This is a genomic window from Streptomyces sp. NPDC016562 (genome assembly GCF_043076955.1).
GTDB lineage: Bacteria > Actinomycetota > Actinomycetes > Streptomycetales > Streptomycetaceae > Streptomyces.
The window spans coordinates 1,323,895-1,381,007 of the sequence record NZ_JBIBRZ010000001.1; the positions used below are offsets into that span (position 1 = coordinate 1,323,895).

Genomic DNA, 57,113 nt, shown 5'->3' on the forward strand with positions numbered 1-57,113 from the left:
GGCGACCTGGTGGGCGGTGGAGATCCGGCCGTTCATCAGCAGGTGCAGCGCCGCCTCGCGGGCCCGCGCTTCGGCGAGTCCGGCCCGTTCCTCGCGCCGTGCGGCCTCCTCGGCGCGCAGCACCAGCGCCAGCGGAACGGCGGCGTCCGCGAGCAGGGTGGCGGCGTCCGGGTGGTGGGGCCGCTCCCGTACGCAGGCCAGGGCCCGGCCGTCGTGGAGCGCGAACAGCAGCGCGGCGCCCTCACCGCTCTGCACCACGGCCGACCGCGCGCCGCGTGCGCTCATCTCGGCAACGCCGAGCAGAGCGGCTTCGGGCACGGCGGGTTGGGGCCCGGCGGCTGGGGGCACGGCGGGTTCGGCCCCCAGGGCCCGCTGGCGGTCCACCACCCCGGTCCAGGCGTCCAGACGGGCCGCGAGCCACTCCAGGAGTACGGCCGAGCCACCGGTGTGGGCGAGCCGGTGGATCTTGAGGATGTCGTCGGACCTGGACACGGCCGCATTCAACCACCCCGGCTCACTGTGCGCCGTGATACCGGTCTCGCCCCGTCACCGTGCGCAGCGAACCCTGCGTCCGGGGCCGCCCCCGCCTAGATTGGGCGACGAGCGGTCGGACCCCGGCGCTGTCCGAGGATTCGGGGACGGGGGAAACGCCGGGGTCCGTCGCCGCTCACCTCGTGCGCGCCGCGCTCACATCTTGCGCGCCGCGCTGCGGATCGCCTCGCGGATACGGAAGTACGTACCGCAGCGGCAGATGTTGGCGATGGCGTCGATGTCCTCGTCCGTGGGCTCGCTGGTGCGCCGCAGCAGGGCGACGGCCGCCATGATCTGGCCCGGCTGGCAGAAACCGCACTGGGCGACGTCCTGTTCGAGCCAGGCCTCCTGCACCGGGTGCAGCTCGTCCCCGTCGGCCAGCCCCTCGATGGTGGTCACCGTCCTGCCCGCGCACGCGGAGACGGGCACCACGCACGGGCGGATGTCGGCGCCGTCGAGATGGCTGGTGCAGGCCTTGCAGACGTCCACCCCGCAGCCGTACTTGGGGCCGTGGACACCCAGCATGTCGCGGAGCACCCACAGCAGGGGCAGGTCGTCGGGGGCGTCCACGGTGACGCTCTGCCCGTTGACGGTGAAGGTGTGCGAGGGCACGGCGTACTCCTGGCTCCGGCGGACTAGCGCGGGTAGGGGGTGAAGTCGACGTCGAAGTCGAGGGGGAAACTGCGCGGCTTGGAACCGGTGGCCCGGGCCCAGGCGTTGGCGATCGCCCCGACCGCGGCGGGGACACCGAGCTCGCCCGCGCCGCCCGGGTCCTCGCCGGTCGCCGGGAGCACGAAGACCCGTACCTCGCGCGGGGTGTCACGCTGCTGCGCCCAGTGGAACTGGCTGTAACTGCCCTCCAGCGGCAGTCCCTTGTCCAGGTGCAGCCCGGCGCGCAGGGTGGTGGAGATGGCGTCGGTGAGGCCGCCGATCATCTGGGCCTCCAGTCCGCGCGGGTTGACGGGCAGGCCCACGTCCACGGCGATGACCGCCTTGGTGACGCGGACGCGTTCCGGGTCACGGGTGTCGATCTCGACGAGGCACGCGGTGCGTGACTTGTACTCCTCGTGGAAGGCGATGCCCTGCGCGCATCCCGCCTCCATCGGCCGCCCCCAGCGCCCTTCCGCCGCCACCTTGTCCAGCACGGCGCGCTGGGCGTCGGTCTTGAGGAAGGTACGGCGGAACACGTACGGGTCCCGGCCGGTGCGCGCGGCCAGTTCGTCGACGACGATCTCCTCCGCTCCGCGCGTGTTGGCGGAGTACACCGAGCGCCAGGAACCGGTGGGGACGCCGGTCGGCACCTCGGTGAGCGCCTGGGTGGTGAGGCCGAAGTGGTACGGGGACTTCACCGTGGTCAAAAAGAGGGTCTGCGCGAGGGTGGCGTTGCCGATGCCGAGCGGCAGGCTCGCGGCGGTGGCGGTGATGACCTCGCCGAGCCCGTGGCGGAAGTCGGTCTCGGCGGCGGCGACGCGGTGCTCGAAGCTGAGCACCTCGCCCAGCAGGTGGGTGGCCCGGATCTTGTGGTGGGTGGCGGGGCGCATCCGGCCGTGCCGGGTATCGTCCACACGGGTCCACATCAGCTTGACGGGGCGGCGGCAGGCCTTGGAGATCCGCGCGGCCTCCAGGGCCGCGTCGAAGAAGAGCCGGCGGCCGAAGGAGCCTCCGGCCTGGACCACGTGCACCGTGACCTTGTCCAGGGGCAGGCCGAGGTCGGCGGCGATGGTCTCGCGGGCCACGATCGGGGACTTGAGCCCGGACCAGATCTCGGCCCGGTCCTCCCGCACGTCGGCGATGGCGCAGTTCGTCTCCATCGGGGCGTGGCTGACGAAGGCGAAGTCGAACTCGGCGTCCACGTACGGGGTGAGCAGCGGCGGGACCAGCAGCGGCGGGGTCGCGGCGCGCAGCTTGCGGCGGATGTCGGCGTCGGACAGTTGGTCGGCGGGGCCGGGTCCCCAGGTGACCTGGAGGGCGGACTTGGCGGTGATGGCCTGACCGAAGGTCTCGGCGACGACGGCGACCCCGGTGGGCACGGTCACCACGTCCAGTACGCCGGGCATGGCCCGGACCGCGGCGAGGTTGCCGACGGCGCGGACGGAGCCGCCGAGGGTGGGCGGGCGGCGCACCACGCAGGGCTTGGCTCCGGGCACGTCGAGGTCGAGGGTGTACCGCTGGGCGCCCGTGACCATGGCGCGGGCGTCGACGCGGCCGGTGGGCCGGCCCACGAGGGTGTGCTGCGCCGTCTTCTTGGGGGTGGCGCCGAGGACGATCAGGCCGGGGTCGGCCGCCGCCGCGGCGAGGGAGCCGTAGGCGGCGGTGCGGCCGTCGGGGGCACGGACGACGCCGTTCGCGGTGGTCAGCGTGGCAGGGGAGAGGCGCCAGCCCTGGGCGGCCGCCGCCACGAGGCGGGCGCGGGCGGTGGCGGCGCACTGGCGGACCGGCCCGTAGAGGGAGCGGATGGAGTTGGAGGAGCCGGTGAGCTGGTTGAAGAGCAGCTCGGGCCGCGCGTCGTCCAGTTCCACGCGTACGGCGGCCAGGGGCGCGTCGAGTTCCTCCGCGACCAGCATGGCGACCGCGGTGGTCAGGCCCTGGCCGACCTCCTCGCGCGGCAGCCGGAAGCGGATCGTGCCGTCGGCTTCGACCGCGAGTGCCAGCAGGGCGGAGGTGGGCGCCCCGGCCAGGATGAACAGGTCGCCGAGGTCGACGACGTCGGCGATGGCGGGCAGGGACGGGACCACGGCGTGGGCGGGCTGCGGGGCCAGGCCGTCGACGCCGGCGCGGGTGACGAGGGCGAGCGTCGGGGCCGCCACGAGGAAGGTGAGGAAGGAGCGGCGGCTCTGCCCGGCGGCGCGGTTCTGCCCGGTCATGTCGTTGTTCCCCACGCTGCGCGGGTCCGCCCGCGCGGACCTCCCCGGTGCATTACCGACACGTAGAGTAGCGATCGGGGCCTGGGGTGGGAACCCTCGGGCCGGAAGCGGGCTCACCCTTTCGGGGGGATCAGGGTGGGCGAACGATCCGCGCACCCATGCGATCAACCTTGAGCGAGGGCCTCGTACACATCGGCCGTGTGATCGATCCGTACGGGCCTGAACGCCGCATTCCAGCCACCTCTGCCAGGGAGGACCGGGCCGGGTCGGCTGGTACCCGCCGCCCGCCGCTCGCCCGGGCCGGAGCACGCCTGACCGGATTCGTTCGCACGCGGAAGAACGGCCTCAAGGCCTGGGGCATATACCAGAAGCAAGAACGTTGCGGATGTTGCCAAACGTCTTACACGCCGTCGCGGCCTGTGCAACAGTCGTTACCGGTCCTTCCTTCAGACTTGGCCGTGCCGCGCCTGTATCGGAGTTCTCATGCCGTCCCACCTGTTCGCGGACCGTCCCGCGCAACCGCCCGAGCCGGGGTCGGTGGACGCGCTGATCTCCCAGACCCGGCGGCTGCGGGGAGAAGTGGACGCGGTCCGCCGCGACACCGTCGTCGACGACGACGACGCCCAGGCCCGCTGGCAGCGCGCCCTGTGCGATCTCGCGGTCCACCACCTCGACGACCTCCGTGAACACCTCGGTCAGCTCAAGGAGGGCCTGCCGCCCGTCCCGGAGACCATCGAGCTGCCGCAGGCGCCCCCCGAGACCGGGCTGGAGGCCCAGACCCGCGTCGGAAGCGCCGAGTGGAACCTGCTGACCGACGAGGTCACCTGGTCCGACGAACTGTTCCAGATCTTCGGCCGCTCCCCCGAGGCCGGCGCGCTCCCGCTGGACGAGCTGGGCTCCACCCTGTTCTCCGAGGACCAGCCGCTGCTCACCGCGTGGGTCACCGCCTGCCTGGTGGACGGCAAGCCGATCGACGGCGAGTTCCGCATCGTCCGCGCCGACGGGCGGGTCCGCACCCTGCACATGCGGGGCGAGCCGGTCCTCGACCCCGACGGCTGCACGGCCTCCATGTGGGCCGTCATGCGGGACGTGAGCGAACTGCGCCGCAGCCAGCGGGCGGTGCGCGAGTCCCGTGACTCCCTCCAGCGCCAGCGGGAGATCGCGCAGACCGAGCACCGGCTCGCGGTCGAGCTCCAGGAGGCCGTGCTCCCCCCGTGGCGCGGCTCCCTGCGGTTCCCGTACAGCAGCGCGGGGTCACTGGACGTGGCCGCGCACTACCTGCCGTCGGCGACCAGCGCACTCATCGGCGGCGACTGGTACGACGCCCTCGAACTGCCCGACGGCCGCTCGATGCTGACGGTCGGTGACCTGACGGGGCACGGCGTGAGCGCCACCTCCGGGATGGCGATGATGCTGGGCGCGCTGCGCGGCATGGCCATGGCGGGGATCGAGCCGGGTCCGCTGATGGGCTGGCTCAACCAGCTGTTGGAGACCTCCGTACAGCCCGCGCTCGGCTCGGCCGTGTGCTGCCGCTACGATCCCGCCCGCCGGGTGCTGTCCTGGGCGCAGGCCGGACACCCGGCCCCCCTGCTGTTCCGCCGCGGCTCGGGCCGTTCCCTGCTGCCGCCGGAGGGCGTCCTGTTGGGCGCCACGTCCGGAGCCTCGTACGAGCAGGCCGAGGAGCGGCTCGAAGTGGGCGACCTGCTCGTCCTGCACACGGACGGACTGACGCCGCGCAGCATCGAGTTCAGCCGGGCGGACGGCACGGAGCGGCTGCTGGCCCTCGCGCCGCGGTTCGCGGCGGCGCGGTCGGCGCAGGACTGCGTACGGATCGTCATCGAGGAGTTCGGCGAGAGCGAGCGGGAGGACGACGCCTGCGTGCTCGTCGCCCGGGTGGGCGGGTAACACCCCGGACGTCCGGGCTCCAGGGCCGCGCCGCACGGCGCGGCCTCTCTCGTCTGCGTATCCCGTCTTCCCGCTGGACCCCTTTCCCTCCTAGACCCCTTTGGGGCGCGGGCGCGGGGGCACCGGCATGTCGGGGAGGGCCAGCTTGATCTCCTGGCGGAGCTCCTCGATCCGCGCGTAACCGGAGTACTGGGTGGTGAGCCGGTACATCTCGCGCAGCCGGTCCCAGGTGCGGTGCGAGGAGGTCTCGTTCATGGAGACCAGCGCCAGGCGGGCGTAGCGGTCGGCCCGTTCCGGTTCGTCGGCGATGAAGCAGGCGGAGGCCATCGAGATGTAGTCGAAGATCTGCGAGCGCTGGTAACCCTCGCCGCGCAGCCGCAGGGCCTCCTTGGCGTGGCGCGCGGCGATCGGCGCCGCCGTGGCGTCGTGGTCCGCGAGGGTCCGGTACGCCAGGGCCTGCATGCCGTGCAGGTCCGCCTCGTCGAAGTGCTGCATCCAGTTCGGCGGCGGCACGTCGCCCTTGTCCGAGACGAACAGCTCCTCCGCCTCGCCCAGGGTGCGGCGCATCGCCTGGCCCTTGCCCATGGCCGCCTGCGCCCAGGCCTCGACGGTGTGCAGCATGGCGCGGGTGCGCGGCAGGGTCTGTTCGCCGGAGCCGGACTGGGCCAGCCTCATCAGGTCCAGGGCCTCGTTCGGCTTGCCGAGGTGGACCATCTGGCGGGCGGCGCGGGACAGCGCCTCGCCCGCGCGGGGGCGGTCACCGCCCTCACGGGCCGCGTGCGCGGCGATGACGAAGTACTTCTGCGCCGTGGGTTCGAGACCCACGTCGTGGGACATCCAGCCGGCGAGCACCGCCAGGTTGGCCGCCACTCCCCAGAGCCTGCGCTGGAGGTGGTCGGGGTGGCGGTAGGCCAGCATTCCGCCGACCTCGTTCAACTGGCCGACGACGGCTTTACGCTGGAGTCCGCCCCCGCGCGAGGCGTCCCAGGCGCGGAACACGTCGACCGAGCGTTCCAGTGCCTCGATCTCCTGGGAGCCGATCGGGGCGGCCTCGTAGCGGTCGTAGCCCGCCTGGTCGGCCGGGAAGGAGTCCCCGAAGTTCCGGGCCTCCTTCGCGGTGGCGGGGTCGGTGTGGAGCCAGTCGTACATGGCATTGCTGAGGACGGAGCCGGCGGTGAGCACGGCGCCCGCGCCCATCAGACCGCGACGGTTGAGCATGAGGTCCATTCCCGTGAATTCGGTGAGGACCGCGGCTGTGCGTTCGGGCGCCCACGGCATTCCTTCGGGGTTCTCGCGAGCCCCGTCCGGCTGCCGTCTGGTGGTGCGCCGCTGCCGTACGAACCCGAGGTCCTCGATGGTCACGACACGACCGAGCCGCTCGGTGAACAGTGCTGCCAGTACCGTGGGCACCGGCTCGCGGGGGGCCTCCCCCATGTCGATCCAGCGCCGCACCCGCGAGGTGTCGGTGGCCAGTTGGGGGTGGCCCATGGCCGCCGCCTGCCTGTTGACCATCCTCGCCAGTTCGCCCTTCGACCAGCCGGCCAGGCCGAACAGGTCGTTCAAGCGGGTGTTTGGACCTTTGCTCACGTCAAGCCCCCAGGTTCTCGGCTGAGTTGACAGTAGCCCGCCGTCAGATGCCCAGCGACTATTCGCCAGGCTTCGCCAGGGCACGCCCGATGGTTCGCCACGGTCCGCCGGGTGTCAGGTAGGAATGCGCCTCCCCGCCCCGGTTCACCGGCGGAACTCCCCAGGGTGAAGCACGGGATCCGGCGGGGCGGCGTACGTCACTCGTCGGCGCACGAAGGGATCCGTATCACCATGTACGCAGCAACCTCCTCCGTGTCCGCACCGGTCCGGTCGCACCGCACGCTCCCGGCGGGCGGCGGTCCCTACCTCGACCCCGGCCGGCAGCCCGCCTCGGCGCAGGGCGCCGTCCGGGCGCGGCGGACGGCCAGTACCGGATCGCAGCCCGTCAGCGGCAGAATCGACCTCTCGGGGCCGCAGGGGGCGCAACTGCGCACGGCGCTCGCCTCGGTGCAGCGGATCTGTCCCGAGTTCACGCCCGTGCAGGTGCTGCGGCGCAGCGGCCGCTCGGTGCTCCTGGTCGGCACCACCGGACGGATGACCGCCGTCGCGAAGGTTTTACTGGACCATTCGCCGGAGTGGCGCGAGCGCTACCGGCACGAAATAGCTGCGTACCGGGCCTTCGTCCGGCACCGCCCGCCGGTACGGGTACCCCGGCTGATCGCCGCCGACCCGGAGAACTGCACGCTGGTGGTCGAGCGGATGGCGGGCCGGGTGGCAGCGCTCCAGCGGCACCCGGTGGAGCCGCCGCCGCGGGTGGACCTGCGGGCGGCCCTGGGCGCGGTGTGCCGGGTCAACCAGTGGCAGCCGCCGGCCGAGCTGTTCGGGACGCCGATGAACTACGCCCGGCGGATCGCACGTGACTACGAGCTCGGGCTGCTGACCGACCGGGACCTCGGCGACCTGCAGAAGCTGCTGCACGGGGTGAAACTGTCGGGCACCTCCCTGCAGTTCAACCACGGTGACGCGCTGCTGTCCAACCTGCTGCTCTCCCCGGCCGGGCCGGTGCTGCTCGACTGGGAGCACGCGGGCTGGTACCTGCCGGGCTACGACCTGGCCACGCTGTGGACGGTGCTGGGCGACGCCCCGGCGGCCCGCGCCCAGATCAGCCGGCTCGCCCAGGCGGCGGGTCCGGCCGCGCGGGACGCCTTCCTGATCAATCTGATGCTGGTGCTGACCCGGGAGATCCGGATGTCCGAGACGGCGGTGCAGCGCTCGATGCTGGCCGCCGCCCCGGCCCAGTCGCTGCCGATGGGCGCCCTGTCCTCCGGGGAGGAGCAGCGGCTGCTGCTCCGCCGTCTGCACGACGATGCGGGGATGGCGCGCAGAGCGGTCCGCGCGGCGGTCGGCACGCGCTGACCCTCCCCCCTCCCTCGCGAAGTCCCGTGGCCCCCCACCGCCACGGGACTTCGCTCTGTGCGGCCGAGGGGCGGCGGGTCGTGGGCGAGGCGGCGGCGCCGGATGCCTTGACATCACATGATCCCGCTAAGACCTTTTCTGACTCAGCATCAGACATGCTGGGGTCACTTCCCGCCTCCCCACCCCGCTGGAGCCCGCCCATGTCCGCAAGCGCTTCCCGCACGTCGCCCCACGCCCTCCCGACCAGACGGACGGTCCTCGCCGGGACGGGGGCCGGGGTGCTCGCCGCCACGGTGCTGCCGTCGGGCGCCGCGCGGGCCGACGCCGCCCCGGACGGACCGCAGCTCGGCGAGTACGACGTCGTGGTGGCCGGTTCCGGGGCGGCCGGGATGACCGCCGCGCTCACCGCCGCCCGGCGGGGGCTGAGCGTGCTGGTGGTCGAGAAGGCGCCCACCTTCGGCGGATCGGCCGCACGGTCCGGGGCCGGTATCTGGCTGCCCAACAACTCGGTGATCCTGGGGGCGGGTGTGCCGGACACCCCGCAGAAGGCGGCCGCGTACCTGGCGGCGGTCGTCGGGAGCGAGGTGCCGGCCGACCGCCAGGCGGCCTTCCTCGCCAACGGTCCCCGGATGCTGGATTTCGTGATGGCGAACAGTCCGCTCAAGTTCCGCTTCATGGAGGGGTACAGCGACTACTACCCCCACCTGCCGGGCGGGCTGGCGAACGGCCGCTCCATCGAGCCCGACCAGATCGACGGCCGGCTCCTGGGCGCCGAACTGGCCCGGCTCAACCCGGCGTACATGCCGGTCCCGGCCGGAATGGTGGTCTTCAGCCAGGACTACAAGTGGCTGAACCTCGCGGCCGTGAGCGCCAAGGGCCTCGCCGTCTCCACGGAGTGCCTGGCGCGCGGCACGAAGGCGGCGCTGCTCGGGGAGAAGCCGCTGACCATGGGCCAGGCCCTGGCGGCCGGGCTGCGGGCCGGGCTGCTGCGGGCGGGGGTGCCGGTGTGGCTGAACAGCCCGCTGGTGGACCTGGTCCTGGACGGGGGTGCGGTCACCGGGGTGGTGGTCGAGAAGGAGGGCGTACGGGGGACCGTACGGGCCCGGCGCGGGGTGATCATCGGCTCGGGCGGCTTCGAGCACAACGCGCAGATGCGGGCGCAGTACCAGCAGCAGCCGGTCGGCACCCAGTGGTCGGTGGGCGCGAAGGAGAACACCGGCGACGGGATCCGCGCGGGGCAGCGGGCCGGCGCCGGGCTGGCCCTGATGGACGACGCGTGGTGGGGCCCGTCGATCCCGCTGCCCGGGGAGCCGTACTTCTGTCTCGCCGAGCGGACCCTGCCGGGCGGGCTGATCGTGAACGCGAACGGCGCGCGGTTCGTCAACGAGGCCGCCCCGTACAGCGATGTGGTGCACGTGATGTACGAGAAGGACCGGGCGGCGACCGGCTCGCACATCCCGGCCTGGCTGATCGTGGACCAGAACTACCGCAACAAGTACCTGTTCAAGGACATCCTGCCGACCCTGGTCTTCCCCGACGCGTGGTACGAGGCGGGCGCGGCGAAGAAGGCGTGGACGTGGGACGCGCTGGCCGGCCAGATCGGGGTCCCGGCGGCGGCGCTGCGAGCGACGCTGGGCCGGTTCAACGCACAGGCCTGGCAGGGGACCGATCCGGACTTCCACCGGGGCGACTCGGCCTACGACCACTACTACACGGACCCCCAGGTGCAGCCGAACTCGTGCCTGGCGCCGGTCTGGGCTCCGCCGTTCTACGCCTTCAAGATCGTGCCGGGGGACCTCGGTACGAAGGGAGGCATCGTGACGGACGCGCGGGCGCGGGCGCTGCGGGCGGACGGCTCGGTGATCCGGGGCCTGTACGCGGCGGGCAACGCCAGCGCGGCCGTGATGGGGCGCAGCTACGCGGGGGCCGGATCGACGATCGGCCCCGCGATGACGTTCGGCTACGTGGCGGCCAACGACATCGCGGACGCGTGAGCGGGAGGCGTCAGCCCTGCTGGAAGAGCTCGGCGGGGAGCGGCTTCAGGAGGGCGTAGAGGTCGTCGGTGATCGGACGGTCCCAGCTGGCGATGGTGACCAGCACGTTGTCACTGCGGTCGAACTGCACGCAGGAGATGCGGGACTCCGACAGCTTGACCTTCCGGACGATGAGGAGGTTGTCGCCCTGCATGACGGGGCAGTCCTCGACACCGATGACGTCGACGTCCTCTTCGTTCTCCAGCGCGTCGAGGAGCTGGGCCACCTCGAAGGGCACCTCGCCGTCGGAGAGCTCCCGCGCGGGGGAACCCTCGGGGAGGTTTCCGATGATCATCGCGGGGCCGCGTCCGCCGAACAGGTCGTAGCGGAGGAAGACGCCCTGGCAGCTTCCGTCGGGCGCGGGCAGCAGCCCGGCCCCGAGATTGCCCGGCCAGTCCCCCGGGTCCATGGCCAGGACGTCGAAGTCCGGGCCGGCGGGTGTGGCGGCGCGGTGGCGGCGGAGGAAGGACATGCCGCCATGGTACGTGGCCGCGGGAGATTTCCGGCCCCGGGCCCCCAGCCCGGCTGCCGCATACCGGCGTACACACGTTCGGGGACGCAGGGTCCGGTCCCGACCGGTCACGGCCCCGAACCTTGTGAACAGGTTCAACAACGCCTCTCGTAAGACTCCAGGGCCGCCGGGAGGCCCGACAGGTCGGTGCCGAGCTTGCGGCAGGCCGCCGACCGCAGCCAGTCCGTCTCGCGGTCCGCGGCGGGCGCCACACCGCCGATCGCCGTCCGCGCCGCCCGCAGCTCCTGCTCCGTGAGCCCCTCCACCGGGGGCGAGGGCGACGGCAGGACGCCTCCGAGGCCCAGGAGGGTCTCGGCCACCGTCGCCTCCAGTCCGTCGGCGCCGCATTCCCGGGCCGTCACCAGGGCCCGGGCGAGTACGTCGGGGTCGCCCAGCTCCGTTCCGAGCGCGGCCAGTGCGCAGGCCAGTTCGTATCCCGCCGGGGAGGCCGCCAGCAGCGCCACGGCCTCCCGCAGCAGCTCGACCCGGTCCTCGGGCGCCGCGACCTCGGCCGCGACGCGCAGGGCCTGGCCGAGGCCGGAGGGGGCGCCGAAGACGCGGGCCCGCCGGACGGCGTCGGCGGCCAGCGCCCGCGCCCGGTGCGGGTCGTCCGCCGCCACCGCCCGGGCCAGGTGCAGCTGCCAAGGGCACCACGAGGGGTTCTGGATGCCGCGCGGGGTCAGCCGCCGGTCCACCTCCTCCAGTTCGGCGGCGGCCGCCTTCGTGTCGCCCCGGGCCAGGAGCAGCTCCGCGTAGACGGTCTGGGAGTCGGGGAAGACCACGGCCGCCGGGAAGGGCCTGCCGTACTCGTGTTCCCGTGCGAGCTCCCAGGCCTCGTCGGCTCGTCCGCGCGCGAGCAGGGTCGTCAGGAGGATGGCTATGGCGTACCAGTGCACGGGCGTGCGCCGCCCGACGCGTTCGGCGAGCCGCAGGCCGGCCCGCGCCAGCTCCTCGGCGTCCGCGAGCCGCCCGCGCCGGAAGCGGGTGTAGGCCCGCACGTTGTAGGCGAAGGACAGGTGCGCCCCGTGCCAGCCCTGCCGCTCGAACGCGGCGGTGCCCGCCTCGGACAGTTCCTCCGCCCGTCCCGGCCGGTCGGCGTACACGTGCGCCATGGCCACGAGCACGGGCACCTCGAAGCCGCGGTCCTCCTGGGCCCAGCTGAGCTCCCGCTCCAGCGCCCGGCCGGCGTGGTGCAGGACCACGTCCACGGGCTCTCCGCGCAGGCAGGCGTCCCAGGCCCGCAGCCCGATGATGTACCGCTCGGTGAGGTCGCGGCCGGTCAGCCGGTCGGCGAGCCGCGCCAGGCGCCGGGAGCGGGCCGGGGAGTCGGTCTCGGCCGCGTCGAAGGCGTCCCACATGAACTGCTCGGACTGCAGGCGCAGCCGGGCGCGGACGTCCTGGGTGTACGGGATCTCCTGCGCGAGCGCCCGCGAGGCGTCGGCGAGGCGGTCGCTGTGCGCGAGGACCTGGGCGAGCCGGATGACGATGCCCTGGCGCAGGGCCGGGTCGTCGAAGGGCTCGGCGAGGGCGGCCCGCAGGTGGTTGACGGTGTTGGCGGGCTCGGTGAGCAGGGAGGCGCAGCCCAGTTCGTACAGCACGGCCGCGCGCTCGTCGAAGCCGGGCGGCTCGCGCAGGGCGCGGGCGAGCTGGCGGCGGGCCGCCTCCGGGGCGCCGGCCCGCAGGTTCTCGGCGGCGGCCTCGCGCAGGGTGCGCACCACCCAGGGGTCGTTCTCGGGGTGGGTCTCCAGCAGGTGGCGGGCGGCCGCGGAGGAGCCGAGTCCGGCGTCGACGACGGCCGCCGCGGCCCGTCCGTGCAGGGCGACGCGCAGCGCGTCCGGGATGGACCGGTACAGGGCGGTGGCGATGAGGGGGTGGACGAACTCCAGCCCGGGGCCCGGTTCGTGCGCCGGTGTGGCCTCGGCGGCCGACAGGATGCGGGCGTCGCGCAGCCGTGCGGTGGCGTCCACGGCCTCCTCGGCGCCGAGGGCGGCGACACGGGCGGCGAGGTCCTGCGGGATGGCGGTGCCGAGGACGGCGCAGGCCCAGGCGAAGCGGACGGTGGACGGGCCCAGGCGTTCGAGGCGTTCGACCAGGCCGCTGCCGCGCTGGGCGGCGGCGAGGTCGCGCAGCAGCGGCGCGCTCGCCGCGACCGGGGGCACGCCCTTGTCGCGGACCCTGGCGGTGAGTTCGACGGCCTCGAAGGGGTTGCCGGTGGTGACGGCCCAGGCCTCCCGGCAGAAGACGTCGTCGGCGTGGTCGCCGACGGCCTCGCGGACCAGGGCGGCGACGGCGGCCTCGGTGAGCGGCGCCAGGGGCAGCGGGCGCTGTCCGGCCCGGCCGGGCAGCGTACGGAAGGCGTCGGCGTGCACGGGCAGTTCGTCGGGGCGGTAGGCGACTGCGAGGAGCAGCGGGAGGTGTTCGGCGCGCGGAGCGTAGGCGGCGAGCCAGCCGAGGGACTCGGGGTCGGCCCAGTGCGCGTCGTCGAGGACGAGGACGACGGGGGCCCGCTGGACGACGAGGTGGGTCAGCACCCAGTCGAGCCCGTCGCGCAGGCCCTGGGGGTCGGGCGGGGCGCCCTGCTCGGGTGCGCAGAGCCCGAGGGCGGGGCCGACGATCGCGTACCAGCTCCCGAGTACGGCGCGCAGCTCCTGCTCGGAGGATCCGGCCAGCAGGGGCTGGATGAGCTGGCGGGCCACGTGGAAGGGCTGTCCCTGCTCCTGTTCGCCCCCACGGGCGGCGAGCACGGTGCAGGAGCAGGCGAGCGCGCGCCGGCGCAGTTCGGCGAGGAGGGTGGTCTTGCCGAGGCCGGCGGGACCGGAGAAGGCGAGCAGCGCGCCGCCGGCGTCCGGCCCGGGACCGGTGAGCTGGTCCAGGGCCTCGTCGACGAGGGCGAGCTCGGTCTCTCGTTCGACCATCGTGCGCCGCAACCGGGTCCGGCGGTCCGTCATGGCTGGTACCCCCCAGGCCTGTTCGGAAGATCAGCGTACGCCCGCGCACACGGCGTGTGATCCCACTGCCGGGAAAGAGGCCGATCTTCTTTTCGGCCTCGTCCTCCCGGGTCGTCTTGCGGCTTCTCTCCCGGCTTGTCTTGCGGCTCGTCTTGCGGCTTGTCTAGCGGTGTATCGGCCGGGTGGGTCAGGTCCGCGCGGACCGGGCCGCGAGGTCCTCCAGGACCGCCACGGCCTCGGCGGCCCGCTCCGCGGCCACGAAGAGGTGGTCGTGGTGGTAGCCGGCGATGACGTTGCAGCTCAGCCCGTGTGCGCCGAGCTCGGTGGCGAAGGCCGCGGTGAGGCCGACCGCGTCGAGGGCGGAGTGGACCCGCAGGGTGATCCAGCCGGCGGTGTAGTCGTAGGCGAGACCGGCCGCGTCGGCGTCCTCCCGGCGCAGGACCACGGTGAGGCCCTCGGGTTCCAGGATCGTGGCCACGGGCGCGGTCCCCGGCGGAACGGTCGGGCCGCGGACGGTGCAGAACACGTACACGCCCTCGTGCAACTCGGGCCGCATCCCGCTCAGCAGCGTGCGCAGGTCGCTCTCTCCGCTCATGGCGCCCACCCTAAGGGCGCCCGGCGGCCACCGGGCGCGGCAGGGGGCCGCCCGGTGATACGCCGAGTGCCGCCGGTCCGGCAGGTCAGGTGAGTCGGGATCAGGTGAGGTGGGATCAGGTGAGGTCGAATTCCCCGCCCCGGGCGTTCAGCACGAACTTGTGCCACTCGTCCGGCGAGAAGATCAGCGAGGGGCTCTCGGGGCGCTCGCTGTTGCGCATCGCGATGAAGCCCTCGACGAAAGCGATCTGAACGTCACCCGCTCCCCGGCTGCTCGACTGCCAGTCGGCCCCGGTGAGATCGAGGTCCGGCTTGCCCCAGCCAGCGAGGGGCTGTGAAGTCATGCTCTCGGCCACGTGCGTGCTCCTCCCGGTACGTCGTCCGGGGGCCAGGTTAGCCACCGCGGCGGGTGGCGCACAGGGCACGGTGAGTCACCCGTGGCCGGTGTGCCGCCCCCGTCACCGCGGTGCGGTCCGCTCAGCGGGTCGGCTCCTGCGCCCCCACCAGCCACATCGCGAAGAACTGCGCGCCGCCGCCGTAGGCGTGCCCCACGGCCCGCCGGGCGTCCGGAACTTGGTGTTCTCCGGCCTGGCCGCGGACCTGGAGGGCCGCCTCCGCGAAGCGGATCATGCCGGAGGCGCCGATCGGGTTCGTGGACAGGACGCCGCCGGACGGGTTGACCGGGAGGTCCCCGTCGAGCTCCGTCACCCCGGCCTCGGTGAGCTTCCAGCCCTCGCCCTCCGCCGCGAAGCCGAGGTTCTCCAGCCACATGGGCTCGTACCAGGAGAACGGCACGTACATCTCCACCGCGTCGATCTCCCGGCGGGGGTCGGTGATGCCCGCCTGCCGGTAGACGTCGGCCGCGCAGTCCTTGCCGGCCTGCGGGGAGACGAAGTCCTTGCCCGCGAAGAGGGTCGGCTCACTGCGCATCGCCCCGCCGTGCACCCAGGCGGCCGGCTTCGGCGCGCGGGCCGCGCCCGCCCGGTCGGTCAGGACCATCGCGCACGCGCCGTCGGAGGAGGGGCAGGTCTCGGAGTAGCGGATCGGGTCCCACAGCATCGGGGAGGCCTGGACCTTCTCCAGGGTGATGTCGTGCTCGTGCAGGTGCGCGTACGGGTTCTTCAGCGCGTTGCGCCGGTCCTTGTACGCCACCAGCGAGCCCACCGTGTCCGGCGCGCCGGTCCGCCGCATGTACGCGCGCACGTGCGGGGCGAAGAACCCGCCGGCCCCGGCGAGCAGCGGCTGCTGGAAGGGGACGGGCAGGGAGAGGCCCCACATGGCGTTGGATTCGGACTGTTTTTCGAAGGCGAGGGTGAGCACCGTCCGGTGGACGCGCGCCGCGACCAGTTGGGAGGCGACCAAGGCCGTGGAACCGCCGACCGAGCCGGCCGTGTGCACGCGCAGCATGGGTTTGCCGACCGCGCCGAGCGCGTCCGCGAGGTACAGCTCGGGCATCATCACCCCCTCGAAGAAGTCGGGGGCCTTGCCGATGACGACCGCGTCGATGTCCGCCCAGGTCAGTTCGGCGTCCGCGAGGGCGCGCGCCGCCGCTTCCCGGACCAGTCCGGCGATGGACACGTCGTGGCGGGCGGCGACGTGTTTGGTCTGGCCGATCCCGACGACCGCGACCGGCTCTTTACCCGTAGTGCTCACCGAACGTCCCCTTCCAGGACGGCGACCAGGTTCTGCTGGAGGCAGGGGCCGGACGTGGCGTGGGCGACGGCCCGGTCGGACTCGCCGCGGTGGATGCGGGCGGCCGCCTCGCCGATGCGGATGAGGCCGGCGGCCATCATCGGGTGGGCGGCGAGGGCGCCGCCGGACGGGTTGACGACGACCCCGCCCGTGTTCCGGTCCTCGTCCCCCTCCCCGAGCCCGAGCGCTTTGCGCAGCACGACCTCCTGGGAGGAGAAGGGCGCGTGCAGTTCGGCCGTGTCCACCGGGGCGTCGAAGACGCCCGCGCGCTGTGCGGCGAGCCGGGTGGACGGCGAGTCGGTGAGGTCGCGCAGGCCGAGGCCGTGGGCTTCGATGCGGTGGTCGATGCCCGTGATCCAGGCGGGACGTTCGCACAGCCGCCGCGCGGTGTCGCCCGCGGCGAGGACGACGGCGGCGGCGCCGTCCCCGATGGGCGGGCAGTCCCCCGTCCGCAGGGGTGCGACCTGGTAGTCGCCCTGCGGGACGTCACCGACGAGCTGCGCGTGCGGATTGGACCGGGCGGCGTCCCGGCTGCGGGCCCCGATGGCGGCCAAGGCCGGCTCGTCGGTCTCGCCGGCGTCGATGAGCGCCTGGGCCTGGAGCGCGGCCAGGGCCACGGAGTCGGGCCAGAGCGGAGCCACGTAGTACGGGTCGAGCTGGCGGGTCAGGACGTCGCGTACCGATCCCGGCGAGGACTTCCCGTAGGCGTAGACGAGCGCGGTGTCGGCCTCGCCGGTCTGGATCTTGACCCAGGCCTCGTAGAGGGCCCAGGCGCCGTCCATCTCGACGTGGGACTCGGAGATGGGCGGCCAGGCGCCGACCCCGTCGAGGGTCATGGTGAAGGAGAAGGCCCGGCCCGCCAGGTAGTCGCTGGAGCCGGAGCAGGTGAAGCCGATCTCGCCGGCCTTCAGTCCGGTGGCGGCCAGCACCTGGTGGAGGACCGGCATGACCATCTCGACTTCGCTGAGCTCGTCGGTGTGGCGCAGGTGGTCGCTCTGCGCGAAGGCGACGACGGCCACGTCGCGGGCGTACCTCGGCGGCGTCTTCGGCATCAGATGAGCTCCTTGTACGCGTCGTAGTCCGCGTCCGGCTCGCCGGTGGGGCGGTAGTGGTCGGGGTAGCGGCCGCCCTCGGTCCAGACCGGCTCGACGCGCAGGCCCATGCGGACCTGGTCGTACGGGATGCCGCCGATCCGGCCGTGGAGGGCGAGGCCGGCGCCGTCGAGGGCGATGTGGGCGTAGACGTAGGGGACTTCGATGTCGAGGTTCCTGGCCTTGATGTTGACGATGCAGTAGGTGGTGACCGTGCCCGCCGGGCCGACCTCCACCTGGTCGGTGGTGGCCACCCCGCAGGTGGGGCAGGCGCCGCGCGGCGGGACGTACACCTTGTGGCAGGAGGGGCAGCGCTCGCCGACGGTCCGCCGCTCGGAGAGGGCGTTGATGTAGGCGGTCTGGGCGCGGCCGGGACTGTAGACGTAGTCCAGGCGGGCCTCGGCGACGATGCCGGTGACGGCGTCGGCGAAGGCCCCGTCGTGCGGGGCGGGGTCGTCTTGGGCGGGCGGGCCGTCGTACGGCTCGAAGCAGGCGATGTCGGTGATGGCGCCCACGCGGTCGGCGGCCCAGCGGACGCGGACGCGCATCCCGGTGCGCACGGCGTCGGGGCCGGGCACGTCGAGGGCGTGCAGGAGGGCGGTGTCCGCGCCGTCGAGGGTGACGAGCACCCAGGCGAAGGGGGTCTCCAGCGGCTGCTGGGGGCGGGGCCGCCCGTTCCACGCCCAGGTGGTGACGGTGCCGGTGGCCGCGACCTCGACGAGCTCGCGGATCTCCTCGGCGGTGACGGGGTCGTACTCGACGGGCGGGACCATCACCTTCCCGTCGGTGGTCTTCACCCCGAGGACGACACCTTCGCGCAGCCCGGTGAGAAAGGCACTCTGCACGGGCCCGAGGGACCGGGTGAAGGGAAACTCGACGACGAGCGGCGCGCGGAGCACCTCCGGTGGGGAGGCAGCTGTCATGGTGGCTCTCCGATGCGGTCGATTCGGATACGAGAGGTCGCTACGCGGTCCTGCAGGAACTCGCGCTCTTTCAAGCCCGCTGGGCCCATCCGGCGCTGCCGGGCCCAATCAGCCCCGCCGGCGTTTGAGGCGCGGGGCCCGGGGCGAAGCCCCGCTCTTTCAGCCCCCGCCGGCACATCCAGCCCCGCCGGCACATCCAGCCTCGCCGGCGTTTGAGGCGCTCTTTCAGCCCCGCCGGCGTTTGAGGCGCGGGGCCTGGGGCGGAGCCCCGCTCTTTCAGCCTCGCCGGCGTTTGAGGCGCGGGGTCCGGGGCGGAGCCCCGGCATACGGTCCGCAGGCGGCCACGGCACGGCAAGCACGGCACGGCACGGCACCGGCACGGCACGGCACGGCACCGGCCCGCAGCCGGGAAGCTACTCCCGCCGATACACCGCCGGCCTCTTCTCGGCGAACGCCCGCGCCCCCTCCTTCGCATCGGCCGTGTCGAACACCGGCCACCCCCGCAGCAGCTCGGCCGCCAGCCCCTCCCGCTCCGTCAGCTCCGCGGCCTCGTACACCGAGGCCTTGACCGCCTCCACCGCCAGCGGCCCGCACGCGTTGATCCGTTCCGCGATCGCCAGGGCCTCCTCCAGCGCCCTGCCCTCCGGTACCACCCGCCCGACCAGTCCGATCCACGCCGCCTCCTCGGCGGTGTACGGGCGCCCGGTCAGCAGCATCTCCAGGGCGTGCGTCCGCGGGATCTGCCGCGGCAGCCGGACCGTGGAGCCGCCGATCGGGAACAGCCCCCGCTTGACTTCGAAGAGCCCGAAGGTGGCCCCCTCCCCCGCCACCCGGATGTCCGTGCCCTGCAGGATTTCCGTCCCGCCGGCCACGCAGTACCCCTCCACCGCCGCGATCACCGGCTTGCGCGGCCGATGGTGGCGCAGCATCGCCTTCCAGTGCAGGTCGGGGTCGGACTTGAGGCGGTCCCGGTACTGGTCGCCCGCCATGCCCTTGCCGGCCAGCGCCTTGAGGTCCATGCCGGCGCAGAAGTCCCCGCCGGCGCCCGTCAGCACGATCGAGCGGATCTCGTCGTCGGCGTCCGCCTCCAGCCAGCCGTCGTACAGCCCCACCAGCAGCGGCAGCGAGAGCGCGTTCTTCGCCTCGGGCCTGTTCATGGTGAGCACCAGCGTGGCGCCGTGGCGTTCCACGGTCAGGTGTTCCGTCCCACCCATTGCCGTCCTCCCGTCTCAAGACCTAGAACAGGTTGCAGTAGGGGAGGGTGCAGTTCAATAGTTTTCTGACACTCAGTCAGATTTCTTGAGCGGCTCCCTTCCCAGTTGCCGTCTCCGGCGCTCTAATGACCGCCGAGCGGACCAGCCGCAGGGCCAGTCAGGAACCAACGGCCGAGAAGCAACGGGGTCAGGAGGAACGGTGGAGTACAACCTTGCCGACCTGTTCGAGTCGGTCGTGGACGTGGTCCCGGACCGGGAGGCCCTCGTCTACGTGGACCACCCCGGGACCGGCGCCGAGCGCCGCCTCACGTACGCGGAGCTGGACGCGGCGGCGAACCGGATCGCGCACCACCTGCTGGACAGCGGGCTGGAGCCCGGAGAACACCTGGGCCTGCACCTCTACAACGGCGTGGAGTACCTCCAGACCGTGCTGGCGTGCCTGAAGGCCCGGCTGGTCCCGGTGAACGTCAACTACCGGTACGTGGAGGAGGAACTGGTCTACCTCTACAACGACGCCGACCTCGCCGCGCTCGTCTTCGAGGGCGAGTTCACCGAGCGGGTCGCGGCCGCGCTGCCGCAGACCACGCGGCTGCGGCACCTGATCCGGGTCGGACAGCCCCCCGCCGGGGCCCCGGAGCCCTCGATCGCCCCCGTCGCGTACGCCGACGCCGAGGCGGCCGGCTCGCCCGGGCGCGGCTTCCCGCCCCGCAGCCCCGACGACCTCTTCATCATCTACACGGGCGGCACGACCGGCATGCCCAAGGGCGTCATGTGGCGGGCGGAGGACCTCTTCTTCGCCGGGCTGTTCGGCGGCGAGCCGTCGGGCGAGCCGGTGAAGAGGCCGCAGGAGCTGGCCGAACGGGTCGCCTCGAAGGGGGCCGGGCTCACCTTCTTCCCCGCTCCCCCGCTGATGCACGGCACCTCGACGCTGACCTCGTTCATCGCCTTCAACTACGGGCAGCGGGTGGTCATCCACCGCAAGTACGCGCCCGAGGAGGTCCTGCGGACGATCGAGAAGGAGAAGGTCTCCAGCGTGTCGCTGGTCGGTGACGCGATGCTGAGGCCGCTCATCGACGCCCTGAACGGCCCGCTCAAGGGCACGGACCTGTCGTCGCTGTTCAGCGTCTCCTCGTCCGGGGCGATCATGTCGGAGACGGTGCGCGCCGAGTTCCAGCGGCTGGTGCCGCACGTGCTGCTCCTGAACAACTTCGGGTCGTCCGAGTCCGGGTCCAACGGCCGGGCGACGGACGACTCCGGCCCGGACAAGGGCTTCCGCCTGATGGTCAACGACCGTACGCAGGTGGTGGACCCGGTGACGCACGAGCCGGTGGCGGTGGGCGTGCCGGGGCGCCTCGCGCAGCGCGGTCACGTTCCGCTCGGCTACTACAACGACCCGGCGAAGACCGCCGAGACCTTCTTCCGGAAGGGATCGGAGCGCTGGGTGCTGCTCGGTGACATGGCGACCGTCGACGAGCAGGGCATCGTCACGGTGCTCGGCCGCGGCTCGCAGTGCATCAACACCGGGGGCGAGAAGGTCTATCCAGAGGAGGTCGAGCAGGCGCTGAAGTCCCACCCGGACGTGTACGACGCCCTGGTCGCGGGCGTCCCCGACCCGACGTGGGGCAGCCACGTGGCGGCGGTGGTGCAGGTCCGGCCGGGCGCCCCGGAGCCGACGCTGGACGAGATCCAGATCCACTGCCGGACCCGGCTGGCGGGCTACAAGATCCCGCGCCAGCTGGTCATCGCGCCGGCCATCCAGCGCTCCCCGAGCGGCAAGGCGGACTACCGCTGGGCGAAGTCGGTGGCGTCTCAGGCGGACGCGGCGGGCTGATCCGCCTCCCCGCACCCGCCGGACGCGCGGCACCCGCCGACCTCGCGGCACCCGCCGTGCCCGCCGAGCGGCCCGGCGCCCCGCCCGCGCCAGGCCCCAGCCAGGCCCCCGTCAGGCGCCCGTCAGGCGCCCGTCGCCAGGAAGCGTTCCACCCGCGCCGCGAACCAGTCGGCGTCGTCCAGCCACGGGAAGTGCCCGGCCCCCGCCTGGACGTCGAGCGAGCCCTGCGGGAACAGCGCGGCGAGCCGGGCCGCCAGCGCCGGGCGGGGGTTGCCGTCCAGTTCCGCGGCCAGCACCAGGACCTCGCCCGTCACCCGGCGCAGCCCTTCCCGGGTGGCGGGCGGGTCGAAGGCCCCGGGGGCCGCGTAGGCGTCGGCGGCCTTCTCGTTCTGCTGCCGTGGGCTCGCCGCGAAGTGGGCCCGGGCCGTCGCATCCCAGCGCCCGTAGAAGAGCGGCCCGGCGAGGTCCCAGTCCGCGTCACTGCCACCGGTGCCCGCCAGGATGCGCTCGTAGGCCTCGATGGCCGCGTCGTACGGCTCGGTCCCCGCGCGCAGCCTGGCCCCTTCCAGGCGCTGCTCCGGGGTCACCGGGAGGTCCACGGCCCACGCCGTGGGGGTGACGAGGACGGTGCGGCGCAGCCGGTGCGGGTGGGCGGCCGCGTAGAGCTGGGCGAGGTTGCCGCCGGCGGAGTGCGCGAGGAGGTCCATGCGGTCCAGGCCGAGGTGCGCCCGGAGCGCCTCGACGTCGGCGACCTGGTGGTCGACGCGGTAGGTCGACTCGTCCGCCGGTACCGCGGAGTTCCCCGTCCCGCGCAGGTCGAGCAGGACGAGGCGGCGGCCGGCGGCCAGTCCGCCGAGGTCGCCGAGGTACTCGGAGGCGCGCATGGGGCCGCCGGGAAGACAGATCAGGGGTTCGCCCTCGCCCTGGACGTGGTAGGCGAGTTCGGTTCCGTCGTGTGAGGTGAAGGAAGGCATGGAGCTCATCACAACAGACGATCACTCGTTCGAGTCATTGATTTAACCTCCCGCAGCCTGGCAATCTACCGAATGATCGGTCGGTTGACTCAGGATGAGGTGACGGCATGGCGGTGTACGAGGATCTCCACGACGAAGGCGAGCGGCTCGGCCGCGACGAGCTGGCGGCCCTTCAGCTGACTCGGCTGCGTGCGACCCTGCGGCGCGCCTACGACCATGTGCCGTTCTACCGGCAGGCCTTCGACAAGGCTGGGGTGCGTCCCGACGACTGCCGTTCCCTCGCCGACCTCGCCCTGTTCCCCTTCACCACGAAGGCAGATCTGCGCGACCACTACCCCTTCGGCATGTTCGCCGTGCCGCGCTCCGAGGTGCGCCGCATCCACGCCTCCAGCGGCACCACCGGACGCCCCACCGTCGTCGGGTACACCGACGGGGACTTGTCGACCTGGTCCGATGTCGTCGCCCGGTCGATACGCGCGGCGGGCGGTCGACCCGGCCAGATCGTCCACGTCGCCTACGGCTACGGGCTCTTCACGGGCGGCCTCGGCGCGCACTACGGCGCCGAGCGCCTGGGCTGTACGGTCGTGCCCGCCTCGGGCGGGATGACGGACCGCCAGGTCCGGCTCATCGAGGACTTCCGGCCGGAGGTCATCATGGTGACCCCCTCGTACATGCTGACCTTGCTGGACGAGATGGAGCGCCAGGGCATAGACCCGCGCGCCACCTCGCTGCGGACGGGGATATTCGGCGCGGAGCCGTGGACCGAGGAGATGCGCCGGGAGATCGAGGACCGGCTCGACATCGACGCGGTGGACATCTACGGCCTGTCGGAGGTCATCGGTCCGGGCGTGGCCATGGAGTTCGCGGAGACCAAGGACGGCCTCCATATATGGGAGGACCACTTCTATCCCGAGGTGGTCGACCCGCTGACGGGCGCGGTGCTGCCCGAGGGTGAGCCCGGCGAGCTCGTGTTCACCTCCCTGACGAAGGAGGCCATGCCCGTCATCCGCTACCGCACCCGGGACCTGACGCGACTGCTGCCCGGCACGGCGCGGCCCGCCTTCCGCCGCATGGAGAAGGTCACGGGCCGCAGCGACGACATGATCATCCTGCGGGGGGTCAACCTCTACCCGACCCAGATCGAGGAGGTCCTGCTGCGCACGGCCGGCCTGGCTCCCCACTTCCAGCTGCGGCTGACCCGGGAGGGCCGCATGGACGCCCTGACGGTACGGGTGGAGGCGCGGCGGGAGACGGACGCCGGCCGGCGGGAGGCCGCGGCCGCCGAGGTGGTGCGGGCCGTGAAGGAGGGGATCGGGGTCTCGGTCCGGGTGGAGGTGGTCGATCCGCTGACGCTGGAGCGTTCGGTGGGGAAGATCAAGCGGCTTGTGGACCTGCGCGACGCTGTGGAGGGCCGAGACCTGCGACCGGGCGTCTGAAACCACCTCTTCGGGCCTATTGGGGGTGGCTCCCGGGAGCGCGGCCGCGCCCGCGGGTAGTGCATGGGGCGTGACCTCGATCCTCCGGCGGCTGTACGACCGGCTCCAGGGCTCCCATGCCGGGCTGGCGTGGAGCCGTGGCCGGGAGATGGAGCTCATGCACCGGGCGATGGGCTTCGCGGCCCTCGGGTTCCTCACCCTGGTGCCGCTGCTGATCGTCGTGGCCGCCGCCTCACCGGGCAGCGGTTCGGGCTTCGGCCGCTGGCTCGGCCAGGCCCTCGGGGTGACGCAGGCCTCGCGGGACAAGGTCGAGATGCTGTTCAGCGCGGCGGACCTGGCGCTGGAGCGGACCACCGCGTTCGGACTCGCCGCCCTCGCCGTGTTCGGGCTGACCTTCGGCTCGGCGGTGCAGACCGGCTACGAGAAGGTCTGGGACGTGCCGACCGCCCGCTGGCACACCATGTGGCGGCACGTCGTCTGGCTCGCCCTGCTGGTCTGCTACCTCGCCCTGCTCGTGGAGATCCCCGCCCCCTCGGACAACGCCTTCGGCACCACCCTCGGCTTCCTGGGCGACCTGTTCGGCACCTGCCTGTTCTTCGTCGGCTCGCAGCGCCTGCTCCTCGGCGGCCGGGTCCGCTGGCGGGCCCTGGTGCCGGGCGCGGTGGCGACCAGCCTCGGCCTGCTGGGTCTGCGGATCTTCTCGCAGCTGGTGTTCTCCCCGCTCATCGCGTCGAACGCCGTGACCTACGGCCCGTTCGGGACCCTGCTGGTCGTCCAGTCCTGGCTGGTCGGCGTCGGTTTCGTCGTCTACGGCGGCGCCCTCGTCGGCCGCCTCCTGCACGAGCACTTCACCCTGCGCCGCCTGCGGCGCAGCGGGCTCCTGCCCCCCGAGCAGTTCCCGCCCCGGCACCGGGAGCCGGGCTGACCCCACCGCGGGCGTCGGCCGTCAGGGGGACGGTGCGGTGAAACGCTCGCGCAGTTCCCGCTTGAGGACCTTGCCGCTGGCGTTGCGCGGGAGGGCGTCCACGAAGTGCACCCGCTTGGGGGCCTTGAAGGGGGCGAGCCTGTCCCGCGCGTACTGCATCAGCTCCGCCTCCGTCACCTGACCGCGCGGCACCACGACCGCCGTGACCGCCTCGATCCACCGCTCGTCGGGCAGGGCGACCACCGCCGCCTCGGCCACGCCCGGGTGGGTGTAGAGCACGTCCTCCACCTGCCGTGAGGCGACCAGTACCCCGCCCGAGTTGATGACGTCCTTCACCCGGTCCACCACCGTGAAGTAGCCCTGCGCGTCGCGCACCGCGAGGTCGCCCGAGCGGAACCAGCCGTCACGGAAGGCCTTCTCGGTGGCCTCCGGGTCGTTCCAGTAGCCGAGGCAGAGCTGCGGCGAGCGGTAGACCACCTCACCCGCCGTACCGTCGGGCACGTCCGCGCCGTCCTCGTCGACGACCTTCGCCTCGACGTGGCGCACCGGCCTCCCGCAGGAGTCCATGCGCCCCTCGTGCTCGTCCGGCCCCAGCACCGTGGCCAGCGGGCCGATCTCGCTCTGGCCGAAGCAGTTGTAGAAGCCGAGCCCGGGTAGCCGCTCACGCAGCCGTTCCAGCACCGGGACCGGCATGATCGAGGCCCCGTAGTACGCCTTGCGCAGCGCGCCCAGCTCGCGCTCCGCGAACTGCGGGTGACCGGCCAGGCCGATCCACACCGTCGGCGGGGCGAACAGGCTGTCGGCCTCCCCCGCCTCGACCAGGTCGAAGAGCTGCTCCGCGACCGGTGCGTCCAGGATGGTGTTCCGCGCCCCGACCGCGAGGTACGGCATCAGGAAGACGTGCATCTGCGCCGAGTGGTACAGCGGCAGCGAGTGCACCGGCCGGTCCTCCTCGGACAGGTCCAGCGCGTCGATGGCGCTCTCGTACGCATGGGCGAGGGCCCGGTGGGTCATCATGGCGCCCTTGGGCAGGGCGGTGGTCCCCGAGGTGTAGAGCAGCTGCACCAGCCGCGACGCGTCCGGGCCGACGGCCTCGTAGGGCCGCGGTTCGGCCAGGTCCGCGAGGAAGGACCCGGGCGCGTCGCGCAGCGCCCGTACGGGGTGGCCGTCGGGGATCCGCCCGGCCAGGTCGGGATCGGCGAGGACCAGGGCGCTCCCGCAGTCGCCCAGGATGTGGGCGAGGTCCTCGCCGGTGAGGTTCTGGTTGACCGGGACGTGGGTGAGGCCGGCCCGGGCGCAGGCCAGGAAGGCGATGAGGTAGGCGTCGCAGTTGTGGGCGAAGGTGGCGACCCTGTCCCCCTCGGCGAGCCCGTACCGCTGCCTCAGCACGGCGGCGCCGGTGGTGACGGCCGCGTCGAGTTCCGCATACGTCCAGGTCCGTTCGCGGTAGCGGACGGCCACCCGCCCGGGGACCCTGCGCGCGGTGTCCCGTAGGAGTCCGTCGACCGTCTGGTGGCGCACGTCCCGCTCTGCCGTCATGGCGCGATCCTCGTCGCTCCGTACGGCCGAGGTCAATGACACGGATACCAAACGGGATGTTGACAGATCATCCGACCGCCTGCATGAGTGTGGGGGCACGGACGGGCCGCCCTCCCCCACACCGGGCGCACAGGGCAACCACGCCCGTCCGCAGGCTACTTGGGAGGTACGTTGCACCTCAGCACCCGCCCGGCACTGCGCCGCGCCGCGCTCGCCGGCGCCGCGCTGCTCGCCGTCACGGCCGCGGCGCCGCAGGCGTCCGCGGCGACCGGGGACCGGATACCCTCCGGCGGCGGCCTGTCCGCCGTCATCCGGTACACCGAGAACGGCATCCCCCACATCCTCGCCCGGGACTACGCGCACCTGGGCTTCGGAACCGGCTGGGCGCAGGCCGCCGACCAGGTCTGCGTGCTGGCCGACGGTTTCGTGACCGTCTCCGGTGAGCGCTCGCGCTGGTTCGGCCCCGAGGCCGCACCCGACGGCTCGCTGTCCTCCGCGACCCGCAACCTCCCCAGCGACCTGTACTTCAAGGGCGTCCGGGAGTCCGGCGCGGTGGACGCGCTCCTCGCCGCGCCCGCTCCGGCCGGTCCCGGCAAGGACGTCAAGGAGCTGATGCGCGGCTGGGCGGCCGGCTACAACGCCTGGCTCGCCCAGAACGAGATCGGCGATCCCGCCTGCAAGGGCGCCGGCTGGGTCCGCCCGGTCACCACCGCGGACGTCGCCGCCCGCGCCTTCGCCATCTCGGTCCTCGGCGGGCAGGGGCGCGCCGTCGACGCCATCACGGCCGCCCAGCCGCCGGCGCCGGCCCCGGCGGCCCCCACGACGGCGCCCGCGCCCACGACGGCGACCGCCGCCCCCATGACCGCCGGCGCCCCGACGACCGCCCCGGCCCCCGCGGTCGATCCGCAGGCCGCCGCGCAGGCCGCCCGGGAGTTCTTCGACACGGGCCGCTACGACATGGGCTCCAACGCGGTGGCCTTCTCCGGCTCCACCACCGCCGGCGGCCGCGGCCTCCTGCTCGGCAACCCGCACTACCCCTGGCAGGGCGGGCGCCGCTTCTGGCAGTCGCAGCAGACCATCCCGGGCGAGCTGAACGTTTCGGGCGGCTCCCTGATCGGCGCCCCCGTGGTCGGCATCGGCTTCAACGAGAAGGTGGCCTGGAGCCACACGGTGGCGACCGGCACGCCCGTCAACCTGCACCAGCTCACGCTCGACCCGGCCGACCCCACCGTCTACCTGGTCGACGGGAAGCCGGAGGCGATGACCCGGCGGACCGTCACCGTCGCGGTGGCGGGCGGCGACCCGGTGACCCGCACCCAGTGGTGGACCCGCTTCGGCCCCGTGATCACAGGCATGGGCGCCGGCCTGCCGCTGCCCTGGACGGCGCAGACGGCCTACGCGCTGGCCGACCCCAACGCGGCGAACCTGCGCGGCTCCGACTCCGCGCTGGCCATGGGCAAGGCCCGCTCGGTCGCCGGCGTCCAGGAGGCCCTGGCGCGCACCCAGGGCCTGCCCTGGGTCAACACGGTGGCCGCCGACTCCGCGGGCGGCACCCTCTTCACCCAGAGCCAGGTGCTCCCCCGGATCACCGACGAGCTCGCCGCGCGCTGCTCCACGCCGCTGGGCCGGGCCACGTACCCGGCCTCGGGGCTGGCCGTACTGGACGGCGCGCGCGGCGACTGCGCGCTCGGCTCGGACCCGGACGCGGTGCAGCCGGGCGTGTTCGGCCCGGGCAGGGCGCCGACGCTGCGCGACGCCCCGTACGCCGAGAACTCCAACGACAGCGCCTGGCTGGCCAATGCCGACCGGCCGCTGACCGGGTACGAGCGGGTCTGGGGCAATGTCGGCGCACCCCGCTCGATGCGGACGCGCGGCGCGGTCGAGGACGTGTCGGCGATGGCCGCGCGCGGCGGGCTGACGGTGGGAGACCTGCAGAGGCAGCAGTTCGCCAACCGGGTTCCGGCCGGTGACCTGGCGGCGGCCGACGCGGCGGCGGCCTGCGCCGCACTGCCCGGCGGTACGGCGACGGCCAGCGACGGCTCCGCCGTGGACGTCTCGGCGGCCTGCCCGGTCCTGGCGAGCTGGGACCGCCGCGCCGACGGCACCAGCCGGGGCGCGCTCCTCTTCGACCGGTTCTGGCGCAAGCTGACGGCGTCGACGGCGGCCAAGGACCTGTGGCTGGTGCCGTTCTCGGCGGCCGATCCGGTGCGCACGCCCCGTACGCTCAACCGCACGGCGCCCGGCGTCGGCCGGGCGCTCGCGGACGCGGTGGCGGAGCTGAGGGCGGCCGGGATCGCGCTGGACGCCCCGCTGGGCGAGCACCAGTTCGTGGTCCGCGGCGGGCAGAGGCTGCCGGTCGGCGGCGGCACGGAGTCGCTCGGCGTCTGGAACAAGATCGAGGCGCCGTGGAACGCGGCGGCCGGGGGCTACCCCGAGATCGTGCACGGCTCCAGCCACATCCAGGCGGTCGGCTGGGACGGCGGCCACTGCCCGGTGGCGCGCACCCTGCTGACGTACAGCCAGTCCGCGAACCCGAACTCGCCCTTCTACGCCGACCAGACCCGGCTCTTCTCCCAGGAGCGCTGGGTCACCTCGCGCTTCTGCGAGCGGGACATCCTCACCTCGCCGCGGCTGAAGGTGGTGTGGCCCCGGGAGCGCCGCTGACCGAGGCCCTTGCCTCCTCCTGCCGCCGGCCTCACGGGCTGACGGCCAGGAGGAGGTAGGAGGCCAGCAGGACGAGGTGCACACCGCCCTGGAGCAGGGTGGCGCGGCCCGGCGCGATGGTGAGGGCGCTGACCACGACGGTCAGGGCGAGCAGCACCATGTGGATGGGGCCGAGGCCCAGCAGCAGCGGGCCGGACAGCCAGACCGTGGCCAGGGCGATGGCCGGGATGGTGAGGCCGATGCTGGCGATGGCGGAGCCGTAGGCCAGGTTCAGGCTGGTCTGGACGCGGTCGCGGCGGGCGGCCCGGACGGCGGCCAGGGTCTCGGGCAGCAGGACGAGCAGGGCGATGATCACACCGACGACGGCGTGCGGCAGGCCGGCGTCGGCCACGCCCTGCTCGATGGTCGGGGAGACGGCCTTGGCGTTGCCGACCACCGCGACGAGCGCGACCAGCAGCAGGCCGACGCTGATCAGTGCGGCGCGGGCGGTGGGCGGCGCGGCGTGGGCGTCCGGGTCCTCCGGGGCGCCGGGGCGCGGCTCGGTGGCCACGGGCAGGAAGTAGTCCCGGTGACGGACCGTCTGGACGGCGACGAACAGGCCGTACAGGGCGAGCGAGGCGACGGCCGCGAAGGTGAGCTGGGCGGTGGAGAACTCCGGGCCGGGTCTGCTCGCGGTGAAGGTCGGCAGGACCAGGCTGAGGACGGCGAGCGTCGCGACGGTGGCGAGGGCCGCTCCGGAGCCCTCGGCGTTGAAGACGGCCACCCGGTTGCGCAGGGCGCCGACGAGCAGGGACAGACCGACGATGCCGTTGCAGGTGATCATGACGGCGGCGAAGACGGTGTCCCGGGCGAGCGAGGAGGTCTCGTCGCCGCCGTCGGCCATCAGGGTGACGATGAGGGCCACTTCGATGACGGTGACGGCGACGGCGAGGACGAGGGATCCGAAGGGCTCGCCGACCCGGTGCGCGACGACCTCGGCATGGTGGACGGCCGCCAGCACCGCGCCCGCGAGGCAGAGCGCGACGAGCGCCACCGCGAACGGGGGCAGCGCGCGTCCCCAGCTGAAGGCGAGCGCGACGAGCGCCCCCACGGGGACCACGACGGTCCAGTCGGTCAGGGGCGATCTGCGCGTGTCCGTCCTCATATGAGCCAACGTGCCAGAACTGTCCCTCTGATGCGGCCCGCAACGCACCCCCAGGCAGCTGACGTGGCCCTTCTCACGAACGCCCCGGGCGCGGCGGCCGAGCCGCGCCCGTACGCCCGTACGTCGTCACATCGCGCGCTCGCGGCCCTCCCAGTACGGGTCGCGCAGTCGGCGCTTGTACAGCTTGCCGTTCGGGTCGCGCGGCATCGTCTCGATGAACTCGACCGTGCGGGGGCGCTTGTAGGCGGCGAGCCGCCGTTCGCAGTGGTGCAGGATCTCCGCGGCCAGGGCGTCGCCCGCGGCGAAGCCCTCGGCCGGTTCGATGACGGCCTTGACCTCCTCACCCCAGTCGGCGTGCGGGATCCCGAAGGCGGCGGCGTCCGCGACCGCCGGATGGGTGAGCAGGGCCGACTCGATCTCGGCGGGGTAGATGTTGACCCCGCCCGAAATGATCATGTCGATCTTGCGGTCGCGCAGGAAGAGGTAGCCCTCCTCGTCCATCAGCCCGAGGTCGCCGACGGTGAAGAAGTCGCCGATGCGGTTCTTCCTCGTCTTGTCCTCGTCCTTGTGGTAGCTGAAACCGCCGGTCCTCATCTTCATGTACACGGTGCCCAGTTCGCCCGGGGGCAGCCGGTTCCCGTCGTCGTCGAAGACGGCGAGCTCGCTGATCGGCCAGGCCTTGCCGACGGTTCCCGGCTTCTTCAGCCAGTCCTCCGCCGTCGCGAAGGCGCCGCCGCCCTCGCTCGCCGCGTAGTACTCCTCCACGCAGCCGCCCCACCAGTCGATCATCGCCCGTTTCACGTGGTCGGGGCAGGGCGCGGCGCCGTGGATGGCGTGCCGCATCGAGGAGACGTCGTAGGCGTCCTTCGTCTCCTGCGGGAGTGCGAGGAGCCGGTGGAACTGGGTGGGCACCATGTGGGTGTGCGTACAGGCGTGCTCGTCGATCAGGCGCAGCATCTCCCGCGGCGTCCACTTGTCCATCAGGACCAGCGGATGCCCGATGTGCAGGGCGGCGCCCGCGAACTGCAGGACGGCCGTGTGGTAGAGCGGCGAGCACACCAGGTGGACGTTGCCGTCGAAGGGCCGGATGCCGAAGATGCCGAGGAAGCCGCCGAGGTACGTCTCCTCCGGTGGCTTGCCGGGCAGCGGGCGGCGGATCCCGCGCGGGCGGCCGGTGGTGCCGGAGGTGTAGTTCATGACCCAGCCGAGCGTGCGGTCCTCGGGGGGCGTGCCGGGCCGGCCGTCGAGGAGTTCCCCGTACGGGCGGAAGCCCGGGACCGCTCCGACGGCGTAGCGGTGGCTCGCGGGCAGGTCCGCCTCGTCGGCCGCGGCGGTGGCGGCGTCGGCGAAGCGCTCGTGGGCGATGAGGACCTTGGCGCCGGAGTCGGAGACGATCCAGGCGATCTCGGGGCCGACGAGGTGGTGGTTGACGGGCACCAGGTAGAAGCCGGCCTGGGAGGCGGCGAGGTAGGCGGTGAGGAACGGGACGCCGTTGGGGAGGACCACGGCGAAGACGTCGCCCTTCGTCATCCCGGCCGCGCGCAGGCCGTGGACGAGGCGGTTGACCTCGGCGTGCAGCCGGCCCGCGCTCCACTCCTCGCCCTCGGGGGTGACCAGGACGGTCCGGTCGGGGTCGGCGGCGGCCTGGGCCCAGAATCCGTTCGGCCGCTGGTCCTCGGTCATGGCGCTCACGCCTCCTTCCCGGCTCGGCCGGCGATGCGGTTGATGCGGTCGACGGCGCGCTCGAACCCGGAGGTGAGCTCGTCGAAGACGGCCTGGACGCTGCGTTCGGAGGTCATCTTGCCGACGATCTGGCCGACGGGGGTGCCGAGCAGCGGCTGGACCTCGTACTTCTGGATCCGGGAGACGGCCTCGGCGACGAGCAGCCCTTGCAGGGGCATGGGGAGCGCTCCGGGGCCCGCCGGGTCGTCCCAGGCGTCGGTCCACTCGGTGCGCAGCTGGCGGGCGGGTTTGCCGGTGAGGGCGCGGGAGCGGACGGTGTCGCCGGAGCCCGCGGCGAGCAGCTTCTCGGTGAGGGCCCGGGAGTGCAGGTCCGCCTCGGTGGTCGTGAGCCAGAGGGAGCCGAGCCAGGCGCCCTGGGCGCCGAGGGCGAGCGCGGCGGCGACCTGCTCGCCGCTGCCGATGCCGCCCGCGGCGAGGACCGGCAGCGGGGCGACGGCTTCGACGATCTCGGGGACCAGGACCATGGTGGCGATGTCGCCGGTGTGGCCGCCGGCCTCGTAGCCCTGGGCGACGACGATGTCGATGCCGGCTTCGGCGTGCCGGCGGGCGTGTTTGGCGCTGCCGGCGAGGGCGGCGACGAGGACTCCGTGGTCGTGGGCGCGCGCGATGACGTCGGCGGGCGGGGAACCGAGGGCGTTCGCGAGGAGTTTGACGGGGTAGTCGAAGGCGACGTCGAGCTGGTTGCGGGCGACCTGCTCCATCCAGCCGGTGATCCGCCAGCCCGACGCCTCGCCCTCGGGGAGCTCGGGTACGTGGTGCTTGGCGAGCGTGTCGCGGACGAAGGCGCGGTGTCCGGCCGGGATCATCGCCTCGATGTCGGCTTCGCTGACGCCGTCGACGGCCTTCTTGGCGGGCATGACGACGTCGAGGCCGTAGGGCTTCCCGTCGGTGTGCGCCTGCATCCAGTCGAGGTCGCGCCTGAGGTCGTCGGGGGCGGTGTAGCGGACGGCGCCGAGGACGCCGAATCCGCCCGCGCGGGTGAGGGCGGCGGCAACCGCCGGGAAGGGCGTGAAGCCGAAGATGGCGTGCTCGACTCCCAGTTTCTTGCTCAGCTCCGTCTCCATGGGCGGCAGGATGCCGCAGCCCGGCGGCCGAGGGAAGAGATTTTCTGATGCAGTGTCAGATTCTTTACGGGCCGGGCGGCGGGGAGGGCACCGCCGCGCGGGCAGATACCCACTAGCGTCCGCACCGGACCGGAGACAGGAGGGCCGCAATGGCAGCAGGCACGGGGGCCGAGGGCCGGGCGGACGAAGGGGCAGGGGCCGCGGGCCGGGGGAATGAAGGGGCGGCGGCCGCGGGCCGGATGGACGAAGGGGCGGCGGTCGCGAGCGGGTGCGGGCCGAGCCGTCGGCGGCTCGGCGCGCGGCTGCTCGCGCTCGGCGGGGTGCTCGTCCTGCACGCCGCGCTGCCCGGCGCCGGCGCCGGAGCGGCGGGCCACACCCCGGCCGAGCGCCGCGCGCTCCAGGGACTGCGCCTGCGGTACGGGTCCGCCCGCCAGGCCGGGCTGCTGGAGGAGCACCTGGAGGGCGTCGCACAGGAGGCCCGGCGGTTCCTGGGCCCCTCCCCCGAACACCCCTACTACGCCGGGGCGGTGGTCCTCGCCGGGCGCGGCCGCACCGTCGCGCTGCACCGCGCCATGGGTGACGCCGTACGGTACGCGGACTACGACGGGCGCACCGACCGGGTCCGGGAGTTCCCGGCGGCCGAGCGGATCGCGATGGCCGAGGACACCGTCTTCGACCTTGCCTCGCTGACCAAGCTGTTCACCTCCATCCTGGCCGTGCAGCAGATGGAGCGGGGGCGCCTGGAGCTGGAGGCTCCGGTGACCCGGTACCTTCCGGCCTTCACCGGGGGCGGCAAAGAGCTGATCACGGTCCGTCAGCTGCTCACCCACACCTCGGGGCTGCGCTCGTGGGCGCCGTTCTACCAGGAGTCCACACGCGAGGGGCAGTTGAGGCTGTTGTGGTCGGTGCGGCCGCAGGAGACCCCTGGGACCGTCTACCGGTACTCCGACCTGAACCTCATCGCCCTCCAGCTGCTCCTGGAGCAGATCACCGGCCGCACCCTCGACGTCCTGCTCCACGACGAGATCACCGCTCCGCTCGGGATGCACCGCACGCGGTACAACCCACCGCTCTCCTGGCGCCGGGTCACCGCGGCCACGGAGGTGCAGCGCCCGCCCTGGTCGGGCCTGGACCGCGGGCTGGTGTGGGGCGAGGTCCACGACGAGAACGCGTACGCCCTCGGCGGGGTGGCGGGTCACGCCGGAGTGTTCGGCACCGCCTGGGAGCTGGCCGTCCTGGCCCGCACCCTGCTGGACGGCGGGGCGTACGCGGGACGCCGCATCCTGCGCCCCGCCTCCGTCGAACTGCTCTTCACGGACTACAACACGGCCTTCCCCGGCGACGACCACGGTCTCGGCTTCGAGCTCTACCAGCACTGGTACATGGGCGCCATGGCCACCCCGCACTCCGCCGGCCACACCGGCTTCACCGGTACCTCCCTGGTCCTGGACCCCTCCACCGACTCCTTCCTCGTCCTCCTCGGCAACTCCGTCCACCCCGTGCGCACCTGGCGGGCCGGCAGCGCGCCGCGCGTCGCCGTCGGCAACCGCTTCGCCCGCGCCGTCCCCGTCCGTACGAAGCACGGCGGCGCGGCCTGGTTCTCGGGGATCGCGCCGGGCGCCTCGGGCACCCTCACCCTGCCGCCGCTCACCCCGGCCACGGCCGCCGCCCGCCTGCGGTGCGCCGTGTGGTGGGACACCGTGCCCGGGGAGGGCGCCCTGCACCTGGAGGTCTCGCCCGACGGGGAACACTGGGAGCCGCTGCCCTTCAGCACCGTGCGCTCCACCGGCGGCGCCGCCGAGGCGTGGCCGCGAGGCGCGGTGGGCGGCTGGTCGGGGCGCGTCTGGCACCGCCTCGAAGCCCCCCTCACGGAGGCGTGGGCGGGGAGAGAGGTACGACTGCGGCTGCGCCACACCGCGAGCGGCCGTTACGTCGGGCGGGGGATCTACGTCGACGTGGTCCGGGTGGCGGAGCCGGCCCGCCTCCTCTTCGCGGAGGAGCGCCCCGCCGACGCCGCCCGCATCGAGGCCATCGGCTGGACCCGCTCCTCGGACTGAGAGGCAGGGCGGGCTGGGTTACCCGGGACGGCTCAGTGGCGGACGAGGCAGAAGGGATGCCCCGCCGGGTCGGCGTAGATCCGCCAGCCCCGGTCGTCGGGGCCCGCGTCGAGCAGGGTCGCGCCCGCCTCCAGCACCTGCTCCTGCGCGCGGTCCAGGTCCGGGACGCCGAAGTCCAGGTGGAACTGCTGCGGCCGGGCCGGATCGGGCCAGCGCGGCGGCTGGTGGTCCGGCGCCCGCTGGAAGGCGAGGACCAGGCCCGACGGGGTGTGGAGCGTCGCCCAGTCCTCGTCGAGGGACCAGCGCCGGTCGGGCCGGTTGACGGCCCCGCCCAGCACGGACGCGTAGAACTCGGCGAGCGACTGCGGCTGCGGGCAGTCCAGGACCACGCACTGCAATTCAGCGATCATGGCCGGATCCTAGATCGGGTGCGAGGGCCGCGTCGATCATCCGGCGGGCCACGGAGGTCAGTTCGGCCGGATCGGGGGCCGGGCGGGAGCGGGCGAGGGCCCCGGCCAGCCGGTCGTAGAGGAGCCCGTCCGTCCAGGCGACCAGCAGTTCGGCGGCCTCCCGCGGCCGCTCGGCCCCGAGCGCGGCGAGGATGCCCGCGGCCCGGATCCGGGCCTCCTGCCCCGCCCGGTGCAGCTGGGGCTGCAACGCCGGGTTGCGGGCGGCCTCCAGGCTGAGCTCGTAGCGGGCCAGTTGGCGCTCGCGCCCCACCGTCAGCCATCGGTACAGCAGCGCGGCGAGCGCGGCCGCGGCCGCCTCCCGGTCCAGCGTCGGGGTCCCGGCCTGACCGTCACCGTGGCGCTCGGGGGCACCTCCTCCACCGCCGAGGCCCACGCCGATGTCGTCGAGATCCCGCTCCGCCAGCCGCTGGTAGCAGGCGCTGATCAGGGCCTCTCTCGTGCGGAAGTAGTACGAGGTGCTGCCCGTCGGCAGCCCCGCCGCCCCGTCGACCGCACGGTGGGTCAGGCCCCGGAGCCCGGCGGCGGCCACGAGGTCGATCGCGGTGTCGGCGATCAGGGTTCTGCGGTCGGTTCCGCGGTCAGGGGTGGTGGACATGGCCTCACTCTACCGCTGTAGAGTAAGGCCCATCCTCTACAAACGTAGAGGGCAGGTCGGAGGGAAAGGGCGTGTCATGTCTCAACGTCATGCGGTCGTGGCGGGCGCGGGGATCGGCGGACTCTCGGCGGCCGTGGCCCTGCACCGCCGGGGCTGGCGGGTCACCGTGTGCGAGCGGGCGCCCGGGCCGACCGCCGCCGGCGCCGGGATCGTCCTCGCCCCCAACGGCCTGCGCGCCCTGGACGCCATCGGCTTCGACGTCACCGGCGCCGCGCACCGCGCCGTCCCGGCCGCGATGGGCCTGCGCCGCGCGGACGGCCGCTGGCTGAACCGCGCCGACCCAGGCGCGCTGGCCGCCCGTTACGGCCGTCCGCCGCTCGGCGTGCACCGTGCGGACCTCGCCGCGGCGCTGGCCGCCGCGCTCCCCGACGGCACGATCCGGTACGGCGCCCCGGTCACGGCCGTGGACGACGCCGGGGGCTCCCCGGTGGTCCGTACCCCGGCCGGCGACCTCGGCGACGCAGATCTCGTCCTGGCCGCGGACGGCCTCAACAGCCCGCTGCGCCGCCGGTACTTCCCGGACCACCCGGGCCTGCGCTACAGCGGGGAGACCGCCTGGCGGGCGGTCCTGCCCGCCGGCGACGGCCGCGGAGCGGCGCAGGCCGCGGAGACCTGGGGCCGCGGCGAGCGCTTCGGCGTCGTCCCGCTCGCCGACGGCCGTGTCTACCTCTACGCCACCGCCGTCGTCCCCGAGGGATACCGCCCCGCCGACGTCCGCGCCGAACTCCTGCGGCGCTACGGCACCTGGCACGACCCCATCCCGGCCCTGCTGGAGCGGATCGATCCGGCGGCCGTGCTCCAGCACGACCTGTACGACCTGGCCGCCCCGCTCCCCCGCTTCCACCACGGGCGCCTCGCCTGGCTCGGCGACGCCGCCCACGCCATGACGCCCAACCTGGGCCAGGGCGGCTGCCAGGCCATCGAGGACGCGGCCGTCCTGGCCCGGCTGCTGGAGGCAGGGGGCGCCGAGGACGTGCCGGCCGCCCTCGCCGCCTACAGCGCGGCCCGCCGGGGCCGCACCGAGGCCCTTCGCGTGCGGTCCCGCCGCGCGGGCCGGATCGCCGCCCTCACCCACCCGCTCGCGGTGGCCGTCCGCGACCTCGCCGTCCGCGCCACCCCGGCCCGGGTCTCGATGAGGGCGCTGGACGGCCTCTTCGAGGGATTCACCCTCCCGGGCGGAATGGGACCGGCGTCCGCCGGTGTTGGCACCCACGCGTGAGTCGTTGACCGTTCCACACGAAGGCGGCAGAGCCCATGACGACCGACATCGACTGGGACAACCCGAAGGACCCGAGGGCGGGTAGCTGGCAGCTGGACCACGTCCGGCAGTACGTGGCCTCCGACGGCGCCGAGGGCCAGTTCTGGAACGGCACCCAGACGCTCCTGCTCACCACCGTGGGCCGGGTCTCGGGCCACCCCGTGCGCACCCCGCTCATCTACGGTGAGGGCGACGGCCGTTACCTCCTCGTCGCCTCCAACGGCGGCGACGGCGCCCACCCGCTCTGGTACCGGAACCTGACCGAGCACCCCGAGGTCCGCCTCCAGGTCGGCGCCGAAACCCTCCACGGCACGGCCCGCACGGCGACCCCCGACGAACGCGCCGCGTACTGGCCGGTGATGCTGCGCCACTGGCCCGCCTACGACGACTACCAGGCCAAGACCGACCGCGAGATCCCGATCGTCGTCATCGACCCGGTCGGCTGACTTCCGCCCCGGCGGCCGGCCCGTGCCCTAGTGGCCCAGCACCGCCATCGCCGCGTTGTGGCCGGGGACGCCGCTGACGCCGCCGCCACGGACCGCTCCCGCTCCGCACAGCAGGACGTTGCGGTGGGCGGTCTCCACGCCCCAGCGGCCGCCGCCCGATTCGGCGTAGGGCCAGGACAGGTCGCGGTGGAAGATGTGGCCGCCGGGGAGCCGCAGGTCGCGTTCCAGGTCCAGCGGGGTCTTCGCCTCGATGCACGGGCGGCCGTCCGCGTCGAACGCCAGGCAGTCCGTGAGCGGTTCGGTCAGGTGCGCGTCGAGCTGCGCCAGGGTGGCGGTGAGCAGGACCTCGCGGGCCTGCCGGTTGTCCTTCTCGAAGAGCCGGGCCGGGGTGTGCAGGCCGAAGAGCGTGAGCGTCTGGTAGCCCTGTTCCACCAGCTCCGGCCCCAGGATCGTGGGGTCGGTCAGCGAGTGGCAGTAGATCTCCGAGGGCGGTACGGAGGGCAGTTCGCCGGTGGCCGCCTCCGCGTAGGCCCGGGCCAGCTCGGCGTACCCCTCGGCGATGTGGAAGGTGCCGCCGAAGGCCTCGCGCGGGTCCACGGCGGTGTCCCGCAGCCGCGGCAGCCGGCGCAGCAGCATGTTGACCTTGAGCTGGGCCCCTTCGGGGGCCCGCTGCGGCGGTGCCTCGCCGAGGAGTTCGGCCAGGGCCCGCGGTGAGGCGTTGACCAGGACCGTGCGGCCCACGACCCGTCCCTCCCCGGTCGCCGTACGGAACACCACCTCCGCGGGGGCGATCCCGTCCGTGTCGATCCGCAGCACCTCGTGCCCGGTGACGATCTGCGCCCCTGCTGCCCGCGCGGCCGCCGCGAGGGCGTCGGTCAGGGCACCCATGCCGCCGACCGGCACGTCCCAGTCCCCGCTCCCGCCGCCGATCACGTGGTAGAGGAAGCAGCGGTTCTGCGCGAGCGAGGGGTCGTGCGCGTCCGCGAAGGTGCCGATCAGCCCGTCCGTCAGGACCACTCCGCGCACCAGGTCGTCGTCGAAGTGCTGCTCCACCGCGCGCCCCAGCGGCTCCTCGAAGAGCATCCGCCACGCGTCCGCGTCGTCGATCCGGGCCCGCAGTTCGTCCCGGGTGGGCAGCGGCTCGGTCAGGGTCGGGAACACCTTCCGGGCGACCTCCCCGGTGGTCGCGTAGAAGGCGCGCCAGCTCTCGTACTCCCGGTCCGAGCCGGTCAGCCGCGCGAAGGACTCCCGGGTGCGCTGCTCGCCGCCGCCGACCAGGAGCCCGCCCGGGCGCCCGTCGCGCTCGACGGGCGTGTACGAGGAGACGGTGCGCCGGCGGACCGCGAACCGCAGGTCCAGGTCGCGCACGATCTTCGACGGGAGCAGGGAGACGAGGTAGGAGTAGCGCGAGAGGCGGGCGTCGAGGCCCACGAAGGGGCGGCTGGAGATCGCCGCCCCGCCGGTGTTCCCGAGCCGCTCCAGCACCAGGACGGAGCGGCCCGCCCGGGCGAGGTACGCGGCGGCCACCAGGCCGTTGTGCCCACCGCCCACGATCACGTCGTCGTACACGTCCCGCCCGAAGGTCGTCATGGCTCTTGGTAGCACACCTGGCCGAGCCGCTCCAGACAGTAGGCCTCGTCGGCGTGGGCCCGCGCCGTGTCGGGATGGTCGTCGCCCAGGGACCGCTCGCGGATGCCGGAGAGGTCGCGGTAGAGGGGCAGCGCCTCCTCCCAGCGGCCCAGCCGGCCGAGCCCGACGGCGAGCTCGCGGCGGCTGACCAGGGTGTCCGGGTGCTCCGCGCCGAGCACCTCGGCGCGCACCGCGGCCACCTGCCGGGCCTCGGCCACGGCCTCCTCCCAGCGCTCCAGGCGGCCGAGGTTGACGCCGAGGACGTGCCGGGCGCGCAGGGTCTCCGGGTCGGTGGCCCCGTAGGCGCGGGTCCGGTCGCGGACCAGGGCGCGGAACAGGTCGAGGGCCTGGGCGCTGCGCCCGGTGCGGCCCAGGGCGATGCCCACCTCGTAGCGCGCGGCCAGGGTGTCGGGGTGGTCGCGGCCCAGGACCCGTTCCCGTACGGCGGCGACTTCGTGGAACGCGGCCAGGGCTTCCTCCCAGCGTTCCAGACGGCCCAGCGCGTACGCCGCCTCGTACCGGGTCAGCAGCGTGTCCGCGTGCTCGGCTCCGAGGACGGCCGCGCGGTCGGCGGCGACCTCGGCGGCGGTGGTGTGGGCGTCGGCGAACCGGCCGAGCGCGCCCAGGGCGCAGGCCAGGTTGTGGCGGCAGCGCAGGGTGTCGGGGTGGCGCGGCCCGACGGTCCGCTCGCGGGCGACGAGCACGGCGCGGTAGACGTCGTGCGCCTCCTGGTGCCGGCCGAGGCGGCCCATCTCGTACGCCGCCTCCTGGCGGGCCGCGAGGGTGTCGGCGTGGTCCGGTCCGAGGACCCGGGCGCGCCCCTCGGCCACGGCGGTGTACACGGCGAGCGCGTCCGCGGGCCGGCCCGCGCGGCTGAGGGCGTAGGCGCGCGCGTGGTCGGCGGCGAGCGCCTCGGGGCCGCCGGGGGCGGGCGTGGCCGCGGGGCGCGGGAGGCCGTACGCCGCGGTGAGGCGCGGGTCCTCGGTGGGTGCGGGCCGGACGATCGCGGGGACCACGGCGTGCTCGCCGCTGGCACGCGCGGTCCACGAGCCGGTGAGCACGGCCCACGCGCCGCTCGCCGGGCGGGCGTCGATCCCGGCCTTGCGCCCGGCGGTCATACCGCGGGCCCAGGCGGGGAGCGGGGCCTGGGCGCCCGGCAGCCCGCCCGGTCCCAGGCGTGCCTCGACAAGCCGGTGGTGGACGTGGCGGGCGTCGCCGGGGCGGTCCTCCGGGCGCTTGGCGAGCAGGTCCAGGACCACCTCCTCGAAGTACCGGGGCAGTTCGGGGCGGTGCTCGCGCGGGGGGACGGGGGCGGTGTCGCGGTGGCCCACCAGCACCGACCAGGAGTCGCCGAGGTCGAAGGGCGGGGCGCCGGTGGCGATCTCGTAGAGGACGCAGCCGAGGGAGTACAGGTCGCTGCGGTGGTCGACCTCGCCGCCCGCGATCTGCTCGGGCGACATGTAGTGCGGGGTGCCCATGGCCATGCCGCCGCCGGTGAGTTTGGCGGTGAAGCCGATGTCGTGGGCGAGCCGGGCGATGCCGAAGTCGCAGATCTTCACGGTGCCGTCGGTGAGCCGCATGATGTTGGCGGGCTTCAGGTCGCGGTGGACGACGCCCTGGTCGTGGGTGTAGCCGAGGGCGGCGGCCATCTGCTCCGCGATGTCGACGACCACGTCCACGGGGAGCGGGCGGGTGTCGTTGTCCTCCAGGAGCTGACTGAGGTTGCGGCCTTCGAGGAGCTCCATCACCAGGTAGAGGCAGCCACCGGAGGCGCTGTCGTCGCCGAAGTCGTGGACGACGGTGACCCCGCGGTGCTGGAGGGACGCGGCCACGCGCGCCTCGCGCCGGAACCGCTCGCGCAGCACCTGGGTGAAGTGGGCGTCCTGCTCGGCGCCGATCGGCTTGAGGCACTTCACGGCGACCTGCCGGCCCAGCGATTCGTCGCGGGCGCGCCACACTTCGCCCATGCCGCCGCGCCCGATCAGATCGAGCGACCGGTACCGGCCCTGGATCAGTCTGGACTCCGCCATGTCTTAAAGCCGCCCCCGTCGTCGTGCTACGCCCTCCCCGGCCGGTCCAGTATGGCCGCTGATGTACGCGGTGTGTACGGCGAGGGGCGGCTCCCGGGGCCCAGGTGACGCATCGCTTTCAAGATGTGACCTGGCGGCCGCTTCCAGCGTAGACGTGCGTAGACCTGCGGGAACGCTGCGCCGCACGCGTCCGGTGAGGCGCGGGCGCCGGGTGACGCCGCGCGGTGCCGGTGCGTCCCGCCCGTACGGCTGGTGCGTCCAGCCGGGGAGGGAACCGTACGCGAGCGCGGCGCGGCGGCGCCACAGCGGATTTCGGCCAGGCCCGAGGCCGGGGAGACGGCCTACCGGCGGACGCGGGGCATGCCCAGGCCGATCCAGGAGATGATCTCCCGCTGGATCTCGTTGTTGCCGCCGCCGAAGGTGAAGATCACGGCGCTGCGGTAGCCGCGTTCCAGTTCGCCGTGCAGGACCGCGCCCGCCGAGCCGTCCTTGAGGGAGCCGGCCGCGCCGACGACCTCCATGAGCCAGGCGTAGGCGTCCCGGCGCGCCTCGGAGCCGTACACCTTGACGGCGGAGGCGTCCTGGGGGGTGAGGGTGCCCTCCTGGACGGCGTTGACCATCTGCCAGTTGAGCAGCTTCATCGCGTCGAGCCGGGCGTGGGTGCGGGCGAGGCGGGTGCGGACCCAGGCGAGGTCGATGACGCGGCGGCCGTCGGCGAGCTTCGTCCCGGCGGCCCAGCGCTGGACGTCGTGCAGGGCGCGGATGGCCATGGTGCCGTGCGCGGCCAGGGTGACGCGCTCGTGGTTGAGCTGGTTGGTGATCAGCCGCCAGCCCTTGTTCTCCCGGCCGACGCGGCGGGTCGCGGGCACGCGGATGTCCTCGTAGTAGCTGGCGGTGGTGTCGTGCGAGGCGAGGGTGTTGATGAGGGTGCAGGAGTAGCCGGGGTCCGAGGTCGGGACGAGGAGCATGGTGATGCCCTGGTGCGCGGGGGCGTCCGGGTCGGTGCGGACGGCGAGCCAGACCCAGTCGGCGGTGTCTCCGTTGGTGGTCCAGATCTTCTGCCCGTTGACGACGTAGGTGCCGCTCTCCTCGTCGCCCTCGCGTACGGCCTTGCACTTGAGCGCGGCGAGGTCGGTGCCGGCATCGGGCTCGCTGTAGCCGATGGCGAAGTCGATCTCCCCCGCGAGGATCTTGGGCAGGAAGTACGCCTTCTGCTCGTCGGTGCCGAACTGCATGAGGGTCGGCCCGACCGTGTTGAGGGCCATCAGGGGCAGCGGTACGACGGCCTGCGCGGCCTCGTCGAAGAAGATGAACTGGTCCATCGGGGACATCCCGCGGCCCCCGTACTCCTTCGGCCAGCCGACCCCCAGCCAGCCGTCGGCGCCGAGCCGGCGGATGGTCTGGCGGTAGTACTGCTTCTGGGCGGCCGGGTCCCGGTAGCGGTCGTGGACGTCGTCCGGCACCAGCTCGGCGAAGTAGGCGCGCAGTTCGGTGCGCAACCGCTGCTGCTCGGGCGTGTATTCGAGGTGCACGGGCCCCTCCGGGATCTCGTGGTCCAGCCGGTCGGCGTGGCGGCGGCGGTCACACTAGAACCTGTTACAAAAATTGGGAAGGGGTCGTATCGACGGGGCGCGGGGGCGTGCCCGGCGGGCTCGGCAGGCTCGGCAGGCTCCGCCCCCCCCCGGTGCCGCTCAGTTCAGGGCGCTGATCATGGCGGCGGCCGTCGCCGCCATCGCCGTACGGGCTGCCGTCAGGTACGGCCGGGGATCGGCCGGGGTCAGGTGGGTGCGGATGGCCTCGGTCATGGCCACGTTGAGGGCGGTGCCGATGTTGACCTTGCGGATGCCGCCCGCGACGGCCGCCGCGAGCTCGGCGTCCGGCAGCCCGGAGGAGCCGTGCAGGACGAGCGGTACGTCCACCGTCTTGGCCAGCCGCGCCAGCAGCCCGTGGTCCAGGGCCGCGGTCCGGCTGGTCATCGCGTGGCTGCTGCCGATGGCGACGGCCAGCGCGTCCACGCCGGAGTCGGTGACGAACCGCCGTGCCTCGTCGGGGTCGGTACGGGCGCCGGGCGCGTGCGGGTCCAGCGGTGCGGCCCCGTTCTTGCCGCCCACCTCGCCCAGCTCGGCTTCGATCCAGAGCCCGTTGGCATGGGCCCAGTCGGCGGCCGAGCGGGTGGCCTCCAGGTTCTCGGCGTACGGGAGCTGCGCGGCGTCGTACATCACCGAGCTGTATCCCGCGTCGCAGGCCTGGCGCAGCAGCTCGGGGCTCTTGACGTGGTCCAGGTGCAGGCCGATGGGCACGGCGGCGGCCTCCGCGCAGGCGACGGCGGCCCGGGAGATGGGCAGCAGCCGGCCGCCGCGGAACTTCACGGCGTTCTCGCTCAGTTGCAGGATGACCGGCACCCCGGCCGCCTCGGCGCCGGCGACGACGGCTTCGGCGTGCTCCAGCGTGATGATGTTGAAGGCGGCGACGGCGCGGCCCGCGCGGGCCGCTTCCAGGACGAGCGGGCCGGCGGGTACCAGGCTCATCGGACCGCCTCCTCGCCGGTGGAGAGGATCACCGAGCGGGTGAGGTGGCGCGGCGCGTCCGGATCCAGCTGCCGGTGGGCGGCGACGGCGAGGGCGAGGCGGTGCACGCGGACCAGTTCGGCGAGCGGGTCGAGCCCCCCGGCCACCCAGCGGGAGCCGGTGGCGCCGACCTGTGCGGCGAGCCCGTCGGGGGCCTCGCCGAGGCACCAGGTGACGGTGCCGGGCCCGGAGACGCTGATCGGCCCGTGCCGGTACTCCATCGCCGGGTAGGACTCGGCCCAGGACAGCGAGGCCTCGCGCATCTTCAGCGCGGCCTCGTGGGCGAGTCCGACGCTCCAGCCGCGGCCGAGGAAGGTGAACTGGCCCCGGCTCTCCAGGTCCGCGGGGAGCGGCTCGGCCAGGGCGGTGCGGGCGTCGTCCACCACGGCGGCGGTGTGCAGCCCGAGGTGGGCGCGCAGCAGGGTGAGGGCGGTGGTCGCGAAGCGGGTCTGCACGACGGAGCGTTCGTCGGCGAAGTCGAGGACGACGAGCTCGTCGGCGACGGTCATCACCGGGGTCGCCGGATCACCGACGACGGCGGTGGTGGGCACCGCGGCGTCCCGCAGCGCGGCCAGCAGGTCCAGTACCTCGGTGGTGGTGCCGGAGCGGGTCAGGGCGACGACCCGGTCGTAGCGGCGGTGGCGCGGGAACTCCGAGGCGGGGAAGGCGTCCGTCTCGCCCTGCCCGGCCTCCTCGCGCAGCACGGCGGCCGCCTGGGCCATGTAGTAGGAGGTCCCGCAGCCGACGATCGCGGTACGCTCCCCCGGCTGCGGCAGCACCGCCCGCCGGGCCGGGGCCAGTTCGGCGGCCCGCTCCCAGCATGCGGGCTGCGTGCCCAACTCGTACGCGACGTGACTCATACAGGCTCCCTCGTGCGGCAGGCTGATCTGCATGCTGAATTGCGTTTTCCTGCAAGATAGCTGGCATTTTCAAGCAACTTCAAGCAACCACGGGGATGACCACCTGCGTTAGTGTCGCCGGGTAGGCCAAGGGATCACCGAAGGGGGCGGCCGATGACCCGCAAAGAGCGCTGGCAGGCACTGCTGGACCTGCTGGTGGAGCGGGGCGAGCTGGAGGTGGAACCGGCGGCGCAGGACCTCGGCGTGTCCGCGGCGACCATCCGCCGCGACCTCGATCAGCTCGCCGAGCAGCAGCTGCTGGTGCGCACGCGCGGCGGCGCCGTCCTGCACGGGGTCTCGTACGAACTCCCCCTGCGCTACCGCACGTCCCGGCGCGCCGCCGAGAAGCGCCGCATCAGCGAGGCGGTGGCCGCCCTGATCACGCCGGGCGAGGTGATCGGCCTGACGGGCGGCACCACGACCACCGAGGTCGCGCGGGCCCTGGCCGGACGCCCGGACCTGGGCTCGGGTGCTCCGGCGCTGACGGTGGTGACCAACGCCCTCAACATCGCGGGCGAGCTGGTCATCCGGCCGCAGTTCAAGATCGTGCTGACGGGCGGCGTGGCCCGCCCCCAGTCGTACGAACTGACCGGCCCGCTCGCCGAGCAGGTGCTCGGGCAGCTCGCGGTGGACACCGCAGTGGTCGGCGTGGACGGCTTCGACCCGGTGGACGGTGCGGCGACCCGGCACGAGGACGAGGCGTCGATCAACCGCCTGCTGTGCGAGCGGGCCCGCCGCGTGGTGATCGCCGCGGACTCCAGCAAACTCGGCGTGCGCGCCTTCGCCCGTATCTGCGCGACCTCGTCGGTGGACGTCCTGGTCACGGACACGGGCCTGGCGGCGGGCGTGGCGCAGTCCTTCGCCGCGGCGGGGGTCGAGGTACTGAGGGTGTGAGGGGCGGTGGGTGGCCGGCGGCCCCGGCCACCCACCCGCCGGCGCTACAGGGGCTGCGTGCGGCTGGCGACGAGCTCGCCCCGGGCGAATCCGTCCACGCGCACCGCCCTGGCGGCGGTCGCGCCGGGCACCGTGACCTCCGCCTGGCCGTCGGGGACGTCCACGGAGGTGCGCGGCCGCCGGTCGAGGTAGACGTCCAGGCGGTCGATGTTGGCGGTCCTCAGCTTGAGGCGCAGGGAGCCGTCGGCGCGCGTGGCGTCGGTGATGGTCAACTCCCGCACCGGCTGCGTCTTCAGGAGCTCACCGGCCCGCGCCAGCAGGTCCACGTTGCTCTCCAGGAGGTCCCGGCGGGTCATGCGGTGCCGTTGGTCCGGTACGACGCCGAGGTCCTCCAGGGGCGTACCGGCCCGGTCGCCGACGCGCAGGGACCGGCGGATCGACACCCGCATGCCCGCCCCGTTCGGCAGGGGGACGTACGGGGAGTCCGGGATGGGGAAGAACGTCATGATCTCGCCCTGCGTGACCACGTTGGCGCCGCCGGCCCCGGTGTTGTCGTCGGTTCCGAGCACCGTGCCGATCCGGTGGTCCTGGAAGCCGGCGGCGAACATGTCGGTGGCCGAGTAGCAGCGGGCGTTGGTGATGAGGACGACCGGGCCGAAGTACTGCTGACCGATGGCGTTGGCGCGGGCCTCCGGGGTGATGGGGACGCCGGCGGAGAAGGTCGAACCGGTCTCGACCGCCTGCTCCATCGACTCCAGCCAGGGTCTGAGGCTGGGGCTGTTGCGGCAGATGCGCAGGTTGAGCGGGGTGTTGATGAACTGGAAGGGCTCCGGCGTGATCCGACGCGGCGTCAGGGTCTGCAGGGTGAGCTCGGACGCCAGGACCAGGCCGCCGCCGTTGTCGCGCACGTCGACGATCAGGCCGTTCTGGGGCAGCAGGCCGATGAGCCGGACGAACTCCTTCACGAAGGCGTCGGCGCTGTCCACGTGGAAGGTGTGGATGCGGAGGTGACCGAAGGTGCCCGAGGGGGTCTGGACGGTGCGGGCCGTGAACACCTGCGGCATCGTGCTCGCGGTCTCGCCCGCCGCGGAGTCGGGCGTCTCCCCCGAGTCGACCGCCCTCTGCTGCTCGACGACGTGGGGGACGAAGAGCATGACGTTCGCCCGGCCGATCTCCTCGGCCTCGTAGTCCACCCCCATGGCGAGTGCGGCCTCACCGGTCGGGCCGGGCATCGGCGGGAGGTTCTCCACGACCTGCCAGTTCTCGCGCAGCTCGCGGGCGGTGCCGTCGGCGCCGGTGTAGCTGACGGTCACCCATTCCTCGAAGGGGGGCAGGTGGGCCGAGAGCGAACGCACCGTCAGCGACTGGATGCCGCGGCTGCGGCGCGCCGCCGCGTTGCTGCCGGCGAACCGGGCGGCGAAGAGCTCGACGGCCGTCTCGATGGGGACGCCGCTCCAGTGGGTGACCTCGACGCCCGGAGCGAAGCCCGGCGCGGAGAACCCCTGGGTGATGCGCGTGACCAGGAAGCGGGGCTCGGGTCCGTCGGTGCACTCCTCGACCCGGAAGGGGAGGAAGGCGATCTTCCCGATGAACGGCTCGGGCAGCTGGTAGTTGGTGTGCAGGTCCCGGATCGAGTGGAAGACCTTGGACATCTCCGAGTGGAACATCCACTCCGGCGGCATGGTGGCCGGCGTCTGCTGCTCCAGCTGCCGGCGGATGAGCCGCAGCCGCTGTACGGGGTTGACCGCGTGCATCGCGATCTTCAGCGGCAGGTGGACGTAGTTGCCCTCCATGAGCACCAGGGCCTGGTCGACGAGCAGCATGCGCTGTTCCAGGGTGAGGGCGCCGGCGCCCGCCAGGAAGGTTTCCAGCTGTGTCGCGGCGGACAGGTGCGCACGGACCGGTTCGGCCGTCTGGCTGAGGTATTCGGGAGCGGTATCGGCGGTGACTCGGGCCATGATGCCTCCGTGGTCGGTGTACGGCTCACCCCACTCTTCGGCCGCTCACGCTCCGCTCCGCAGGGGGCGCCCACCGGTTCACCCGTACGGCCCGCGCGACACCGTCGCCCGGCGCCCCCGGCGCGGCGGACGCGCCCCTCAATGCGCCGGAAGCCGCTCCGACTCGCGGACCAGGGCCGCCAGGACGGGCGCGATCAGCGGGTGGCTCTCCGCGCCGCGGCGGGTGGCGGCGAAGACGCGCCGGGTGGCGGCGGGACCGGCGACCGGGCGGACCTGGACCTCCTTGAGGTCGATGCCCCGCAGCGCGGACCGCGGTACGAGAGCCACTCCGGCCCCGGCTCCCACCAGCGCCGTCACCGCGCGGAAGTCGTCGGAGGAGTGGACGAACCGCGGCTGGAAGCCGGCCAGTTCGCAGGCGAGCAGCGTCACGTCGTGGCAGGGGTTGCCGGGGTACTGGCCCACCCAGTCCGAGTCGGAGAGGTCGGCCAGCGAGACCGCGGGCAGATCGGCGAGCGGGTGCCCGGAGGGCAGGACCGCGTCGAAGGGCTCCGCGTACAGCGGGAGGACGGAGAGCCGCCCGTCGTCGGCGCCGGGCCCGCCGCGGTACTCGACGGCCAGCGCGAGGTCGGCCTCGCCATCCAGCAGCAGGGGCAGGCTCTGGTCGCCCTCGGCGTCCCGTACCCGCAGCCGGATCCCGGGACGCTCCCGCGCGAGCCGGGTGATCGCCGGGGCCAGCACCTCCGCGATGCCGGTGGCGAAGGCGGCCACCGTGACCTCGCCGGCCGAGCCGCCCGCGTACGCCGCGAGTTCGGCCTCCGCCCGCTCCAGCTGGGCCAGCACCTCGTGGGCGTGGCCGAGCAGGATCTCACCGGCCGCGGTGAGCCGTACGCCCCGGCCGCTGCGGGTCAGCAGCGCGTGGCCGGTCTCCTGCTCCAGCGCGGCGAGCTGCTGGGAGACGGCCGAGGGGGTCAGGTACAGGGCTGCGGCCGCGGCGGTCACCGTACGGTGGTCCGCCACGGCCCGCAGGATGCGCAGCCGGCGGGGGTCGATCACCCCTCCATGATGTCAGCCCTGAGCAGCGGAAAGAGCCGCGCGGGCGTCGACGAAGGCCGCGACCGCGCGCTCCACGTCGGCCGTCGAGTGGGCCGCGGAGAGCTGGACGCGGATCCGGGCCGCGCCCATCGGCACCACCGGGTAGGAGAAGCCGATCACGTACACGCCGCGCTCCAGGAGCAGCTCCGCCATGCGGGCCGCCTCCGCCGCGTCGCCGATCATCACGGGCGCGATGGCGTGGTCGCCGGGCAGGATCTCGAAACCGGCCTCGGTCATCTTCGTGCGGAAGAGCTCGGTGTTGGCGGCGAGGTGTTCGCGCAGGTCACCGGCCGACTCCAGCAGGTCGAGGACCTTGAGGGAGGCCGCCGCGATGACCGGGGCGAGGGAGTTGGAGAAGAGGTACGGGCGCGAGCGCTGGCGCAGCAGCTCCACGATCTCGGCGCGGGCGGCGACGTAGCCTCCGGAGGCGCCGCCCAGCGCCTTGCCGAGGGTGCCGGTGATGATGTCGACGCGGTCCATGACCCCGTGCAGTTCCGGGGTGCCGCGGCCGCCGGGGCCGACGAAGCCGACGGCGTGCGAGTCGTCGACCATGACCATGGCGTCGTAGCGCTCGGCGAGGTCGCAGATCTCCTGGAGGGGGGCCACGTAGCCGTCCATGGAGAAGACGCCGTCGGTGACGATCAGCTTGCGGCGGGCGCCGCCCTCGGTGGCTTCCTTCAGGCGGGCTTCCAGCTCGGCCATGTCGCGGTTGGCGTAGCGGAAGCGGCGGGCCTTGGAGAGGCGGATGCCGTCGATGATCGAGGCGTGGTTGAGGGCGTCGGAGATGACCGCGTCCTCGGCGCCGAGCAGGGTCTCGAAGACACCGCCGTTGGCGTCGAAGCAGGAGGAGTAGAGGATCGTGTCCTCCTGGCCGAGGAAGGCCGACAGCCGGGCCTCCAGCTCCTTGTGCACCTCCTGGGTACCGCAGATGAAGCGGACGGAGGCCATGCCGTAGCCCCAGCGGTCCAGCGCGTCCTTCGCGGCGGCGACGACCTCGGGGTGGTCGGCCAGACCGAGGTAGTTGTTGGCGCAGAAGTTGAGCACCTCACCGGCGGCGCCGCCGGAGGTGACGGCCACGGCCGCGTTCTGCGGGGTGCCGATGACGCGCTCGGGCTTGTGCAGGCCGGCGGCGCGGATCTCGTCGAGGGTGGTGCGCAGGTCGTCGCGGACGGACTCGAACATGCTGCGTTCTCCTAGTGCGGCGGAGGGGGGCCGGGCCCCGCGGAGGGGGGAGGGTGAGCGGGGCCCGGCCGGAGGGAAATGGTTCGGGGGGACCGGGGCGGGGCGGGTGCCTACGCGGTCCAGTCCAGGATGATCTTGCCGCTGCGGGCGGTCGACGCCTCGTCGAAGGCGGCCTCGAAGTCGCGGTGCGAGTAGCGGCCGGTGATGACCGGGCTGAGGTCGAGCCCGCCTTCCAGCAGCACGGTCATCGCGTACCAGGTCTCGAACATCTCGCGGCCGTAGATGCCCTTGATGGTGATCATCGAGGTGACGACCTTCGCCCAGTCCACCGGGAACTCCTGCGCGGGCAGACCCAGCATGGCGATCCGGCCGCCGTGCGTCATGTTGTCGATCATGTCGCGCATGGCCTCGGCGCGGCCGGACATCTCCAGGCCGATGTCGAAGCCCTCGCGCAGGCCCAGCTGCCGCTGGGCGTCGGCGATGGAGGACTCGGCGACGTTCACCGCGAGCGTGGCGCCGGCCTTGCGGGCGATCTCCAGCCGCTCGGGGCTGACGTCGGTGATGACCACGCTGCGGGCGCCGGCGTGCCGGGCCACGGCGGCCGCCATGATCCCGATCGGGCCGGCGCCCGTGATCAGCACGTCCTCACCGACCAGCGGGAAGGACAGCGCGGTGTGCACGGCGTTGCCGAACGGGTCGAAGATGGCCGCGACGTCCAGGTCCACCGCGGTGCGGTGCACCCACACGTTCTGCGCGGGCAGCACCACGTACTCGGCGAAGGCGCCGTCGCGGCCCACGCCGAGCCCGATCGTGCTGCGGCACAGGTGGCGGCGGCCGGCCAGGCAGTTGCGGCACTTGCCGCACACCAGGTGGCCCTCGCCACTGACCAGCGCGCCGACCTCGATGTCGTGGACGTCCGCGCCGAGCGCCGCCACCTCGCCGACGAACTCGTGGCCGAGGACGAGCGGGGTCTTGACCGCGCCCTGCGCCCAGCCGTCCCATGCACGGATGTGCAGGTCGGTCCCGCAGATGCCGGTGCGCAGCACCTTGATCAGCACGTCGCCGGGGCCGTACTCGGGCTCGGGGACGTCCATGAGCCACAGTCCGGGCTCGGCCTTGTGCTTGACGAGTGCCTTCATGAGGGTGGCTCCAGGCATGCGGAAGGGGGCGCCGGGGGCGTGCGGGCCCGGACGGCGTCGGTGACGGGCACCAATCTGCCGATCGGCATCGTGATCAGTCCATCGAGACTTTCTTAAGCGGGTCGACAGTGCAGCTTCACGCCTATGCTCCTCCGTTGACGGGCCAGGGGGCGACTCGCCGGTGGCTGGGCGGGGAAAAGGGGAGGTGAGGGGCGTGCCGAGTCTGCGCAGCAGGGCGCTGTCGGTGGCGCTGACCGCAGCGGGACGGCGAAGACGGTTCGCGAGCGCCGATGCGGTCGGGGCTCGGGTGGCGCGCTCGGCCCGCCGGCCCGCGTCCCACCTGCCGCCGCGGTCGCTGGGCCGGGTCGCGGACGTCTCGCGGACCTTCGTCGGGGCCTGGCCGGTGTACGAGGTGGCCCCGCTCGGGGCCGAGCCCGCGGCCCAGGTGCTCTACCTGCACGGCGGCGGTTACGTCGACGAACTGGTCCGCCCGCACTGGGCACTGGTCCGGACCCTGGTCACGCGGGCACGGGCGCGGGTCGTGGTGCCCGCCTACATCCTCGCCCCGCGCGGTACCGCCGACCGGACGGTCCCGGTCGCCGCGGACCTGCTGAGCGGCCTGATCGCGAGCGGCGGAGACGGCGGGACGGTGCTGCTGGGGGACTCGGCCGGAGCCGGGCTGGCGCTGGCGGCGGCGCAGCGGCTGCGCGACCGCACCGGGGAGCAGCCCTCCCGGATCGTGCTGGTCTCGCCCTGGCTGGACGTGACCATGAGCCATCCGGACCAGGCGGCCATCGAGGCGAGCGATCCGGTGCAGGCGCGCCCGGGGCTGCGCGAGGCCGGGCGGCTGTACGCCGGGACGCTGGCCGCCGACGATCCGCGGGTGAGCCCGCTGTACGGCACCTTCGCGGGGCTGGCGCCGCTGACGGTGTTCAGCGGCACCCGGGACGTGCTGGCCACGGACAGCAGGGAGCTGTTGCGCCGGGCCCGCGCCGAAGGGGCCGAGGTGGACCTCCACGAGGAGGCGGGGATGCCGCACGGGTACCCGCTGCTGCCGGTGCCGGAGGGACGGGCGGCGCGCGAGCGGATCGTGGAGCTGGTCCGCTCGGCCGCGCAGCTGTGACGGGCCGGGCGTGCGCTACGCCGTGCAGGTCATCAGCGAGCTGATCGGCCAGGCGCGGTACGCCGTCCAGTAGGCCTCGTCGCGTTCGGAGTCGGGGGGCGGCGTCCGGTTCGGCTGCCAGCCGACGGTGGCGAACCCCGCCTCGACGGCCGCCTCGGCGAGGTCGCTGTGCGCCCACTCGCGGAACTCGAAGGGCACCGGCGGCTCGGTGAGGAAGTGCGCCTTCAGCAGCGGCGCGTCCCCGTCCGGGACCCGGTCGAGGATGCGGACCCCGTACGGCGACCAGTCCACGCGCGGGAACGCCCCCGCGTTGGGCACGATGGCGAGCAGCCGCCCGCCGGAGCGCAGACTGGCGCGCACGGAGCGGAACATCGCGTGCAGGGACCTGCGGTCGGGCGCGTAGCTGAAGACGTACGCGGCGGTGGCGAGGTCGAAGGGGCCGAGGCCCGGCAGCCCGGCGGCGTCGGCGACGAGGTACTCGACGTCAGGCCGGTCCCGCGTCGCCTCGTGCTCGCGGGCCAGCTTGATCATCTCCTCGGAGACGTCCACGCCGACGGTCCGCCGGGCCCCGCCGCGGGCCAGCAGCCGGGTGTTGTAGCCGTATCCGCAGGCCAGGTCGAGGGCGTCGAGCCCGCGCACCCCGCCGAGTGCGTCGAGGGCTCCGTGCAGGGTGTAGGTGTCGGCCGCCGAGAAGCCCGCCGTGGTCCGGGACTCCGCGTACCGCTCGCCGATGGTGTCGTACTGGAACCGCATGCTCTGCCTTCCGGGGGCCTGCCGGGGGGTGGGACGCGTGCGTATCGTGCCCCGCGGCGCGTCCCGAGGCGGTCCGCACACCCGGCCGTCCCCCGGACGAGGGAACCGATCGGCCCATCCCCCTCGCCCGGCCGGAGGCGTCAGGGCGCCCGGTGCGGCTGCGGCTCCTCGGAGACGCCGCGGCCGGCCCGCCGCACGGGCAGCAGTTCGCGCGCGCAGGCGCGCAGCCAGGCGTGCCCCGGATCGGCGTCGTGGCGCGGGTGCCACGCCATCCCGAAGGGCAGCGTCGGCAGGTCGAGCGGGATCTCGAAGACCTCCAGCCCCAGGGCGGCGGCGAGGGGCACGGCCTGGGTGGTGAGGAGCCCCACGAGGTCGCTCTCGCGGAGCACGAACAGGGAGGCGGGGTAGGTCCCCACGGCGCCCACCACCCGCCGGGACAGTCCCCGTTCGGCGAGGGCGGTGTCCACCGGGCCTTCCAGGCGGCCGCGCCGGGAGGCGATCAGGTGTTCGGCCGCGGCGAACCGGCGCGCGGTGACGCGGCCGCGGAGCAGCGGATGGCCGGGGCGTACGACGGCCATCATCCGCTCGTCGGTGAGCTGCTCGACGCGCACCTCGGGGGAACGGTCGTCGATGACGCCCAGTTCCAGGTCGGCGACGCCCTCGCGCAGGGCCGGGACGTCCACGTGGCTCTCCGACAGGAAGCGCAGCCGGACTCCGGGCGCCTCCCCGGTCACGCGGGTGAAGAGGGTGGCTCCGTGGACCGCGGTGAAGGCGTCGTTGGCGAGCACGGTGAAGGTGCGGACGAGGCGGGGCAGGTCGACCTGGCCCCCGCTCAGGAAGAGGGCGCGGGCCCGTTCCACGACGGCGCGGACCTCGCCCTGGACGGCGAGGGCGTGCGGGGTGGGCACCATGCTCCGGCCCGCCCGGACCAGGACGGGGTCGCCGAGTGCCTTGCGGATACGCCCGAGGGTGCGGCTCATGGCCGGCTCGGACAGGTGCAGGCGGGCGGCGGCACGGGACACGCTCGACTCCTCCAGGAGGACGTCGAGGGCCACGAGGAGGTTGAGGTCGAGGCCGTGGCCCGGGCCGGATTGCGTCACACGCATTCATTCCTTGCGAAACATGCACTGGAAAGCAGGTCGCCCCAACTCTACGGTGGGGAGCGCGGGATGGCCCCGGCGCCTGCCTCGGCCCCGCACCCGCGACCCCTTCACCCTTCCCCGCCGACTCCCTAGGAGGAGCCGTGCTCCGCCCTGCCCCGAGCCCGTCCGCCCCGAACCCCTGCGCCTCCGGTCCGCCCGTCCTGACCCGGGCCGCCCTGCTCGCGCTGTGCGCCTGCGTGCTGGTCGCGCAGGCCATGGTCGCCGCCGTCAACCTGCTGATCCCGCAGCTCGCCGCGTCCGCCCTGCGGCCCTCCCCCGGCGAGCTGCTGTGGGCGGTCGACGCGTACGTCATCGTCTTCGCCGCCCTGCTGATCCCGGCCGGGGCCCTCGGCGACCGGTACGGCCGCAAGGGCGCCCTCCTGGCCGGGCTCGCGCTGTTCGCCGCGGGCGGGGCGGTCAGCGCGCTCGCCCGGGACCCGGCCGTACTGATCGCCGGGCGCGGCCTGTGCGGGGCCGGCGCGGCCCTGATCATGCCCGCGACCATGTCCGTCCTGGTCCACCTGAGCCCGCCCGAGCGCCGGGGGCAGGCCCTGGCCACCTGGACGCTGTCCGCGGGCCTCGGGGGCCTGGCGGGCAACGTCGGCGGCGGTCTGGCCGGGGAGTTCCTGACCTGGCGTGCGCTGTTCTGGGCCGTCGTCCCGCTCGGCGCGGTCCTCGCCGTCGCGGTCGCCCGTACGGTGCCCCGTACGTCGTCCCGGTCCGACGCCGCCGTGGACCCCGCCGGCGCGGTCCTGCTCGCGGGAGCGCTGCTCGCCGTGGTCTACGGGATCATCGAGGGCCCGGCGTACGGCTGGACCTCGGTCCGGGTGCTCGCCGCGTTCGGCGCCGGCGCCGGGCTGCTCGCCGCCTTCACGGGCCATGCCCTGCGCACCGCCCGCCCGCTGCTGGACCCGCGGATCTTCGCCTCCCGCAGGCTGCGGGCCGGGACGCTCGGCATCGGCAGCGCCTTCTTCGGGCTCTTCGCCCTGTTCTTCGTCAACGCCCAGTACCTGCAGTACGCGAAGGGCTTCTCCCCGGCGCTGACGGGCGCCGCGATCGTCCCGCTGACCGTCGGCATGGCTCTGGTCCCCAGGTTCGGCGCCCGGCTCCAGGAGCACACCGGTCCCCGGCTCCCGGTCGGCGCCGGACTGGGTCTGATCGCGGCGGGACTGCTCCTGGTCTCCACCGCCGACGGGGGCACTCCGTACGCCGTGTACGCGCTCTACCTGCTCGTGCTGTCCGTCGGCACCGGGCTGTGCGCGCCCTCGCTGACCCTGACGGTGGTCGCGGAGCTGCCCGCGCACCAGGCCGGGCTCGGCTCCGGGCTGAACACGGCGGCCCGCGAGATCGGCGCGGCCCTCGGCGTGGCGGTGGTCGGCACGGTGCTGGCCTCCCGCTTCCACGGGGACCCGACGGATCCGGCCCAGGCCGGCGCCTTCACCGACGCCATGGGGTCCGCGCTGCGCGCGGTGGCCCTGGTGCTGCTGCTGGCGTCGGCGGCGGTGGTGGCCGGCTACCGCGGCTCCGGCCGCGGCCGGGGAGCGCGGCCGCGGTCCCCGTGGCGTGGCCGGGATGCCGGGCCGGGAGCCGGAGGCGCATCCTGACGGTGTGACGGCGAGAGGGGACAGCCCCGGCCCGGGCCCCGACGCGACGGCCCGGGTGCTCGCGCGTGCCGCGGCGGGCGCCGTGGAGGCCCTCGGCGGGTACGCGGGCGGGGTCTACCTGCGCTCCTCCACCGAGGAACTCCTGCTGGCCACGCTCCTGGGCCTGCCGGCGCCGCTGTTCCGTCCGTGGTGGCGGATCCAGACGAACCGCCCCTACCCGGTGGCCGAGGCGTACCGCTCCGGGCAGTCCGTGCACCTGCCGGACGCGGAGGCGGCCATGCGGCGCTTCCCGCAGCTGATGGCCGGGCTGCCCTTCCCCTTCGGCTCCCTGTACGAGCCGGTCACCGCCGGCCCCGAGCGGTTCGGGGTGCTGATGGTGCTGCGCCCGGCCACCCCCGGCGTCCCGGTCGGCGCCGCGGACCGGGCGCGGATGCGCGAGGCCGCGGCGGCCCTGGCCCGGGAGCTCTCGGCGCTGGCGGCGGCCGGAGCGCCGGTGGTCTGGGAAGGGGACCCGGTCGACGTACCGGCGCCCCCGGAGCCCGACGGGGCCGGGGGCGCCGGCCCGGCCGTGGACCGACTCGCGCAGGCGGTGCTCTCCCTGGACCGCCAGGGCCGGATCCGCTTCGCGAACACCGCCGCCGAGACCCTGCTCGGCCTCAGTAGGGCGCGGCTACTGGGGAGGGTGCTGTGGGAGGCGGCTCCCTGGCTCGGGCACCGCGCCTACGAGGACCACTTCCGGGCCGTGTTCCTGTCCACCGAGGCGGTGCACTTCCCGGTGCGGCGCGGCCGGCACCACGCCCGGGACTGGCTCTCGGTGGACCTGTACCCCGGCTCCGACGGACTGACCGTGATGATCGGCGCCGCCGAACAGCCCGACTACGCGCCCGAGTCCGTCGCCCAGCCGGGCGGGGGCCCCGGCTCCGTGGCCGACCGGGCCTCGGCGCTGTACCGCCCGGTGGCCCTCGCGATCGCGCTGACCGAGGCGGTCACGGCGCGCCAGGTGTCGGCGGTGGTCACCGAGGAGCTGCTGCCCGCCTTCGGCGGCCGCCAGCTGGCGATCTACCTGCTCGACGAACGGCATCTGTACCTGGCCTGGGAGACGGGCTTCCCCCAGGGCTTCCTCAACCGGTTCGACGGCGTCTCGCTCGACACGCGGCTGCCGGGCGTGGAGACGCTGACCACGGGCCGGCCGCTGTTCTTCGAGTCGATGGAGAAACTGGCCGCCGCCTACCCGGGGATCCCGCTGGACGCGCACCTCGGCGCCCGCGCCTTCCTGCCCCTGATCGCCTCCGGCAGGCCGGTCGGCTCCTGCATCCTCGGCTTCGACACGCCGCGCGGCTTCAGCCCGGAGGAGCGTACGGTCCTGACCGCGCTCGCCGGTCTGATCGCGCAGGCCCTGGAACGGGCCAAGCGCTACGACAACGAGGCGGCGCGCGCCCGGGGGCTCCAGTCGGCCCTGCTGCCGCACCGGCTGCCGGTGTGCGCGCACGTGGACACGGTCGCCCGGTACCTGCCGGGCACGGTCGGCATGGACATCGGCGGTGACTGGTACGACGTCGTCGAGACCGACGACGGCCGGCTCGCGCTGGTCATCGGGGACGTCCAGGGCCATGGGGTGGCGGCCGCCGCGACGATGGGTCAACTGC

The 57,113-nt window shown here is 73.8% G+C and carries 44 protein-coding genes (2 of these 44 only partly in view); 14 read left to right on the top strand and 30 right to left on the bottom strand.

Translation table 11 applies throughout. The features are described 5' to 3' along the window. The 3 genes from ACF059_RS06165 to ACF059_RS06175 all read right to left on the bottom strand — a co-directional run. Positions 1–492, bottom strand: partial view of a helix-turn-helix domain-containing protein gene (locus ACF059_RS06165; protein WP_392052035.1) — the 5' end (the start) only. It extends 990 nt beyond the left edge of the window; the window shows 492 of its 1,482 coding nt (coding positions 1–492); it begins with the start codon at positions 490–492; its stop codon lies off the left edge, out of view. Between the two features lie 195 nt (positions 493–687). Further along, the gene (locus ACF059_RS06170) at positions 688–1,143 is read right to left on the bottom strand and encodes a (2Fe-2S)-binding protein (protein WP_392052038.1); all 456 of its coding nucleotides are present in this window, start codon (positions 1,141–1,143) and stop codon (positions 688–690) included. Between the two features lie 23 nt (positions 1,144–1,166). Next, on the bottom strand, positions 1,167–3,395 hold the full coding sequence (locus ACF059_RS06175) for a molybdopterin cofactor-binding domain-containing protein (protein WP_392052041.1): 2,229 nt from the start codon (positions 3,393–3,395) through the stop codon (positions 1,167–1,169). 483 nt (positions 3,396–3,878) lie between these two features. Here ACF059_RS06175 and ACF059_RS06180 point away from each other — a divergent pair, with 483 nt between their 5' ends. Then, complete coding sequence (locus tag ACF059_RS06180; protein ID WP_392052044.1) at positions 3,879–5,300, top strand: PP2C family protein-serine/threonine phosphatase; 1,422 nt, start codon at positions 3,879–3,881, stop codon at positions 5,298–5,300. A 90-nt stretch (positions 5,301–5,390) separates the two neighbouring features. Here ACF059_RS06180 and ACF059_RS06185 read toward each other — a convergent pair whose 3' ends face one another. After that, positions 5,391–6,887 carry a hypothetical protein gene (locus tag ACF059_RS06185; RefSeq protein ID WP_392052047.1) on the bottom strand — a complete coding sequence of 499 codons (1,497 nt, stop codon included), beginning with the start codon at positions 6,885–6,887 and terminating at the stop codon, positions 5,391–5,393. Between the two features lie 231 nt (positions 6,888–7,118). Between ACF059_RS06185 and ACF059_RS06190 the strand changes: the two genes are divergently transcribed. After that, complete coding sequence (locus ACF059_RS06190; RefSeq protein ID WP_392052050.1) at positions 7,119–8,243, top strand: aminoglycoside phosphotransferase family protein; 1,125 nt, start codon at positions 7,119–7,121, stop codon at positions 8,241–8,243. A 200-nt stretch (positions 8,244–8,443) separates the two neighbouring features. Continuing rightward, positions 8,444–10,237, top strand: a complete 1,794-nt coding sequence (kstD, locus tag ACF059_RS06195; RefSeq protein WP_392052053.1) for a 3-oxosteroid 1-dehydrogenase — start codon at positions 8,444–8,446, stop codon at positions 10,235–10,237. Positions 10,238–10,247: 10 nt separating this feature from the next. Here the strand turns inward: kstD and ACF059_RS06200 are convergent, their stop codons facing one another. From ACF059_RS06200 to ACF059_RS06235, 8 genes are all read right to left on the bottom strand, one after another. Next, the gene (locus ACF059_RS06200) at positions 10,248–10,748 is read right to left on the bottom strand and encodes a hypothetical protein (protein ID WP_392052056.1); all 501 of its coding nucleotides are present in this window, start codon (positions 10,746–10,748) and stop codon (positions 10,248–10,250) included. A 134-nt stretch (positions 10,749–10,882) separates the two neighbouring features. Then, positions 10,883–13,735, bottom strand: coding sequence for an ATP-binding protein (locus tag ACF059_RS06205; protein ID WP_392052059.1), 2,853 nt, complete (start codon positions 13,733–13,735; stop codon positions 10,883–10,885). 187 nt (positions 13,736–13,922) lie between these two features. After that, positions 13,923–14,330, bottom strand: coding sequence for an ACT domain-containing protein (locus ACF059_RS06210; protein ID WP_392052062.1), 408 nt, complete (start codon positions 14,328–14,330; stop codon positions 13,923–13,925). Positions 14,331–14,445: 115 nt separating this feature from the next. Then, a complete protein-coding gene (locus ACF059_RS06215; RefSeq protein WP_392053096.1) occupies positions 14,446–14,673 on the bottom strand; it encodes a DUF397 domain-containing protein in 228 nt (75 codons plus the stop codon). Positions 14,674–14,806: 133 nt separating this feature from the next. Beyond that, positions 14,807–15,982, bottom strand: a complete 1,176-nt coding sequence (locus ACF059_RS06220) for a thiolase domain-containing protein (protein ID WP_392052065.1) — start codon at positions 15,980–15,982, stop codon at positions 14,807–14,809. Continuing rightward, entirely contained in the window at positions 15,979–17,073 is a 1,095-nt protein-coding gene (locus ACF059_RS06225) for a thiolase domain-containing protein (protein ID WP_392052067.1), read from the bottom strand. The genes ACF059_RS06220 and ACF059_RS06225 overlap by 4 nt, the downstream gene beginning before the upstream one ends. Next, positions 17,073–18,035, bottom strand: coding sequence for a Zn-ribbon domain-containing OB-fold protein (locus tag ACF059_RS06230; RefSeq protein WP_392052071.1), 963 nt, complete (start codon positions 18,033–18,035; stop codon positions 17,073–17,075). The genes ACF059_RS06225 and ACF059_RS06230 overlap by 1 nt, the downstream gene beginning before the upstream one ends. A 413-nt stretch (positions 18,036–18,448) precedes the next feature. Then, positions 18,449–19,249 (bottom strand): crotonase/enoyl-CoA hydratase family protein, encoded by an 801-nt coding sequence (locus tag ACF059_RS06235; protein WP_361942773.1) that lies wholly within the window; start codon positions 19,247–19,249, stop codon positions 18,449–18,451. A 199-nt stretch (positions 19,250–19,448) separates the two neighbouring features. Between ACF059_RS06235 and ACF059_RS06240 the strand changes: the two genes are divergently transcribed. Beyond that, entirely contained in the window at positions 19,449–21,080 is a 1,632-nt protein-coding gene (locus tag ACF059_RS06240) for an acyl-CoA synthetase (protein WP_392052074.1), read from the top strand. A gap of 122 nt (positions 21,081–21,202) precedes the next feature. On the opposite strand, the gene ACF059_RS06245 is transcribed toward ACF059_RS06240, so the two are convergent. Beyond that, complete coding sequence (locus tag ACF059_RS06245) at positions 21,203–22,054, bottom strand: alpha/beta fold hydrolase (protein WP_392053099.1); 852 nt, start codon at positions 22,052–22,054, stop codon at positions 21,203–21,205. Between the two features lie 107 nt (positions 22,055–22,161). Between ACF059_RS06245 and paaK the strand changes: the two genes are divergently transcribed. Further along, positions 22,162–23,490, top strand: coding sequence for a phenylacetate--CoA ligase PaaK (gene paaK / locus ACF059_RS06250; protein ID WP_392052077.1), 1,329 nt, complete (start codon positions 22,162–22,164; stop codon positions 23,488–23,490). 70 nt (positions 23,491–23,560) lie between these two features. Then, positions 23,561–24,415, top strand: coding sequence for a YhjD/YihY/BrkB family envelope integrity protein (locus tag ACF059_RS06255; RefSeq protein WP_392052080.1), 855 nt, complete (start codon positions 23,561–23,563; stop codon positions 24,413–24,415). Positions 24,416–24,436: 21 nt separating this feature from the next. Here ACF059_RS06255 and ACF059_RS06260 read toward each other — a convergent pair whose 3' ends face one another. After that, the gene (locus ACF059_RS06260; protein WP_392052083.1) at positions 24,437–25,954 is read right to left on the bottom strand and encodes a fatty acyl-CoA synthetase; all 1,518 of its coding nucleotides are present in this window, start codon (positions 25,952–25,954) and stop codon (positions 24,437–24,439) included. Positions 25,955–26,125: 171 nt separating this feature from the next. Between ACF059_RS06260 and ACF059_RS06265 the strand changes: the two genes are divergently transcribed. Then, on the top strand, positions 26,126–28,618 hold the full coding sequence (locus ACF059_RS06265; RefSeq protein WP_392052085.1) for a penicillin acylase family protein: 2,493 nt from the start codon (positions 26,126–26,128) through the stop codon (positions 28,616–28,618). A 31-nt stretch (positions 28,619–28,649) separates the two neighbouring features. On the opposite strand, the gene ACF059_RS06270 is transcribed toward ACF059_RS06265, so the two are convergent. From ACF059_RS06270 to ACF059_RS06280, 3 genes are all read right to left on the bottom strand, one after another. Further along, positions 28,650–29,762 carry a calcium:proton antiporter gene (locus ACF059_RS06270; protein ID WP_392052088.1) on the bottom strand — a complete coding sequence of 371 codons (1,113 nt, stop codon included), beginning with the start codon at positions 29,760–29,762 and terminating at the stop codon, positions 28,650–28,652. A gap of 126 nt (positions 29,763–29,888) precedes the next feature. Next, complete coding sequence (locus ACF059_RS06275; protein WP_392053102.1) at positions 29,889–31,445, bottom strand: acyl-CoA synthetase; 1,557 nt, start codon at positions 31,443–31,445, stop codon at positions 29,889–29,891. Positions 31,446–31,450: 5 nt separating this feature from the next. Further along, the gene (locus tag ACF059_RS06280; RefSeq protein ID WP_392052091.1) at positions 31,451–32,569 is read right to left on the bottom strand and encodes a nitronate monooxygenase; all 1,119 of its coding nucleotides are present in this window, start codon (positions 32,567–32,569) and stop codon (positions 31,451–31,453) included. Between the two features lie 239 nt (positions 32,570–32,808). Between ACF059_RS06280 and ACF059_RS06285 the strand changes: the two genes are divergently transcribed. Next, positions 32,809–34,626: a serine hydrolase gene (locus ACF059_RS06285; protein WP_392053104.1), complete on the top strand. Its 1,818-nt coding sequence runs from the start codon at positions 32,809–32,811 to the stop codon at positions 34,624–34,626. A 32-nt stretch (positions 34,627–34,658) separates the two neighbouring features. Here ACF059_RS06285 and ACF059_RS06290 read toward each other — a convergent pair whose 3' ends face one another. Next, positions 34,659–35,036, bottom strand: a complete 378-nt coding sequence (locus ACF059_RS06290) for a VOC family protein (protein WP_392052094.1) — start codon at positions 35,034–35,036, stop codon at positions 34,659–34,661. Then, positions 35,026–35,691: a TetR/AcrR family transcriptional regulator gene (locus ACF059_RS06295; protein WP_392052097.1), complete on the bottom strand. Its 666-nt coding sequence runs from the start codon at positions 35,689–35,691 to the stop codon at positions 35,026–35,028. The genes ACF059_RS06290 and ACF059_RS06295 overlap by 11 nt, the downstream gene beginning before the upstream one ends. A gap of 76 nt (positions 35,692–35,767) precedes the next feature. Here ACF059_RS06295 and ACF059_RS06300 point away from each other — a divergent pair, with 76 nt between their 5' ends. Further along, the gene (locus tag ACF059_RS06300) at positions 35,768–36,970 is read left to right on the top strand and encodes an FAD-dependent monooxygenase (protein ID WP_392052100.1); all 1,203 of its coding nucleotides are present in this window, start codon (positions 35,768–35,770) and stop codon (positions 36,968–36,970) included. 35 nt (positions 36,971–37,005) lie between these two features. After that, positions 37,006–37,455, top strand: a complete 450-nt coding sequence (locus ACF059_RS06305; protein ID WP_392052102.1) for a nitroreductase family deazaflavin-dependent oxidoreductase — start codon at positions 37,006–37,008, stop codon at positions 37,453–37,455. Between the two features lie 27 nt (positions 37,456–37,482). On the opposite strand, the gene ACF059_RS06310 is transcribed toward ACF059_RS06305, so the two are convergent. The 5 genes from ACF059_RS06310 to ACF059_RS06330 all read right to left on the bottom strand — a co-directional run bounded on the left by ACF059_RS06310 (position 37,483) and on the right by ACF059_RS06330 (position 44,541). Next, entirely contained in the window at positions 37,483–39,045 is a 1,563-nt protein-coding gene (locus ACF059_RS06310) for a phytoene desaturase family protein (protein WP_392052105.1), read from the bottom strand. Next, on the bottom strand, positions 39,042–41,114 hold the full coding sequence (locus tag ACF059_RS06315; protein ID WP_392052108.1) for a tetratricopeptide repeat protein: 2,073 nt from the start codon (positions 41,112–41,114) through the stop codon (positions 39,042–39,044). Before ACF059_RS06315 ends, ACF059_RS06310 begins: the two co-directional genes overlap by 4 nt. Positions 41,115–41,455: 341 nt before the next feature. After that, positions 41,456–42,646, bottom strand: a complete 1,191-nt coding sequence (locus tag ACF059_RS06320) for an acyl-CoA dehydrogenase family protein (protein WP_392052111.1) — start codon at positions 42,644–42,646, stop codon at positions 41,456–41,458. Between the two features lie 159 nt (positions 42,647–42,805). After that, the gene (locus ACF059_RS06325) at positions 42,806–43,642 is read right to left on the bottom strand and encodes a class II fructose-bisphosphate aldolase (RefSeq protein ID WP_392052114.1); all 837 of its coding nucleotides are present in this window, start codon (positions 43,640–43,642) and stop codon (positions 42,806–42,808) included. After that, the gene (locus ACF059_RS06330) at positions 43,639–44,541 is read right to left on the bottom strand and encodes an SIS domain-containing protein (protein ID WP_392052117.1); all 903 of its coding nucleotides are present in this window, start codon (positions 44,539–44,541) and stop codon (positions 43,639–43,641) included. Before ACF059_RS06330 ends, ACF059_RS06325 begins: the two co-directional genes overlap by 4 nt. Before the next feature lie 153 nt (positions 44,542–44,694). Here ACF059_RS06330 and ACF059_RS06335 point away from each other — a divergent pair, with 153 nt between their 5' ends. Further along, positions 44,695–45,474 carry a DeoR/GlpR family DNA-binding transcription regulator gene (locus ACF059_RS06335; protein ID WP_392052121.1) on the top strand — a complete coding sequence of 260 codons (780 nt, stop codon included), beginning with the start codon at positions 44,695–44,697 and terminating at the stop codon, positions 45,472–45,474. 44 nt (positions 45,475–45,518) lie between these two features. Here ACF059_RS06335 and ACF059_RS06340 read toward each other — a convergent pair whose 3' ends face one another. The 4 genes from ACF059_RS06340 to tdh all read right to left on the bottom strand — a co-directional run bounded on the left by ACF059_RS06340 (position 45,519) and on the right by tdh (position 50,845). Then, positions 45,519–47,432 carry a S41 family peptidase gene (locus ACF059_RS06340; RefSeq protein WP_392052124.1) on the bottom strand — a complete coding sequence of 638 codons (1,914 nt, stop codon included), beginning with the start codon at positions 47,430–47,432 and terminating at the stop codon, positions 45,519–45,521. A gap of 138 nt (positions 47,433–47,570) precedes the next feature. Then, a complete protein-coding gene (locus tag ACF059_RS06345) occupies positions 47,571–48,485 on the bottom strand; it encodes a LysR substrate-binding domain-containing protein (RefSeq protein ID WP_361942832.1) in 915 nt (304 codons plus the stop codon). A gap of 12 nt (positions 48,486–48,497) precedes the next feature. Then, a complete protein-coding gene (locus ACF059_RS06350) occupies positions 48,498–49,706 on the bottom strand; it encodes a glycine C-acetyltransferase (RefSeq protein ID WP_392052127.1) in 1,209 nt (402 codons plus the stop codon). Between the two features lie 110 nt (positions 49,707–49,816). After that, positions 49,817–50,845, bottom strand: coding sequence for an L-threonine 3-dehydrogenase (tdh, locus tag ACF059_RS06355; protein WP_392052130.1), 1,029 nt, complete (start codon positions 50,843–50,845; stop codon positions 49,817–49,819). A 214-nt stretch (positions 50,846–51,059) separates the two neighbouring features. Between tdh and ACF059_RS06360 the strand changes: the two genes are divergently transcribed. Next, positions 51,060–51,968 (top strand): alpha/beta hydrolase fold domain-containing protein, encoded by a 909-nt coding sequence (locus tag ACF059_RS06360; RefSeq protein WP_392052133.1) that lies wholly within the window; start codon positions 51,060–51,062, stop codon positions 51,966–51,968. Between the two features lie 15 nt (positions 51,969–51,983). On the opposite strand, the gene ACF059_RS06365 is transcribed toward ACF059_RS06360, so the two are convergent. Both ACF059_RS06365 and ACF059_RS06370 read right to left on the bottom strand, forming a co-directional pair. Further along, entirely contained in the window at positions 51,984–52,721 is a 738-nt protein-coding gene (locus tag ACF059_RS06365) for a class I SAM-dependent methyltransferase (RefSeq protein ID WP_392052136.1), read from the bottom strand. Positions 52,722–52,861: 140 nt separating this feature from the next. Next, positions 52,862–53,827, bottom strand: a complete 966-nt coding sequence (locus tag ACF059_RS06370) for a LysR family transcriptional regulator (RefSeq protein ID WP_392052139.1) — start codon at positions 53,825–53,827, stop codon at positions 52,862–52,864. A 137-nt stretch (positions 53,828–53,964) separates the two neighbouring features. Between ACF059_RS06370 and ACF059_RS06375 the strand changes: the two genes are divergently transcribed. Together ACF059_RS06375 and ACF059_RS06380 are read left to right on the top strand one after the other, a co-directional pair. Beyond that, on the top strand, positions 53,965–55,467 hold the full coding sequence (locus ACF059_RS06375) for an MFS transporter (protein WP_392052142.1): 1,503 nt from the start codon (positions 53,965–53,967) through the stop codon (positions 55,465–55,467). Beyond that, positions 55,436–57,113 carry the 5' portion of a SpoIIE family protein phosphatase gene (locus tag ACF059_RS06380; RefSeq protein WP_392053107.1) on the top strand. Its footprint extends 500 nt past the window's final position, so the window shows 1,678 of its 2,178 coding nt (coding positions 1–1,678); it begins with the start codon at positions 55,436–55,438; its stop codon lies beyond the right edge, outside the window. Before ACF059_RS06375 ends, ACF059_RS06380 begins: the two co-directional genes overlap by 32 nt.

Excerpts from the sequence above, each read along its gene's own strand:
- ACF059_RS06310 (WP_392052105.1), bottom strand. The coding sequence starts at position 39,045 with ATGACGACCTTCGGGCGGGACGTGTACGACGACGTGATCGTGGGCGGT.
- ACF059_RS06285 (WP_392053104.1), top strand. The coding sequence starts at position 32,809 with ATGGACGAAGGGGCGGCGGTCGCGAGCGGGTGCGGGCCGAGCCGTCGG.
- ACF059_RS06235 (WP_361942773.1), bottom strand. The coding sequence starts at position 19,249 with ATGGGTGGGACGGAACACCTGACCGTGGAACGCCACGGCGCCACGCTG.
- ACF059_RS06290 (WP_392052094.1), bottom strand. The coding sequence starts at position 35,036 with ATGATCGCTGAATTGCAGTGCGTGGTCCTGGACTGCCCGCAGCCGCAG.
- ACF059_RS06280 (WP_392052091.1), bottom strand. The coding sequence starts at position 32,569 with ATGGAGACGGAGCTGAGCAAGAAACTGGGAGTCGAGCACGCCATCTTC.
- kstD (WP_392052053.1), top strand. The coding sequence starts at position 8,444 with ATGTCCGCAAGCGCTTCCCGCACGTCGCCCCACGCCCTCCCGACCAGA.
- ACF059_RS06335 (WP_392052121.1), top strand. The coding sequence starts at position 44,695 with ATGACCCGCAAAGAGCGCTGGCAGGCACTGCTGGACCTGCTGGTGGAG.
- ACF059_RS06210 (WP_392052062.1), bottom strand. The coding sequence starts at position 14,330 with ATGAGCGGAGAGAGCGACCTGCGCACGCTGCTGAGCGGGATGCGGCCC.
- ACF059_RS06215 (WP_392053096.1), bottom strand. The coding sequence starts at position 14,673 with ATGACTTCACAGCCCCTCGCTGGCTGGGGCAAGCCGGACCTCGATCTC.
- ACF059_RS06205 (WP_392052059.1), bottom strand. The coding sequence starts at position 13,735 with ATGACGGACCGCCGGACCCGGTTGCGGCGCACGATGGTCGAACGAGAG.
- ACF059_RS06270 (WP_392052088.1), bottom strand. The coding sequence starts at position 29,762 with ATGAGGACGGACACGCGCAGATCGCCCCTGACCGACTGGACCGTCGTG.
- ACF059_RS06350 (WP_392052127.1), bottom strand. The coding sequence starts at position 49,706 with ATGTTCGAGTCCGTCCGCGACGACCTGCGCACCACCCTCGACGAGATC.
- ACF059_RS06245 (WP_392053099.1), bottom strand. The coding sequence starts at position 22,054 with ATGCCTTCCTTCACCTCACACGACGGAACCGAACTCGCCTACCACGTC.
- ACF059_RS06180 (WP_392052044.1), top strand. The coding sequence starts at position 3,879 with ATGCCGTCCCACCTGTTCGCGGACCGTCCCGCGCAACCGCCCGAGCCG.
- ACF059_RS06340 (WP_392052124.1), bottom strand. The coding sequence starts at position 47,432 with ATGGCCCGAGTCACCGCCGATACCGCTCCCGAATACCTCAGCCAGACG.
- ACF059_RS06260 (WP_392052083.1), bottom strand. The coding sequence starts at position 25,954 with ATGACGGCAGAGCGGGACGTGCGCCACCAGACGGTCGACGGACTCCTA.
- ACF059_RS06300 (WP_392052100.1), top strand. The coding sequence starts at position 35,768 with ATGTCTCAACGTCATGCGGTCGTGGCGGGCGCGGGGATCGGCGGACTC.
- ACF059_RS06175 (WP_392052041.1), bottom strand. The coding sequence starts at position 3,395 with ATGACCGGGCAGAACCGCGCCGCCGGGCAGAGCCGCCGCTCCTTCCTC.
- ACF059_RS06370 (WP_392052139.1), bottom strand. The coding sequence starts at position 53,827 with ATGCGTGTGACGCAATCCGGCCCGGGCCACGGCCTCGACCTCAACCTC.
- tdh (WP_392052130.1), bottom strand. The coding sequence starts at position 50,845 with ATGAAGGCACTCGTCAAGCACAAGGCCGAGCCCGGACTGTGGCTCATG.
- ACF059_RS06200 (WP_392052056.1), bottom strand. The coding sequence starts at position 10,748 with ATGTCCTTCCTCCGCCGCCACCGCGCCGCCACACCCGCCGGCCCGGAC.
- ACF059_RS06305 (WP_392052102.1), top strand. The coding sequence starts at position 37,006 with ATGACGACCGACATCGACTGGGACAACCCGAAGGACCCGAGGGCGGGT.
- ACF059_RS06315 (WP_392052108.1), bottom strand. The coding sequence starts at position 41,114 with ATGGCGGAGTCCAGACTGATCCAGGGCCGGTACCGGTCGCTCGATCTG.
- ACF059_RS06230 (WP_392052071.1), bottom strand. The coding sequence starts at position 18,035 with ATGACAGCTGCCTCCCCACCGGAGGTGCTCCGCGCGCCGCTCGTCGTC.
- ACF059_RS06275 (WP_392053102.1), bottom strand. The coding sequence starts at position 31,445 with ATGACCGAGGACCAGCGGCCGAACGGATTCTGGGCCCAGGCCGCCGCC.
- ACF059_RS06225 (WP_392052067.1), bottom strand. The coding sequence starts at position 17,073 with ATGCCGAAGACGCCGCCGAGGTACGCCCGCGACGTGGCCGTCGTCGCC.
- paaK (WP_392052077.1), top strand. The coding sequence starts at position 22,162 with ATGGCGGTGTACGAGGATCTCCACGACGAAGGCGAGCGGCTCGGCCGC.
- ACF059_RS06190 (WP_392052050.1), top strand. The coding sequence starts at position 7,119 with ATGTACGCAGCAACCTCCTCCGTGTCCGCACCGGTCCGGTCGCACCGC.
- ACF059_RS06330 (WP_392052117.1), bottom strand. The coding sequence starts at position 44,541 with ATGAGTCACGTCGCGTACGAGTTGGGCACGCAGCCCGCATGCTGGGAG.
- ACF059_RS06295 (WP_392052097.1), bottom strand. The coding sequence starts at position 35,691 with ATGTCCACCACCCCTGACCGCGGAACCGACCGCAGAACCCTGATCGCC.
- ACF059_RS06365 (WP_392052136.1), bottom strand. The coding sequence starts at position 52,721 with ATGCGGTTCCAGTACGACACCATCGGCGAGCGGTACGCGGAGTCCCGG.
- ACF059_RS06325 (WP_392052114.1), bottom strand. The coding sequence starts at position 43,642 with ATGAGCCTGGTACCCGCCGGCCCGCTCGTCCTGGAAGCGGCCCGCGCG.